The 57,671-nt window shown below is 34.5% G+C and carries 45 protein-coding genes (2 of these 45 cut by a window edge); 19 read left to right on the top strand and 26 right to left on the bottom strand.

The features are described 5' to 3' along the window. The 3 genes from ACFSJT_RS13740 to ACFSJT_RS13730 form a co-directional block, all read right to left on the bottom strand. Positions 1-822: the 5' portion of a RagB/SusD family nutrient uptake outer membrane protein gene (locus ACFSJT_RS13740; protein ID WP_378320865.1), read on the bottom strand. The gene continues 669 nt to the left of window position 1, outside the view; 822 of the gene's 1,491 nt are visible here — the first part of the coding sequence; it begins with the start codon at positions 820-822; its stop codon lies beyond the left edge, outside the window. Between the two features lie 13 nt (positions 823-835). Then, positions 836-4,081 (bottom strand): SusC/RagA family TonB-linked outer membrane protein, encoded by a 3,246-nt coding sequence (locus ACFSJT_RS13735; protein WP_378320864.1) that lies wholly within the window; start codon positions 4,079-4,081, stop codon positions 836-838. Positions 4,082-4,357: 276 nt separating this feature from the next. Next, positions 4,358-5,404 carry a GntR family transcriptional regulator gene (locus tag ACFSJT_RS13730; protein WP_378320863.1) on the bottom strand — a complete coding sequence of 349 codons (1,047 nt, stop codon included), beginning with the start codon at positions 5,402-5,404 and terminating at the stop codon, positions 4,358-4,360. Between the two features lie 233 nt (positions 5,405-5,637). Here ACFSJT_RS13730 and ACFSJT_RS13725 point away from each other — a divergent pair, with 233 nt between their 5' ends. From ACFSJT_RS13725 to ACFSJT_RS13705, 5 genes are read left to right on the top strand one after another with little or no spacing between them, the layout of a single operon-like run. Continuing rightward, positions 5,638-7,743 carry a bifunctional aldolase/short-chain dehydrogenase gene (locus ACFSJT_RS13725; protein ID WP_378320862.1) on the top strand — a complete coding sequence of 702 codons (2,106 nt, stop codon included), beginning with the start codon at positions 5,638-5,640 and terminating at the stop codon, positions 7,741-7,743. Positions 7,744-7,757: 14 nt separating this feature from the next. Then, positions 7,758-9,038, top strand: a complete 1,281-nt coding sequence (locus ACFSJT_RS13720; RefSeq protein WP_378320861.1) for a sugar isomerase — start codon at positions 7,758-7,760, stop codon at positions 9,036-9,038. A gap of 2 nt (positions 9,039-9,040) precedes the next feature. Then, positions 9,041-10,426, top strand: a complete 1,386-nt coding sequence (locus tag ACFSJT_RS13715; protein ID WP_378320860.1) for an FGGY-family carbohydrate kinase — start codon at positions 9,041-9,043, stop codon at positions 10,424-10,426. Positions 10,427-10,441: 15 nt separating this feature from the next. Continuing rightward, positions 10,442-11,590, top strand: a complete 1,149-nt coding sequence (locus ACFSJT_RS13710; RefSeq protein WP_378320859.1) for an alpha-hydroxy acid oxidase — start codon at positions 10,442-10,444, stop codon at positions 11,588-11,590. 13 nt (positions 11,591-11,603) lie between these two features. After that, entirely contained in the window at positions 11,604-13,007 is a 1,404-nt protein-coding gene (locus tag ACFSJT_RS13705) for a purine-cytosine permease family protein (protein ID WP_378320858.1), read from the top strand. Positions 13,008-13,110: 103 nt separating this feature from the next. Here ACFSJT_RS13705 and ACFSJT_RS13700 read toward each other — a convergent pair whose 3' ends face one another. Together ACFSJT_RS13700 and ACFSJT_RS13695 are read right to left on the bottom strand one after the other, a co-directional pair. Further along, a complete protein-coding gene (locus ACFSJT_RS13700; protein ID WP_378320857.1) occupies positions 13,111-14,157 on the bottom strand; it encodes a UDP-glucose--hexose-1-phosphate uridylyltransferase in 1,047 nt (348 codons plus the stop codon). Next, positions 14,144-15,331, bottom strand: a complete 1,188-nt coding sequence (locus ACFSJT_RS13695; protein WP_378320856.1) for a galactokinase — start codon at positions 15,329-15,331, stop codon at positions 14,144-14,146. Before ACFSJT_RS13695 ends, ACFSJT_RS13700 begins: the two co-directional genes overlap by 14 nt. 146 nt (positions 15,332-15,477) lie before the next feature. Between ACFSJT_RS13695 and lacZ the strand changes: the two genes are divergently transcribed. Continuing rightward, positions 15,478-18,690, top strand: coding sequence for a beta-galactosidase, LacZ type (lacZ, locus tag ACFSJT_RS13690; protein WP_378320855.1), 3,213 nt, complete (start codon positions 15,478-15,480; stop codon positions 18,688-18,690). A gap of 12 nt (positions 18,691-18,702) precedes the next feature. Continuing rightward, positions 18,703-19,821: a formylglycine-generating enzyme family protein gene (locus ACFSJT_RS13685; protein WP_378320854.1), complete on the top strand. Its 1,119-nt coding sequence runs from the start codon at positions 18,703-18,705 to the stop codon at positions 19,819-19,821. A gap of 130 nt (positions 19,822-19,951) precedes the next feature. Here the strand turns inward: ACFSJT_RS13685 and ACFSJT_RS13680 are convergent, their stop codons facing one another. The 4 genes from ACFSJT_RS13680 to ACFSJT_RS13665 are packed head-to-tail and all read right to left on the bottom strand — an operon-like array spanning position 19,952 to position 25,065. After that, positions 19,952-21,388, bottom strand: a complete 1,437-nt coding sequence (locus ACFSJT_RS13680; protein WP_378320853.1) for a TolC family protein — start codon at positions 21,386-21,388, stop codon at positions 19,952-19,954. Then, a complete protein-coding gene (locus tag ACFSJT_RS13675) occupies positions 21,357-22,712 on the bottom strand; it encodes an HlyD family secretion protein (protein ID WP_378320852.1) in 1,356 nt (451 codons plus the stop codon). The genes ACFSJT_RS13680 and ACFSJT_RS13675 overlap by 32 nt, the downstream gene beginning before the upstream one ends. 6 nt (positions 22,713-22,718) lie before the next feature. Then, positions 22,719-24,386: a peptidase domain-containing ABC transporter gene (locus tag ACFSJT_RS13670; protein WP_378320851.1), complete on the bottom strand. Its 1,668-nt coding sequence runs from the start codon at positions 24,384-24,386 to the stop codon at positions 22,719-22,721. A gap of 4 nt (positions 24,387-24,390) precedes the next feature. After that, positions 24,391-25,065 carry a TetR/AcrR family transcriptional regulator gene (locus ACFSJT_RS13665; protein WP_378320850.1) on the bottom strand — a complete coding sequence of 225 codons (675 nt, stop codon included), beginning with the start codon at positions 25,063-25,065 and terminating at the stop codon, positions 24,391-24,393. A 228-nt stretch (positions 25,066-25,293) separates the two neighbouring features. On the opposite strand from ACFSJT_RS13665, the gene ACFSJT_RS13660 reads away from it, so the two are divergent. Next, a complete protein-coding gene (locus ACFSJT_RS13660) occupies positions 25,294-25,659 on the top strand; it encodes a hypothetical protein (RefSeq protein WP_378320849.1) in 366 nt (121 codons plus the stop codon). 72 nt (positions 25,660-25,731) lie between these two features. Here the strand turns inward: ACFSJT_RS13660 and ACFSJT_RS13655 are convergent, their stop codons facing one another. From ACFSJT_RS13655 to ACFSJT_RS13625, 7 genes are all read right to left on the bottom strand, one after another. Continuing rightward, positions 25,732-26,577 (bottom strand): M57 family metalloprotease, encoded by an 846-nt coding sequence (locus ACFSJT_RS13655; protein ID WP_378320848.1) that lies wholly within the window; start codon positions 26,575-26,577, stop codon positions 25,732-25,734. A 532-nt stretch (positions 26,578-27,109) separates the two neighbouring features. Further along, a complete protein-coding gene (locus ACFSJT_RS13650) occupies positions 27,110-27,385 on the bottom strand; it encodes an ATP-dependent Clp protease adaptor ClpS (protein WP_378320847.1) in 276 nt (91 codons plus the stop codon). A 56-nt stretch (positions 27,386-27,441) separates the two neighbouring features. After that, the gene (gene prmA, locus ACFSJT_RS13645) at positions 27,442-28,284 is read right to left on the bottom strand and encodes a 50S ribosomal protein L11 methyltransferase (protein WP_378320846.1); all 843 of its coding nucleotides are present in this window, start codon (positions 28,282-28,284) and stop codon (positions 27,442-27,444) included. Positions 28,285-28,384: 100 nt separating this feature from the next. Continuing rightward, a complete protein-coding gene (tpiA, locus tag ACFSJT_RS13640; RefSeq protein ID WP_378320845.1) occupies positions 28,385-29,137 on the bottom strand; it encodes a triose-phosphate isomerase in 753 nt (250 codons plus the stop codon). Positions 29,138-29,204: 67 nt separating this feature from the next. Further along, the gene (locus ACFSJT_RS13635) at positions 29,205-30,278 is read right to left on the bottom strand and encodes an ABC transporter permease (RefSeq protein ID WP_378320844.1); all 1,074 of its coding nucleotides are present in this window, start codon (positions 30,276-30,278) and stop codon (positions 29,205-29,207) included. Positions 30,279-30,285: 7 nt separating this feature from the next. Then, a complete protein-coding gene (locus ACFSJT_RS13630; RefSeq protein ID WP_378320843.1) occupies positions 30,286-31,947 on the bottom strand; it encodes a BT_3928 family protein in 1,662 nt (553 codons plus the stop codon). Positions 31,948-32,165: 218 nt separating this feature from the next. Further along, the gene (locus ACFSJT_RS13625; protein ID WP_378320842.1) at positions 32,166-32,714 is read right to left on the bottom strand and encodes a DUF1599 domain-containing protein; all 549 of its coding nucleotides are present in this window, start codon (positions 32,712-32,714) and stop codon (positions 32,166-32,168) included. Between the two features lie 69 nt (positions 32,715-32,783). Between ACFSJT_RS13625 and folP the strand changes: the two genes are divergently transcribed. The 3 genes from folP (at position 32,784) to ACFSJT_RS13610 (ending at position 35,454) form a co-directional block, all read left to right on the top strand. Then, positions 32,784-33,617 (top strand): dihydropteroate synthase, encoded by an 834-nt coding sequence (folP, locus tag ACFSJT_RS13620; protein ID WP_378320841.1) that lies wholly within the window; start codon positions 32,784-32,786, stop codon positions 33,615-33,617. A gap of 263 nt (positions 33,618-33,880) precedes the next feature. Then, a complete protein-coding gene (cdaA, locus tag ACFSJT_RS13615) occupies positions 33,881-34,657 on the top strand; it encodes a diadenylate cyclase CdaA (RefSeq protein ID WP_378320839.1) in 777 nt (258 codons plus the stop codon). Next, positions 34,657-35,454, top strand: coding sequence for a DUF3667 domain-containing protein (locus ACFSJT_RS13610; protein ID WP_378320838.1), 798 nt, complete (start codon positions 34,657-34,659; stop codon positions 35,452-35,454). The genes cdaA and ACFSJT_RS13610 overlap by 1 nt, the downstream gene beginning before the upstream one ends. A 12-nt stretch (positions 35,455-35,466) precedes the next feature. Here the strand turns inward: ACFSJT_RS13610 and ACFSJT_RS13605 are convergent, their stop codons facing one another. Together ACFSJT_RS13605 and truA are read right to left on the bottom strand one after the other, a co-directional pair. Continuing rightward, complete coding sequence (locus ACFSJT_RS13605) at positions 35,467-37,230, bottom strand: ABC transporter ATP-binding protein (RefSeq protein WP_378320837.1); 1,764 nt, start codon at positions 37,228-37,230, stop codon at positions 35,467-35,469. After that, entirely contained in the window at positions 37,231-37,974 is a 744-nt protein-coding gene (truA, locus tag ACFSJT_RS13600) for a tRNA pseudouridine(38-40) synthase TruA (RefSeq protein ID WP_378320836.1), read from the bottom strand. Between the two features lie 115 nt (positions 37,975-38,089). Here truA and ACFSJT_RS13595 point away from each other — a divergent pair, with 115 nt between their 5' ends. Beyond that, positions 38,090-38,584: a metallophosphoesterase family protein gene (locus ACFSJT_RS13595; protein WP_378320835.1), complete on the top strand. Its 495-nt coding sequence runs from the start codon at positions 38,090-38,092 to the stop codon at positions 38,582-38,584. 176 nt (positions 38,585-38,760) lie between these two features. Here the strand turns inward: ACFSJT_RS13595 and ACFSJT_RS13590 are convergent, their stop codons facing one another. Next, entirely contained in the window at positions 38,761-39,171 is a 411-nt protein-coding gene (locus ACFSJT_RS13590) for a DUF4293 domain-containing protein (RefSeq protein WP_378320834.1), read from the bottom strand. 200 nt (positions 39,172-39,371) lie between these two features. Between ACFSJT_RS13590 and rho the strand changes: the two genes are divergently transcribed. The 3 genes from rho (at position 39,372) to ACFSJT_RS13575 (ending at position 43,595) form a co-directional block, all read left to right on the top strand. After that, a complete protein-coding gene (gene rho / locus ACFSJT_RS13585; protein ID WP_378320833.1) occupies positions 39,372-41,015 on the top strand; it encodes a transcription termination factor Rho in 1,644 nt (547 codons plus the stop codon). 175 nt (positions 41,016-41,190) lie between these two features. Then, positions 41,191-41,859: a peptide-methionine (S)-S-oxide reductase MsrA gene (gene msrA / locus ACFSJT_RS13580; protein ID WP_378320831.1), complete on the top strand. Its 669-nt coding sequence runs from the start codon at positions 41,191-41,193 to the stop codon at positions 41,857-41,859. 581 nt (positions 41,860-42,440) lie between these two features. Then, positions 42,441-43,595, top strand: a complete 1,155-nt coding sequence (locus ACFSJT_RS13575; protein WP_378320830.1) for an SH3 domain-containing protein — start codon at positions 42,441-42,443, stop codon at positions 43,593-43,595. 237 nt (positions 43,596-43,832) lie between these two features. Here ACFSJT_RS13575 and ACFSJT_RS13570 read toward each other — a convergent pair whose 3' ends face one another. The 5 genes from ACFSJT_RS13570 to ACFSJT_RS13550 form a co-directional block, all read right to left on the bottom strand. Then, the gene (locus ACFSJT_RS13570) at positions 43,833-44,714 is read right to left on the bottom strand and encodes a bifunctional 5,10-methylenetetrahydrofolate dehydrogenase/5,10-methenyltetrahydrofolate cyclohydrolase (protein WP_378320828.1); all 882 of its coding nucleotides are present in this window, start codon (positions 44,712-44,714) and stop codon (positions 43,833-43,835) included. Between the two features lie 38 nt (positions 44,715-44,752). After that, positions 44,753-46,081 carry a signal recognition particle protein gene (gene ffh / locus ACFSJT_RS13565; RefSeq protein ID WP_378320827.1) on the bottom strand — a complete coding sequence of 443 codons (1,329 nt, stop codon included), beginning with the start codon at positions 46,079-46,081 and terminating at the stop codon, positions 44,753-44,755. 144 nt (positions 46,082-46,225) lie between these two features. Then, on the bottom strand, positions 46,226-49,078 hold the full coding sequence (locus ACFSJT_RS13560; RefSeq protein ID WP_378320826.1) for a M43 family zinc metalloprotease: 2,853 nt from the start codon (positions 49,076-49,078) through the stop codon (positions 46,226-46,228). 2 nt (positions 49,079-49,080) lie between these two features. Next, a complete protein-coding gene (locus tag ACFSJT_RS13555) occupies positions 49,081-49,482 on the bottom strand; it encodes a hypothetical protein (protein WP_378320825.1) in 402 nt (133 codons plus the stop codon). Positions 49,483-49,485: 3 nt separating this feature from the next. Next, positions 49,486-50,139, bottom strand: a complete 654-nt coding sequence (locus ACFSJT_RS13550; protein WP_378320824.1) for a hypothetical protein — start codon at positions 50,137-50,139, stop codon at positions 49,486-49,488. Between the two features lie 410 nt (positions 50,140-50,549). Between ACFSJT_RS13550 and ACFSJT_RS13545 the strand changes: the two genes are divergently transcribed. Continuing rightward, positions 50,550-51,080, top strand: coding sequence for a DUF6261 family protein (locus tag ACFSJT_RS13545; RefSeq protein ID WP_378320823.1), 531 nt, complete (start codon positions 50,550-50,552; stop codon positions 51,078-51,080). A gap of 209 nt (positions 51,081-51,289) precedes the next feature. On the opposite strand, the gene ACFSJT_RS13540 is transcribed toward ACFSJT_RS13545, so the two are convergent. Together ACFSJT_RS13540 and ACFSJT_RS13535 are read right to left on the bottom strand one after the other, a co-directional pair. Beyond that, positions 51,290-53,128 (bottom strand): fasciclin domain-containing protein, encoded by a 1,839-nt coding sequence (locus tag ACFSJT_RS13540; protein ID WP_378320822.1) that lies wholly within the window; start codon positions 53,126-53,128, stop codon positions 51,290-51,292. A 172-nt stretch (positions 53,129-53,300) separates the two neighbouring features. Beyond that, positions 53,301-53,960, bottom strand: a complete 660-nt coding sequence (locus ACFSJT_RS13535; RefSeq protein WP_378320821.1) for a hypothetical protein — start codon at positions 53,958-53,960, stop codon at positions 53,301-53,303. 101 nt (positions 53,961-54,061) lie between these two features. Here ACFSJT_RS13535 and ACFSJT_RS13530 point away from each other — a divergent pair, with 101 nt between their 5' ends. The 3 genes in view from ACFSJT_RS13530 to ACFSJT_RS13520 are tightly spaced (at most 56 nt apart) and all read left to right on the top strand, a layout consistent with a single transcriptional unit that may run on beyond the window. Further along, entirely contained in the window at positions 54,062-54,577 is a 516-nt protein-coding gene (locus ACFSJT_RS13530; protein WP_378320820.1) for an RNA polymerase sigma factor, read from the top strand. A 56-nt stretch (positions 54,578-54,633) separates the two neighbouring features. Then, positions 54,634-55,539 (top strand): FecR family protein, encoded by a 906-nt coding sequence (locus tag ACFSJT_RS13525; protein ID WP_378320819.1) that lies wholly within the window; start codon positions 54,634-54,636, stop codon positions 55,537-55,539. Next, positions 55,536-57,671: the 5' portion of a TonB-dependent receptor plug domain-containing protein gene (locus ACFSJT_RS13520; protein ID WP_378320818.1), read on the top strand. The gene runs 384 nt beyond the window's last position; the window shows 2,136 of its 2,520 coding nt (coding positions 1-2,136); its start codon is at positions 55,536-55,538; its stop codon lies off the right edge, out of view. The genes ACFSJT_RS13525 and ACFSJT_RS13520 overlap by 4 nt, the downstream gene beginning before the upstream one ends.

Genomic DNA, 57,671 nt, shown 5'->3' with positions numbered 1-57,671 from the left:
ATCTAGAGCTGGACTATATTGTATTTCAAAGATTCCTTCATTATGATTTCTTGTAAAAAAAACATCAGCATAATTTGGCAATAATGAATACCCTAATGTTGTAATTTCTTCAAGAAGTGGTCTGGCCTCTGGATATTGTTCTAGTGCCATATGAATCTTTGCCTTCAGCATTAAGGCTGCTCCTTTAGTAGCTCTGCCAGGATCTTCTGTGGTTGTAGGTAGTAAATCTATGGCTGTCTGGGCTTCGTTTAATATTCCTACATAAATTTCTGATGCAGGATCTCTTTCTGTAAACTCTTCAGATAGGATTTGTTCTGGGGTCAATCCTGGTTCTGTCACATAAGGTACATCCCCGTAAATCCTCACCAGATTGAAGTAAAATAAAGCACGAAGAAAAACAGCCTCACCTTTTCTAGCATTTTTAGTTGCCACATTTTCTAGATAATCTACTTCGTCTATGTTGGCTAATAAGAAGTTGGCTCGGGAAATTCCGGAATAATTGGTATTCCAATACTCTGATATTCTTCCATTGTCTGCATCCATAGTAAATTCGTTTAATTGATCGTCTCCAAATCCACCTCCATCACCAGTAATTTCTATGTTTGCATTGTCTGACCTACTTTCACCAAACCTTTGTTGTAATTGATTATGAAGATTTCTATTAATTCTATATACTGCAGCAATAGCCTGGTCAATCTCTGATGGTTTAGAATAAAAAGTAGTAGGAGTTCTAAAAGCAACAGGATCTTCCTCCAGAAAGTCTTCACAACTGGTTATGCTCAATACGAATAAGATTCCGATTAAAATTTCTAAATTTTTCATCTCAATAATTTTATTAAAAAGTTACGTCTAAGCCTAGGGTAATTGTTCTTGATACTGGAAAAGCTCCATTATCGATATTTCTTACTGCCGCATTATCTGCAGCTCTGTTTACAGTAGGACTTCCAAATTCGTATTCTGTAAATAGAAATGGATTTTGCGCACTAATGTATATTCGAGTCGATTGAAAAAGGTTTTCGAATATATCTCCCGATAATCTATACCCTAACGTTATATTTCTAATCCATAGGTAATCTGCATCATTTACGTGAAGCGAATTAGGCCTTCTGAAAAACTGTCGGCTTTGTAGACTCCCTGTTCCTGGTATTACTCTTGTTCTTGGATCATCACCAGGTCTCCATCGATCCAAATATGCTCGTTCTATATTAAATTGCCCATCATCTTGATTTGCTAAATACTGATTAGTGGCAGTAAAAACCTGCTGACCTATGGCGCCGTCAGCGATAATGTTTACGTCAAAATTTTTATATTTAAGTCGTGTTGAAAAACCAAATATAAAATCTGGATTGGCATCCCCAATAATAGTAACGTCTTGATCATTCAATACCCCATCGGCCTCATCTGGATTACCGTCTCCATCTGTATCGATGGTAAGAACGTCTTCGAATTTTAGAGATCCTTCTATTGCACCAGGATATTTAGGAACATTAGGATCATCAATTTCTTCTTGTGTAAATAATCCGATAACGTTAAATCCCCTATATCTACCGATGGGCTCACCTTCTCTTACTTCAGTAATATTAACGCGGCCAATTGTACTGTTTCGCGGAAAAAAGAAGCCTTGTTCTTGCGGCACATCGATTACCTCATTTCTATTGGCGGTATAATTTAGATTAACATTCCAGGTAAAATCTTGTTTATCAATAATAGTTGCAGATACTTCCAATTCAATTCCTTTATTTTGAATTTCACCTAAATTAGCTCTAACATCACCAAATCCACTCGTTCTAGGTAAAGGAAGGGGAAATAAAAAACCTACCGAGCGAATATCATAATAGTCTGCGCCTATAAAAAATCGGTTATTAAAAAAGCCCAAATCAACACCCAGGTTAGTTTCTTCTGTCTCTTCCCATCTTGCATTAAAATTAGGAAGTCCACGAACCGCGGCACCTACGGCATTTACATCACCATATAAATAATTTGTTGGAAAATCGTTTCTTTGTAGTGATACATTTCCTTGGTATTCGTAATTACCAATATTACTATTATTCCCGCTGATCCCATAACCTCCTTCTATCTTAAATTCGGAAACAACAGGTCTAACAGGTTCCCAGAAGTTTTCGGCAGAGATTCTCCATGCTCCACCTACTGCCCAAAAGTTACCATACCTATTATCTAATCCAAATTTTGAAGATCCGTCTCTACGAATAAGTCCGGTAAGAAAATATCTATTATCATACTCATAATTGAGTCTTGATAAGTAAGTAATCAATGCATTTGCTTGATAACTTACCCCTCCCGTAAAATCTGCGGGTTCTACAGAATTGGAGGCACTAGGAACTCTAATTTCTTCGTCTACTAAATTACTTGAATTTGCAGTAGTAACCGTTGTTTCCCTTTTTTCCATGGTATACCCAATCAAAGCATCTAATTTATGCTGATCAGTTTTTCCGAATAATACCGAATAACTCAATGTATTCTCCCAAATGTAGTTAAGTGCAGTTTCTTCACGAACGCTAGCACTGGCTTGTTGCGATCCATTAAGGTTCGCAAAGAGATTTCCCCCGGGAAGTCTGGAAGGCGTAAAACCAGCATTTCGTCTATCGATCAACTGCATCGACCAAAAAGTTTTTGCTTTTAAATTAGGTAGAAATTCCCATTCTAGAAAACTTCCTAATCTTAACAAATCTGACCTTCGTTCTGCTTCTCGCTCAATTAATTGAGTAACGGGATTCGCATTTCTGGATCTAAATATCAAGTTTCCCTGGGTTACTCCCGTTAGGACTCCTTCATTATCAAATAATGGCGCTGTGGGGTCGGTCCATGCAGCTAAGGCAGGAGCACTAAATATTTTAAAATTTCCAGCATCAGAATTAGTTCCTGTTCCCGTCGCAACAGACCGGGTAGGAGCAAAATTTAACCCAAGTTTTAAATTTTTGGTAATATCAGTATCAAAATTAAAATTCAGAGAGTATCTTTTAAAATTTGTATTAATTAACGTTCCTTCTCGATCCTGATGGGCAATAGATAAATTATATCTATTGTTCTGTCCTCCTCCAGAAACTCCCAAACTGTAATTTTTTACAATAGCATCCCTAGTAATAAGGTCCCACCAATCATTATCAGGTCCAATATCATCTAGACCAAGCAAAAACTCCCGTTGTTGTGTTTGCAAACCTCCTAAAGGAACCCCGGCAGCCTCCTGATCTTCATAAAATTCTAATTGATATTGATACAATTCCCGGGCATTTAAAACATCAGGTGCTTCAAATTCAGGAACAGATTGGATACCCAGAAACGTTCCAAAGGAAACTACAGGTCTGGCATTTTTTCTTCCCTTCTTAGTTGTGATGATTACAACTCCATTAGACGCCCTAGATCCATAGATTGCCTTCGAAGCAGCATCTTTTAAAATACTTATTGACTCTATATCTGCAGGGTTAAGAGAGTTTAAGATATAATTATCTCTTTGGTCGCCAGCGTTTGTCCCCAGTGGAAAACCATCCACAACATATAGCGGATTATTATTACCAAAAGTTGAGACTCCTCGTATAGTAAGTTGTGGCCCACCGTCTGGAGCACCATTATCTCTAAACTGAACCCCAGATACTTGTCCTATTAATGCTTGCTCAAAAGTCGTTACAGGTTGTTCCTCTATAGTTTCTGCTTGGACAGTTGATACTGCACCTATGAGTTCTGATTTTCTACGCTCCCCATACCCGATAACGACTATCTGTTCTAAAGAAGTTGATTCCACCAGTAAAGTAACGTTTATGATCTTTTTAGAACCTACCGTTATTTCTTGAGTCTCAAATCCCAAATAGGAAAAGATCAAAACACTGGAGTTATTAGGTACCTGGATCGAGTAATTTCCATCAAAATCTGTAGAAACCCCAACCTGAGTTCCTTTAATTAAAACATTAACCCCTGGCAATGGAACACCATTTTCACTTATTACTTTTCCCGTAATTGCACCTTGTATGTCTTTACCAATTTTATCTTCTGCATAAGATATTAGTGTGAAATTGATGAAGAATAACAGAAAGTACCGTTGAATGAATCTTTGATTATTTTTTCTCATGCTTATTCTTGAATTCTTGAATTACAATATTCTTATAATTCATATTTATTAAATGCTTATACTTCAATGTATTCCTTAAATATCTACCATAATATTGATATTTTAAGACAATATTAACTTAGAAGTAAAGTATTTGCATCCTGTACTATGCTGCTTGTTTTAAATTTACGTTTAAGAATTGAGAGGAGATTACAATAAAAAACTAGTAATAGTCTTACAACCGGAGAAGGCGGAATATATTAATACTAAAGTTGTAAAAAAGAATAATTACATGATTTACATCGACTTGCGATCAATAAATCTAAAATCATTTTTGATTTGTTCTTTTCGATTTTCAAGAATCATTTTGGCCGCAGAAACGCCCATTTGTTTAAAATCCGTTCCAATAACAGTAATCCCGAGTAATTCTTTGAGTGGCGTATCATTGTAGGAAACAATACCTATTTCTTTCCCTAATTGCAGTGTACTTTCTCTTACTTGTTTTACCAGGTCTACTAAGTCGGTTTCTTTAATTGTAATATAGACATCCCCTGCTCTAAGCTCCATACCTTCATAGATATCATCTAACACTTCAAAATCAAATGAATTGGCAACACAAAATTTCCTGAAGCCATGTAAAATTTCTCTTGGATAAGGATAAACCGATTTATCCGGATATACCAGAATTAGCTTATCATACCTTTTTAATTTATCCAATCCTACTGTTAATGCTTCAAAAATATCAGTTTCAAAATCTTGATATACTTGAATTATGTCTTCTTTAATAAAATCAATTTTATTATCTAGTAATACTAATTTATTTTCGGGAATTCGCTCGATCGCCTGCATTACCTTTTCTGTATATCCTATATGTTGAAGTTTTTCATTCTTGAAATGTGACATGATCACATAATAATCATAGTGCCCTTGGTACCTGTCCATCAATTTCAAAAATAAAGTTTCATCACAGTGATAAATATGTAAATCTAAATGGGCGTTTGTTCCAATAGCATTCAAAAATGAATTATAAATGCTCATTTTATAAGAACTAAGCTTATTAATCAGGAAAAGAATATTAACCTTATTTATTAGATCTGTTTTGGCTACATAAAATCCTTTTCCTTTGACTGACTCTATTATTTTGCGATCCTTAAGAAGATTATATGCTTTCTCTACAGTATCTCTAGACAAATAAAACTCTTCACTTATTTCGTTGATAGATGGGATTTTCTGTCCAACATTCAGATTTCCTCTCGAGATATCATCTATAATCGAGTCTACAATCTGTTTATACTTGGGTTTTCTGGATTCATGATCAATCCTTATGTTTACCAAAAGGTTCATTTTTGCGTTTTAGGGGTAATATTAAGTAACTATTTCTTTTGAAAAATAAATAAAAAATTATGAATACAATTCATAATCAAATATTTTTTGTTATAAATTATAAGAATATTCTGAAAAACACTTTTATATGATACAGTATACTACAGGATGGAGAATAGTTAGGCTACCTCTATTTTCGTAGAGACTCAAGTCAAAAATTATTTTTAGTTAGCCATCAATTAAACCATAATACTATGGGAATAGTAAAAAAGTCGTTTGACTACGTGGATTACCTCTGGGACCATTCTAAAGCCGCAAAGCTCGAAGGAGACGAAGTTGCTCTTTTTTTATACAGATCCAACATTTTGGGTACAGATTTAAGAATCACCAATTACGGCGGTGGTAATACAAGCTGTAAAACTATAGAGAAAGATCCCCTGACCAATGAAAATGTAGAAGTGATGTGGGTTAAAGGATCAGGTGGGGATATTGGTACACTTTCCAGAAGCGGAATTGCCGGGTTATACACAGAAAGGCTTAGAAACTTAAAAAAAGTATATCGCGGTATTGAGCATGAAGATGAAATGGTGGCTTTGTTTAATCATTGCATATACGATTTAAATAGTAAAGCTCCATCAATTGATACGCCTTTGCACGGGTTATTACCCTTTAAACATATTGATCATCTCCATCCTGATGCAGTCATTGCTATTGCTGCGGCAAAGGATGGAGAAAAAATTACCAAAGAGATCTGGGGGGACGCTATGGGCTGGGTTCCCTGGCAAAGACCAGGTTTTGATCTTGGTCTTCAATTAGAGAAATGTCTCGAAGAAAATCCAGGTATAAGAGGTATTGTATTAGGGAATCATGGATTATTCACCTGGGGGGATACTTCGTATGAATGCTATATCAACAGTCTGGAAGTTATAGAGATGGCTTCATCCTATATTGAAAAAAAAGTCAATGAAAATGGCAATGCTTTTGGTGGACAAAAAATAAAAAGTCTCCCTCCAAGTAAACGAAAAGAACAAGCATCAGCACTTGCTCCTTTATTAAGAGGCCTGTGTTCTAGTGAGAATACTATGATCGGCCATTTTACCGATGATGATCGGGTTTTAACCTACATCAACAGTAATGATCTTGAAAAATTAGCTCCTATGGGAACTTCTTGTCCAGATCATTTTTTGAGGACCAAAATCAAACCTCTCGTACTTACATTAAAATCAGATGAAGATGTATCGAATTCCCAAGCGATATTGAAGAAATTAAAAACAAAATTCGAAAACTACAGAGACGACTATAGACAATATTATGAAAGTTGTAAGCATGAAGATAGTCCGCCGATGCGAGACCCTAATCCTGTGGTAATTATCTACCCTGGTGTGGGGATGTTTACTTTTGCCAAAAACAAACAAACAGCAAGAGTGGCAAGCGAATTTTATATAAATGCCATCAATGTCATGCGTGGTGCAGAAGCAATTTCTGAATATACTGCTCTGCCTCGGCAAGAAGCTTTTAATATAGAGTACTGGTTACTAGAGGAAGCTAAACTTCAGCGTATGCCCAAAGAAAAACCTTTATCCAGAAAGGTGGCTATCATTACAGGAGCTGCAGGTGGAATAGGTAAAGCGATTGCAGATAAATTAATAGCCGAAGGTGCCAATGTTATCATCACAGATTTGCAAGAAGAAACTCTAAAAAATGCTTCAATGTCCTTCACAAAAGATGAAGCTCTAACCACAATTTGTGATGTAACAGATTCTAATTCTATAGAAAAAGCATATAAAGAAGGTTGCTTAGCATTTGGAGGTATTGATATTATAATTCACTCTGCAGGTTTAGCTATCTCAAAGCCGTTAGAAGAAACTACTTTAGCCGACTGGAATTTGTTGCAAAGTGTCTTGGTGAAAGGGCAATTTCTTATGGTTCAAAAAGGTGTCGAAATTATCAAACTACAAGGATTAGGTGGGGACATCATAAACATAGCCAGTAAAAATGGTTTAGTCTCAGGACCAAACAATGTAGGGTATGGAACAGCAAAAGCAGCCCAACAACACATGACCAGGCTTTTGGCAGCAGAACTAGGTCCACAAAAAATAAAAGTGAATACAGTTAATCCTGATGGTGTTATCATTGGCAGTAAAATATGGGAAGGAAAATGGGCAGAAGGAAGGGCCAAAGCTTATGGAATATCGGTGGAAGATTTACCAAAACATTACGCAAAACGCAACTTACTTAATGAAATTATACTTCCTGCAGATATTGCAAATGCCGTTTTTGCTTTATTGGCTATCTTAGATAAAAGTACTGGTAACACAATCAATGTAGATGGAGGTATGCCTAATGCCTTTGTTCGCTAATACTCATATCTATAATGAAAATTGATAAACAACAAATATCTGATCTTAACAAAAGTGTAGAAACTAAACACCTCATACAACTGGACTTTATAGCAAATCAGCTCCAACACAAAGGTATTGACGGGCAACATATAATTAAAAAGCTAAAAGATTTTCAGGTTGCTATACCAAGTTGGGCACTAGGTGCTGGGGGAACTCGTTTCGGAAGATTTTCTTTTGGAGGTGAACCAAGCACTTTGGAACAAAAATTGGACGATATAGGTATACTCCATACATTAACCAACGCTGCGGGAGCAGTTTCTCTGCATATCCCATGGGATATTCCTCAAAATTATCAAGCTATTAAAGATAAAGCAGCACAGCATAATATTGTCTTTGATGCGGTAAACTCTAATACTTTTCAAGATCAATCCAACGCTAAAGAAAGTTATAAGTTTGGCTCCTTATGCAACAGTAATAAAGCTGTTAGAGAGCAAGCCATTCAACATAATATTGATGTTATCAATATTGGAGAGAAATTAGGATCAAAGAGTCTCACAGTATGGTTAGCAGACGGTTCAAGTTTTCCCGGGCAGCTTAATTTTCAAGAAACTCTAAAAAACACGCAAGATAGTCTTAAGACAGTTTACAAATCACTTCCAAAGGATTGGAAACTATTTATCGAATATAAACCCTACGAACCCAATTTTTATAGTACAGTGATCCAGGATTGGGGAACTTCATATATGCTCGCTAATGAATGCGGAGAGAGAGCATACACTCTTGTAGATTTAGGTCATCATTTACCTAACACAAATATCGAACAGATTGTTGCTACACTATTATATAAAGGCAAGCTAGGAGGATTTCATTTTAACGATAGTAAATATGGTGATGACGATCTCACTGTAGGTTCTATAAAACCATACGCGTTGTTTTTAATATTTAATGAACTAGTCTATGGAATAGAAAATAATCCTAAGAATCCGGATTTGGCTTGGATGATCGATGCCAGTCATAATATTAAAGATCCTTTAGAAGATCTAATTCAATCCCTTGAAGCCATAATGATAGCGTATGCTCAAGCGCTATTGGTAGATCAAAAACAGCTTAAAGAGGCTCAAGAAGCTCAAGATATTGTTGCCTGCCAGGAAATCTTACAAGAAGCTTATCGAACAGATGTCCGGCCTTTGGTAAGAGAATCCAGGGTGCAAATGAATGCTGCCATTGATCCTTTGGCAATTTATAGATCTTTGGAAATAAGGAAAACATTGATTAAAGAACGTGGCAAAAATTCTACCGCTTCAGGTTTATAAAAATGAAAAAGGTAATTGCAATATTTGATATCGGTAAAACCAATAAGAAGTTTTTTCTCTTTGACAGCGATTACAAAGAGGTGTATAAAGAATACACCAAATTTGAAGAGATTAAAGATGAAGACGGATTTCCTACCGAAAATCTACCTGCTTTGCAACAGTGGCTTAAAGATTTGTTTGACAGAATACTTTCTGCAAAGGAATATGATATCAAGGCTATAAATTTTTCAACATATGGAGCGAGCTTGGTACACCTAGACAAAAAGGGGAATGTGTTAACACCTTTATATAATTATTTAAAACCATTACCCAAAGAAATTGCAACTGCTTTCTACCAGGATCATGGAGATCCGTTGACTATTGCTACAGAAACCGCTTCTCCTTCTGCTGAAATGCTTAATTCGGGGATGCAATTGTATTGGTTAAAACATACCAGACCGGGATTATTCTCTAGGATTAGATATTCTCTTCATTTTCCGCAATATCTGTCTTTTTTATTTACAGGAATTCCAGTAAGCGAATTTACCAGTATTGGTTGTCATACAGCGTTATGGGATTATAAAAAGAATACGTATCACCAGTGGGTCATAAATCAAGGAATTGATACTAAATTTCCTTTTATAATTTCCACTCAGACCAGTTTCAACATGATTTACAATGAAAAAAGAATTAAAATAGGTGTAGGAATCCACGATAGCTCATCTGCATTAATACCCTATTTATTAGGAGAAAAAAAACCTTTTATTCTTATTTCTACTGGAACCTGGAGTATTACTTTAAATCCTTTTAATAATGAGTCATTATCAAAAAAAGATATACAAAACAACTGTCTGAACTATTTAAGAATTGATGGAAGGACAGTACGTGCTACCCGATTCTTTATGGGGCAGGAATATACGGTGCAAATAAAGAAACTCTGTAATTATTTCAATAAAGATAAAGATTATCATAAAACCATAGGGTTTGACATCAACTTGTATCTCAAACTAAAAGATCAAAAGAAAAGATACTTTAGATTTGAGGAAATACGCATCGACAGAGATCATAAAGTTTCAGAAACTGATTTATCCGTATTTTCTTCTTTTGATATCGCTTTTCACCAACTTATGATCGAGCTGGTAGATATCCAAGTACAAACCACAAGGTTAGCTATTGGTAAGAGTAAAATCAAAAAGATTTATATCGATGGTGGATTTACAGATAATGAAATTTTTATCAAGCTGGTCGCCCTACACTTTAAAAAATATAAAGTCCGAACCACCAAATCACCATTAGGTTCGGCTCTAGGCGCTGCTATGGTAATTTCTGATCATAAACTCAATTCAAGATTCTTGAAAGACAATTATCAAATGAAAAAATTACAACCACCAGTATTGCAACCTTTATAATTGATATACTACAGTATGAAATGGAAATACAACACAAAATATCCTGCAATTGATGATCTCAGAAGTAAAGCAAAAAAACGGATTCCAAAGTTCGCTTTTGAATATTTAGATGGTGGTTGTAATGAAGATGTAAATCTTTCTAGAAACCGTTCTGACATACAAAAAGTTGAACTCAGACCCAACTACTTAAGCAAACATACTGGCTCTGATATGAAAACCGAGTTATTCGGCAAAACATACGATGCCCCGTTTGGTGTTGCACCAATAGGTCTGCAAGGATTAATGTGGCCCAATGCTCCAGATATTCTGGCAAAAGCCGCATTTGATCATAATATCCCATTTGTTTTAAGTACTGTTACCACTAGTAGTATAGAACGTATTAGCAAAATTACCGAAGGTAACGCATGGTTTCAACTATATCATCCTACTGAAGATAGACTGAGAGATGATATAATTAAAAGGGCTGCTTCTGCAGAATGTCCAGTATTAGTCTTACTATGTGATGTCCCTACTTTTGGGTTCAGGCCCAGAGATATTAGAAACGGCTTAGCGATGCCTCCTAAGATGTCAATTAAAAATATTCTGCAAATTTTAAGCAAACCCAACTGGGCATTACAGACTTTGATTCAGGGACAGCCTAATTTTGAAACTCTAAAACCCTATATGCCCAAAAATTTGAATCTGAGTGCTCTTGGCCAGTTTATGGATATAACCTTTAGCGGAAGACTGAATGAAGAAAAAATTGCTCCTATACGGGATATGTGGAAAGGCAAAATAGTGCTTAAGGGAGTCGCCAGCGAAGCTGATACCGAAAAGGCCATTAAATTGGGATTAGACGGAATCATTGTTTCCAATCACGGTGGACGGCAATTAGATGCGGGTCAATCCACCATAAAACCGCTTAGTAAGATTGCACAAAAATATGGCGATAAAATCACTGTGATGATGGATAGCGGTCTAAGGTCTGGTCCTGATATTGCACGAGCTATGGCAAGTGGTGCTCAATTTACATTTATGGGTCGATCATTTATGTATGGAGTATCGGCCCTTGGAAAGGAAGGTGGAAATCACACCATTTCACTCATTAAAACACAATTACAACAAGTCATGGAGCAAATCTGTTGTGAGTATACAGAAGATTTCCCTAATCATTTGATAACATAGTTTACTACAAAGTATGAGTCAGTTTAATATTGAAGAAGAAATAGAAGAGATCGCCGGTGGTGAATTCGAAAGAGAGCCTGTACCCCAAAGTAGTCGGAAAGGTTGGAAAAGTTTCTTGGGTATGTATGCCGGAGAACATGCCGCAGGAACCGAATTTATGATTGGACCCCTATTTTTGACTGCAGGAGTAAGCGCATTTGATCTCATCATAGGATTACTAATAGGTAACTTACTAGCCGTATTGAGTTGGCGATTTCTTACCGCAGAAATTGCAGTTAAAAATAGGCTCACACTTTATTATCATTTAGAAAAAATATGTGGTAAAAATTTGGTAACCACATACAACTTAGCTAATGGTATTTTATTTTGTTTTCTTGCCGGAGCGATGATTACAGTATCTGCCACAGCTGTAGGTGTTCCATTTGATATGGAAATGCCGAAACTTACAGATACCATGCCAAATGGGATTACTTGGATCATCATTGTCATCATTATTGGTACGGTAATTTCTTTAATTGCCGCCAGAGGATATGATACAGTATCTAAAGCCGCTAACTGGATGTCACCAGTAATCGTATTGGCATTTATAGCTTGCGGAATTGTCGCTCTAAATCAATTAGGTGTAAAAAATTTTGATAGTTTCTGGAACATCTGGGGAGAAGGATCAGCACCATTTCCCGGACAAACAAAATTTACCTTCTGGCACGTAGTGATATGGTCTTGGTTTTGTAATGCAGCAATGCATATCGGAATGTCTGATCTTTCCGTATTTAGGTTTGCCAAATCACCATCATCAGGCTGGACAACAGCGGCAGGAATGTATGTTGGTCATTATATGGCCTGGATAGCTGCAGCTTTATTATATGCTGTATATCTCAAAACACCAGAAGCTCAGGCTTTTTTAAATAACGGAGAAGCACCACCAGTTGCACCGGGGCCCCTGGCTAATAATGCTATTGGATTATTTGGGATTATCGCGGTTATATTAGCAGGATGGACAACAGCTAACCCTACCATCTATAGAGCTGGATTAGCGTTTCAGGCAATTATCCCAAAGGTTTCTACATTTTGGGTTACTATCATTGCAGGATCTATTGCTACTCTAGCTGGAATTTTTCCGGCTTTTGCAATGAAGTTATTAGGATTTGTGGCATTATATGGTTTTATTCTGGCTCCAATAGGAGCGATTATTGTTTTTGAACATTTCTTCGGAAAAAAAATAGGAATCATTCCCTTTTATGCGGAAACAAAAAAGATCAATTTCAATATTTCAGTTTTATTGGCATGGGTAATTAGCTTTGGAGTATTCTATTTTATATCGAAGCAGTTTGACGTATTTTTATCTTTTGTAACTTTACCAGCTTGGTTGAGCTGTGGGATTTTATATCTGGTTTTCAGCAAGATGCTTCAAAAGTAAACTACCCCGGGGCAAGCCCACTAGGCATCGGTTGGAAATTAATTTTGATTTCACAGCAAGCCATAGAGCATTTAAACCTCGATTATCGAGTAAAACCCTGAATTTATTGTAGCTTATAATGAATATCTGATACACCCTTCAACATTCGAACAGCCTGCTCTGGAGTAATATCTCTTTGGGGATTTGCGAACATCTCATATCCAACCATAAATTTTTTAACTGTTGCGGATCTTAAAAGCGGTGGATAAAAACTCATATGTAAGTGCCACTCTGGATGTATTTTACCATCTGTCGGAGCTTGATGAATTCCTGCTGAGTATGGAAAAGAAACTTCAAATAGATTATCATACATGACCGTCAACTTTTTATAGGCATCTGCAAAAGCGGTTCTTTCATCTTCTGTTAACCCAAGAATACTGCTAGTATGCCTTTTACTAACGATCATAGCTTCAAAAGGCCAAACTGCCCAGAAAGGAACAAGCCCAACAAAATCTTCATTTTCAAAAAGGATTCTTTCTTTCTTTTCTAACTCTCTTTCTACATAATCGAGTAACAATGACCTTTTATTCTTTTCATAATACTTTTGAAACTCGACACCTTTCTTTTTAGGTTCTTCGGGAATAGATTCTTGTGCCCAAATCTGGCCGTGGGGATGAGGATTAGAACATCCCATAATTGCACCCTTATTTTCAAAAATTTGAACATAATTAATGAAGTCCAGCTTTCCTATCTCCTTATATTCAAGGGCCCAAAGGTCTATTACCTTTCTAATTGCCTCGATATTCATCTCGGGTATGGTCATATTGTGATCCGGAGAAAAGCAAATGACTTTACATAATCCCTGCTCGCTTTTTGCAATGAAAAGATCATCTTCCTCTACAATTCCTGCGGGGATATTCGGTTGTAGGGCAGAATAGTCATTTGTAAATGAATAGATACTATCGTATTTGGGATTTATTTCTCCATTGGCCCTGGTGTTTCCAGGACATAAATAACAGGTAGAATCAAATTTCGGTCTCGTGGTCTCAACTGTTTTCTCTACTTGTCCTTGCCAGGGGCGTTTTGATCGATGTGGTGAGACCTGAATCCATTCTCCCGTCAAAGGATTATAACGTCTATGCGAATGTTCTTTAAGACTAAATTGATCCATAAAATTCATGATTAATTAGATGAGTTCCATTTTCTAGTTCTACCTCGTAACATTCTAGGGCTATATTATATTTCTTATCATACTCTCGAGTAAGTTCTTTTACTAAATTTTCTTTTGCAGATCTTTCAACAAGGTTAATAGTGCATCCTCCAAAACCTCCGCCCATCATACGAGAACCTAAAACAGCAGAATTATTTTTCACTAAATCCACCAAAAAATCTAATTCTTCACAGCTTACCTCATACTTTTTAGACAACCCTTGATGAGACTCAAATAATAATGCTCCTAATTGTTTAAGCTTATTTTGTTTTAGCAATTTACTTGCTTCTACTACTCTTTGATTTTCCTCAATAATATAAGAACAACGATTGTATAAAGTATTTGATAGTCTATGTCTCAATATATCCAGCATTTCAAGAGTAACATCTCTAAGACTTTCTATTAAAGGATACTTCTCTTTAAGTATTTGTACTCCTTTTTCGCATTCTTCTCTACGTTGATTGTAGGAAGATTCTGCTAAAGAGTGTTTTACCTTTGAATTGCATAAGAGGATCTGATATTCTTCAAAGTTTGAAGGAAAGTATTCATATTCCAAGGATCTGCAATCTAATTGAATTGTATGATTCTTTTTGCCCATTATACTGGCAAATTGATCCATGATCCCACATCGAACACCTACAAAATTATGTTCTGCAGCTTGGCCTATCCTCGCAATTTGTATTTTTTGAAGTTTTACATTAAATAGATTATTTAATGCTACCCCCACACCACATTCTAACGCAGCAGAAGAAGAAAGCCCAGAACCAATAGGAATATCACCTCCAAAAACCATATCAAAACCAGAGGATAAAGGCTTAATTTTTTGAATTTCGTTTACAACGCCCAGAATATAATTAGCCCACCCTGTCGAAACTGCTTCTAATTTTTTTAATTCAACCTCAACAGTCTCATCAAAATCATAAGAAAACAATCTTATACGGTTATTTTCATTTTTGGCAAATGCTATGTAGATTCCTTTATCTATAGCTGCCGGCATAACAAAACCATCATTGTAGTCTGTATGTTCGCCAATAAGGTTAATTCTTCCTGGTGAAAAAACAAACTGAGGAGTTTTAGTAAACTTTTCTTCAAAAATACGTTTAAGATGTACTCCGAGGTTTTTTGAATATTGCATTAAATTTTAATTCTAAAAAAACTAAAATACCTAAAAAAAGATAGTTCAAATCAAGTAAAATGTATTTTATTTCAACAGGACACTACGGGACAGGCCTTAGATTGTTTTTCTATATTTTGACATATAAATTTTTAAAATTAAAATACATGCGAATCCTTTTTCTCGTAATACTGGTTATTTTTAACTATTGCGTTATCCAAGGGCAACAGCTTACCACATCCTATAAGCACTATGAAGATCCCTTGATTACTTCTGTTAACAGATTACCATCTAGAGCAACTTCCATTTCTTATGAAACAGAAAAAGCAGCCTTTAAAGCCAGGCAAAATGATTCTAAACGACACCTATCCCTTAATGGAAGCTGGAAGTTTTCCTGGGCTCCTGTTCCTGAAGAAGCTCCAAAAGGGTTTTATGCTAAAAGCTATGACGATTCCAATTGGAAAACAATTTCGGTTCCTTCAAATTGGGAACTACATGGATACGGAACTGCTATTTATACAAACATTAGATACCCCTTCTCTCCTGTAAACCCACCTTATGTTCCTGATGATGATAATCCAACTGGAAGTTACAGAACTACTTTTGAAGTACCTGAACACTGGAAAGATATGCAAATCACATTACAATTTGGCGGAGTAAGCTCTGCTTTTTATGTATGGATCAATGGTCAAAAATTAGGATATGGTCAAGATAGTATGCTTCCATCAGAATTTGATATCACTCCTTATTTACTAGAAGGTGAAAATCATTTAGCTGTACAGGTATACCGATGGAGTGATGGTGTGTATTTAGAAGATCAGGATCATTGGCGATTAAGTGGTATACATAGGGATGTATTTATTACTGCATCGCCTAAAGTACAATTATATGATTTTTTTGTAAAAACAGATTTAGATAAAAATTATAAAGATGCTCTTTTAAAAATTAGACCTAAAATTAAAGTTTATGATAATCAAAAAATAGAAGGTTGGAAATTAGAAGCCCAATTATTCGATGTTGAAGGTAATGCTATATTAAAAAAACCTTTAGAAAAGAATCTGAAAGATATTGTATATGAATATTATAATCAAAGAGGAAAACCAAAATTTGCAATCCTCGAGGCAAATGTAGAAAACCCCAGAAAATGGAGTGCAGAGAAACCTAATTTGTATACTTTGATATTTTATGTAAAAGATGACAAAGGTAAAATTAAAGAATATCGAAGTACCAAAATAGGTTTCAGAAAAGTAGAAATTAAAGATGGAGAACTCTTTATCAATGGTATGTCTACGCTATTGTATGGAGTGAATCGGCACGATCATGATCCGGTAAAGGGAAAAGTAGTAAGCGAAGAATTGATGTTAGAAGATATCAAAACCATGAAACAGTTTAACATTAATGCCGTTCGCACCTCACACTACCCCAACGATCCCCGATGGTATGAATTATGCGATGAGTACGGAATCTATGTAATGGATGAAGCTAATCTTGAAACACATCAGCTTGGCGGATATTTAAGTAATCGATCAGAGTGGACCAGTGCTCATATAGAACGAGCGACCAGAATGGTAGAAAGAGATAAAAACCATCCATCAGTTATCTTTTGGTCCTTGGGCAATGAATCAGGTTCGGGGCCCAACCATCAGGCGATGTCTGGGTGGATTAAAAATTATGATGATACAAGATACGTTCATTATGAAGGTGCCCAAACTTTGAATCATGAAGGAAAAGAATTCCTTAAAGACCCGACATATGTCGATATGATGAGCAGGATGTATATGCCTATTGAACCCATGATAGACATGGCGAACCTAGAAGATGATCATCGTGCGGTAATCTGGTGCGAATATGCACATTCTATGGGGAATTCTACAGGTAACTTATTTAAATTTTGGGATGCCATCAGATCTAATAAGCGAATGATCGGTGGATATATTTGGGACTGGGTGGACCAGGGATTGCTTCAAAAAACAGAAAACGGGGTAGCTTACTATGCTTATGGAGGAGATATGGGGGATACCAAGATCAATGACAAAAACTTTTGTTTGAATGGAATTGTTAACCCTGATAGAAGTCCGCAACCAGCTTTATGGGAAGTAAAAAAGATATTTCAACCTATAAAAATAGAAGCTATTGACCTGAAAAAAGGTAAAATTAACATTAAAAATAGGCATAACTTTACCAATCTTAATGAATTTGAATTGTTTTGGGAAGTACAAGAAGATGGGAAAACAATTCAAAATGGAACTATTTCTGATCTGAATATTAATGCAAAAGAAAGTCAAGAATTGATATTGCCAATTACAACACCAAAATTAAAAAAAGGAGCCGAGTATTTTCTAAAAGTTGCTTTCAAATTAAATAACCAAAAATCTTGGGCTCCAAAAGGACATGAGGTGGCCTGGGAACAGTTTAAACTACCGTACCGGCTACCTTTACCATCCTATGATTATCAATTTACTTCTGACATCATAATGACAAAAGAAACCAACAAGATTAGCTTTTCATCTCAGGACTTTTCAGTTATCTTCAATGAAAAATCTGGCGAATTAATATCGTACTTCTACAAAAACACGCCTATTATTACCGGAGCCCTGACTCCTAACTTTTGGAGACCAACTACTGATAATGATCGCGGAGGAGGTAGAACGCCAAAAACTTTAGCAATCTGGAAAGAAGCTTCCAAAAACAAAAAACTATTATCTTTCAAAGTTGACACGTCAAAAAGTAATAAGCATCAAGTAATTTCTAACTATTCTCTGGTTGACAATAAAGTTGAATTGGTTTTAAAGTATACTATATTTGGAGATGGAACTATTTCAATTCAAAATAAGTTTATTATTAAAAACCAGGAGTTACCAATGTTACCTAAGTATGGGATGATGGTCCAACTTTCTAATGAATTTGATACCTTTCAATGGTTAGGGAAAGGACCGCACGAAAATTATAATGATAGAAACTATGGAGCAGCTGTAGGGTTATTTAAGGAGTCTGTTTCAAATGATTATCAGTCATATATCAGACCTCAAGAAAGTAGTAATAAAACGGATGTACGATGGTTTACAGTATCAAATAATGAAGGAAAAGGCCTGTATATAGCTGGAGTTAATTCAAACCTTAGTGTAAGTGCATTACCCTATACTTTAGAAGATATTGACAATGCTTTACATACGTATGACCTTAAGAAAACAGATTTTATAACATTGAACATAGATTATTTGCAAATGGGAGTTGGTGGCGATGATAGTTGGTCGAAAAATGCACTTCCGCATGAAGAATTTAGAGTTCCTGCCAAAGATTATGAATATAGTTATATCTTAAAACCTGTAGACAATAATGAAATTACCAAACGTTTTGAGCTACCGGAAATAGTAAAATAATTTTCTGATTTCATGATGACAAAAACCAAGTTCTTAATATTTTTTGTATTGTTGATCTTCGTAATTATTGGATGCAAGAACAAAAGAAAAGAGCATCTGATTGTTACAGAGCACAATTCAGAAATTAAACTCATTACTTCGTTTCCTCCATACATAAACATTCCACCAGGAATGGTATGGATTCCCGGTAAGCAATTTATGCAGGGTGCCCTATCTAATGATTCTTTGGCTATGTCGCATGAGAAACCACATCATCCTGTAGCGGTAGATGGCTTTTTTATTGATCTTACTGAAGTTACCAATGCACAGTTCAAAGAATTTGTACAAGAAACCGGGTACACTACCCTAGCAGAAAGAAAAGTCGATTGGAATGAGATGAAAAAAGAGTTACCCCCTGGAACTCCAAAACCTAATGATTCAATATTACAACCAGGATCCTTAATTTTTAAAAAGCCCCAATCTAAAATATTAAATATGTATAATTATTCTCAGTGGTGGGAATGGAAAATAGGAGCTAACTGGAAACATCCTAATGGCCCTAACAGTACCATTGACGGTAAAGATGACTACCCCGTAGTGCATATTGCATATGAAGATGCACTAGCCTATTGCAAATGGGCCAATCGCAGACTTCCCACAGAAGCCGAGTGGGAATTAGCTTCCAGAGGAAAAGAAATTGAGTCTATTTACACTTGGGGTAATTCTGATACTTCCTTACACCAAAAAGCAAATACCTGGAATGGAACTTTTCCAAACTTAAATACCAAAAAAGATGGTTTTGAAAGTATTGCACCGGTGCAATCTTTTTCTCCTAATTCCATGGAATTATATGATATGGCAGGTAACGTCTGGGAGTGGACACAGGACTGGTATAACACCAATTATTACAATGAATTATCCAAAAAAGGTGTAACATTAAATCCACTAGGGCCTGAACTACCATATAATCCAAATAATGCTTTGGCCCAAGAAAAAGTAATAAAAGGAGGTTCTTTCTTATGCAATAAGTCCTATTGTGCAAGTTATAGAAATTCAGCTAGAATGGCTAATAGTAAAGACTCTTCTTCAGAACATCTTGGTTTTAGAACGGTTGTAACTATCAATATGATAAAGAATCCAATTGAAAAATGAAATGGTGATCATTAAAACCCAAATTATTTCACTCTACTAATTTCATAAATTTTTGACACAGTAAATAGATTTTAAATTAACTACCAAAAACGTAATTTTTCAGGATTTCAATTTCTAAATACTTCTAACATCAAAGACTTTCAGGATTCAAGGCAAGACTATTAAACAACTTGGCTTTGGTAGTGAAAAATTTGTTTTCAACTTCAATTTCCTTTAATCTGGCATCGATCAAGCTTCGTTCTCTGGAATTAATTAAGAATAAAGAACTTTCTCCAAAACTAAACTTACGTTCTTCTGCAGTAAGTAAAGATTGGTAGTCTTTTACGATATTTTCAATAAGTTCGTTTTGATTTACAAAAGATTCAAGTTCGGCGTAAATTGCAGTTATCTTATTTCTTATTTGTAGTTGAGTGGTTTCAAACTCAAATTGAGCATCCTGTACTTTAAATTTAGCTAACTTAAGATCTCCCCGTTCTTTTCTTAGAAAAAGTGGAAAGCGAAAAGTAATACCTCCCTTATACTCTGCTGTGTTAAATGATCTGGCCGTTTCTGGAGTCTCTGTCAGGAAATTATACTCCAAGTCAATTCTAGGTAATAATTTATTGGCCTTTAATTTTCTATCTACTTCTAACCCCTCTATTTTATAATTTAATGATCTAAGTTTTGGGTGGTTTTCTAAAGTGAAACTATCCAAAGGTCTTCCCATAATCTCTAGGGTGCTATCAATATCGTTTTCAACATTTTGATCAGGAACCACATTTGGCTGTAACTCTACCGGAATATTACCCTCGAGCCATAGAAAATTAGATAACTCCAGAGTTTTATTCATTAATTTGACTTTGGCCTGTTCTAAGCTAAGCGCTCTATTTTGAAAGGCAATCTTAGCTTCTACAGTGTCAATTGTTGCTCTGTCTCCTGCCAAAGCACTTCTTTTGATTCCTTCGAAGCGTATTTTTGCATTATCCAAGAAGTTACGATATATCTCTTTTTCGTTGAATGCTCTTAACCAATCAAAATATGCCAGTGATGCGTCATATAAAATTTGGTTTACTAACAAATCTCTATCTGCTTTGGTTTGTTCTCTAAAAAACTTGGCTTTACGCAATGTTGCCATTCGATCATTAATAAACAGTCCTTGTGCGACGGGCACAGATACTCCTGCACTAAATAGGCCATCATCTGGTACAAAATTTTGACGATTTAAGAAGTCTCCATCGTTTTGCTCGAATCCTCCTTTAAATTCAATACCGTACCATGTAGGAATCTTAAAAGTAGCATTTAAAAGATCATAATACTCTGAACCTTTGAACTTTTTTCGATCATAATCGACTTCCATTTTTGGATCGAAACCACCACGAGCTTTCATCAAATTAGCCTGCCCTATATCTATATTTAGTTCTGCCTGTTTAGCCACCGGATGATATTTTTTCACATAACCCAAGTACTCTCTAAAATTAAGTACTAGGTTATCTTCTTGTTGAGCGGTGATTGAGGTTACCAAAAAAAACAGGGAATACACTACGTATTTCATCATGCTATTTCTTTTCTGATTTGGCCATTTTTTCATTCGTGTTAGGCTGATAATAATTGGGTGGGAAACCATTTAATTGTCTCCATAATTCGAACCAAATAGGTACATCTTCTAATAATGCGATGGTTCGTGCTCCAGATCCAACCTGTATTTCTGGCCACTCATGATCATTTTCATCGGGTGCAATCAGCACTCTATATTTACCATTGTCACTAATAAACCTCTCTATAGCTACAATTTTACCCCCATAAGTACCATAAGATACATTGGGCCAACCACTAAACACAATAGCAGGCCAGCCATCAAATTGTATCCTTACTTCTTCGCCAACATGAATTAATGGAAGATCAATAGGTTTTACATAGGTCTCCACAGCTAACTCATAGTCTGATGGCATAATGCTTACTAATTGATCGCCTTCTTTAAAAGTTTCACCTACTCCAGCTCGTAATGCTTTATTAATAAATCCACTTTGAGGGGCTTTAATATAATACATATCGTTACGCATAGAGTAGTTAGTATATTCATTTTCTAACTTGGTTACCTGTGCTTCAGCATCAAACTGATTGGACTGTGCTGTATATTTATCACTTCTTGATTTTGCTATTTTATCAGCGTATTCTGCTTTTACCCTATTAATTTCGACCTTTGCATTTAACACTTCATTCTTACTTGCCAAAAGCTTATTTTCCTGAGAAATCAATTTTGCCTGTGTTTCCTGAAGTTTTAAACGTTTTTCTTCGACATCAGTTACTGCTTTTAATCCTTCCTTCTCGAGCTGTTGCGTTCGATCAAACTGGCGCTGTGCTATGCTGATATTTGTTTTGGCAGCTTCGAGATCAATACTATCGCTTTGTACTTTCAGCTTTGATTGTAATAATTTATTTTCAGCCTGTTGTAATTTCAACTTTCTTTCATTGATCAAAGCTTCGGCCTGGGTATTTAAAGCTTTTACTTTTTCGCCATAAGACTCAACAGACATCGATTTTGCTTTAATCTGCTGACCTGTACGCTCTACCAGATTGGGATCAAAATACTCATTCTTTACCTCAGAAATGAATAAAATAGTATCTCCTTTCTGAACAAAATCACCCTCTTGTACATACCAAGTTTCTATTCGACCTGGAATAGGAGATTGAATCGTTTGAGGACGGTGATCTGGTTTTAAAGTAGTTAGATACCCATTACCCGAGATATTTTGAGTCCAGGGAAGAAATAAAATAATCACTACACTTACAGCAAAAATCTTTAAAAAGCGATTGAAGTACTTATAATGCTTTCTATGAAAAACTTTTTGCACAGCATTATAGCCTGAAAGATCTACCTTTTTATTTAATGTATTTTGAGAAATATTCAACATATACAATTATTTTTCACTTATGATTTTTCCATTTTCAATATTAATAATTCTACCACATCGTTTAGTCCATTTCGGGTTTTGACTTACCACAACCAGTGCCCATGGATTAGATGCATCGGTAAGAAAATCCATAATTCTATTTACTTCCTGATCATCAAATTGATCTAATGGATCTTTGAGAATTAATAACTTGGGTTTTCTTACTATACTACGCGCCAAAACAATTTTTTTGGATACCGTATAAGATATTTGTTTTCCTTCTGGATACAGTATAGTTTTTAAACCTTTTGGTTGTTCTTTTACAAATTGTGTTAGTCCTACCTTGTCTAAAGCCCAGTATACATCGTCATGTGATACAGATTCATCACCAAATGTTATATTCTCCAAGAGTGTACCCTCAAAAGGAGACTCTTCTGTTAGTGATTGCCCCAGATGTGCCCTATAATAATTTAAATTTACCCCCCTTAACTCTACATCATTCACATAAATATTCCCAGATGTAGGCTCTACAAGTCCCGCAATAAGACGAAGTAATGTTGTTTTTCCTGAACCACTAGGCCCCTGAATCAATATCGTACATTTAGGAGTTATGGTAAGAGATACAGTATCTAATATTTTCTTATTATGTTCGGGTGTTAGATATACAACATTTGAAAGCTCCACTGTATATCCATTCTCTTCTTTGAATGGTTTTTCTCCATCTTGAGGTTCTAAGTCCTTATCTACCACCTGACCCAGTTTTTCCATGGAGGTTAATACATCATAAAAAGACTCTAATCCCAAAATAAGTTTTTCGACCGATGCTATTACTAATACAATAATAATTTCTGCAGCTACAAACTGACCAATATTCATTTCCTGATTAAGTACTAAAATCCCCCCTATTAGAAGAAGCCCGGCTGTAACCAAAACTTTAAATCCAATCATCTGGATGAATTGTAGTACTAAAATTTTGAAATGACTTTCACGGGCATCCAGATATTCGCTTACCAGAGCGTCGTTTTTGCTAAGTGCGTGATTTGTTTTTCCTGAAAGCTTAAAACTCACGATTGTTCTAGCTACTTCCTGAATCCAGTGAGCCACTTTATATTTACTCTTTGATTCTTTAAGACTGGTTTCTAAACCACGTTTCGCAGTATATTTAAAAACGATATAAACTAATAATAACAACAGTATACCATATATAATAAAGAAAGGATGATAAAAAGAGAGTAGCATCAATCCGAAAATAATCTGTATCAAAGCAGCCGGAAAATCAATCAGGATTTTAGCCAGTCCCTTTTGAGCCGTAAGCGTATCAAAAAAACGATTAGCCAATTCTGGTGGATAATAATTTCTTAGTTCACTCATTTTAATTTTTGGAAAACGATACGCAAACTCAAAAGAGGCTCGGGTAAATATTTTCTGCTGAACATTTTCAATAATCCTAATTTGCATCAATTGAAGTAAACCTACAAAAAGAACTCCTACTGTTACCAAAATAACTAGAATGATCCACGAAGTACTCATTTGAGCACCTTGTATTAAATTAATAATCGCTTGAATACCTAAAGGAAGCGATAGATTAACCAATCCCGCAAATATTGCATAATAAAATGTTTGTAGAATATCTTTTTTATCAAGCTGTAAAAGTCCTATTAACCTTTGCCAGGCTGTCAAAATGTTCTTGGCCATAAATTTATTTCTTTAGAGAATGAAACACTAGGTCTGTAAAATATTTAGTTGGGGTGATTTTATGGTCACAATTCGTTAACGATGGAAAGTGTTCCTTCAGAAAATGCTGATGTAATGCGCCCTCTATAACTGTACTTGCCAGACTTGCTGGATAAGGATACTTACCATCAACTTCTATTATCATGTCCCTGATTCTAGTTGCCAATCGTTTATAAATTGAGAAATAACCTTCTTTATTTTCTTCATCAACTTCTTTGGTTAAATAGGATTTAGAATATTCATTAATCACAATCTTATTTAAAAGCACTTCATTGATATGAGAAAAAGAAGAATCTTCTTCTATGGACCTCGTTATAATTTCTAGGCCCTTTCTTAATTTATCTTTAGAATCGGGAATGCTATTGGTAGCAAAAACCAATTGATACTCTAGCCATCCCCAATACCAACAAGTTAAATACAACAACAGTTTGTGTTTATTCTCAAAATATCGATATATGGAGCTTTCATTAGAACCTATTTTTTCACCAAGCTTTTTGAATGTAAAGCTTTCGAAGCCTTTTTCCTGAATCATAAGAATACTATGCTCTATGATTCGCTTTCCCAATGCTGAGGATTCGGGATCTTTAATATAAATTTTATCGTTAATTCTAACTTTTAAGTCCTGAAGTAAAAATTTCATTTTAATTTATCCTTTTTTAATTATCTAGTTCACAAATGAATAGAAACAAAACATCACAAATTTCTCGGTTTTCAATTTGAAATTGAAATGTTCACTGCAAAAATAAAAGTAATACTATTAACAACTAACAGATTAACTTTTATTTAACCAATCTACTTTTGATTAAAGACTTCGAATTATTATTTTTATAAAAATTTGCCTTTATACTAACAATAAAATAATACAACTATGAAAAAAATATTGTTTTTTACGTTATTATCATTTTTAACCCTGGAAGTACAGAGCGACACAAATCCAACTCAAAATACTGTAGAGGTTGGAGACGTATTAATTATTGGAAAACCTTCGGCACAGAAATATCAGCATATTAAATTTCCGAAAACCAATTTTATTATTAAAAAAGGAGGCATTCCTAATTATAAAGCATTAATTGGAAGTAATGTTACCGTTACCAACATTGAGAAAAAAGAAAATGGCTCAACAATGATTACTTTGAAAAAAGTAGACGGAAAAAAATTCTTTAATACCTTAACAGTGGTCAAAGCTAATTTTGATAAGGCGTTAGAAAGAAAAGAGATTATTTTATCAAATTAAAATATAAAAAAACCCATCTCGAATAGTTCGAGATGGGTATAAAAGTTCAAAGCCTAAAATTTATTGACTCTTTTAGTAAAGAGCGTTCATTGCTGTGATATCAGTACTTGTAAATTCTCCATCTTCACTGCTACTGAAGCAAGCTAACATGATAGAATCTGCCGTATCAGAACTAGGAGTACCTGGAATTAAGATAGCTCCTACACCAGCTTGTCCTTCATTAGAGTTTTGACCACAGCTCTGACGACTTTGCCAGTCTTGGTGACGGAACCCGATAGAGTGTCCTATTTCGTGAGTGATCACATGCTCAATTACATTAGTACTAAAACTATCTGTACCAGCATTAATTTGAACACGCTTAAATACTTCACCACCAGATGGGAATCCAGCCGATCCTCCTCCTCCAGCAGCACCATTGTTATATACAACCATATCACTATTCGTGAAGCTTGATGAGAAAACCAATGTTATATTAATAGAAGTATTTAACCTGTTATAATTATTAACAGCCCACTGCAAAGCAGTTTGCATTTTTGAAGTAAGTGCACAACAAGAACCTGTATAACCAACTATTCTAAAGCTACGGTTAGAACCTGTAACCAGGTTAGTCGTTCTATATTGCTTATTACCATCATCCATTTGCTTCAAAGCATAATCGCCAGCCAATAACTGATCTACTGGAATTCCTATATCGCCTGCTTTTGCAATTTTAATTGATTCATCTCCAGGCAAACCTTTCGACATACCAATAGTAACATCAGAGGTATTTACTCCAGCATCCTGTAATGCTTTTAAGACTTCTTTTGTTGCCTTTTCAGGTTGAATTTGCTCAATTTCGTTAGAAACATCGCTTTTTTGACAAGATGTAGCCATACCAGCTACAATAGCGCATAGCGCTAAGATTTTGATTTTTTTCATTTTTAATAAGTTGAGTTTGCGTAATCACTATTTAAGATCAAGTAGTTTATGCTCAATCTTACAGTTTTTATAGAAAAGCTTTGAACTTTTTCAATTTTACGGTTTGAAGATATGATATTTTTTTTTAAATATCAGTTAATTTTTTGAACTATTCTTTAAAAATACGGTAAAACCGTAAGATTATCCTAAAGAAAATAATATTTTTTTAAATTTTTAAATAATCATAAAATCGATTAAATGCACTTGTAAAATCATTGATATTCCTATTAAAAAACTGTTAATCTATGTGTTTATGAAGAAATTGCATGAAACTGTGAACACGAAAAGTAATACTATTAAATGAAAGTTTTTTCGTACAATTCATAAAGTTTCATTTCTTATCCTGTTAAGAAAAGTAATTTTTAACTATTTAACAACTTACTTAAAACTACATTACTTTTTAACAAAGTTTGAATTGATAAACGCTTTTTACTTTTATGAAAACAAATAAATCCCTAATAAGGGATTTATTATACTCTATAGATAATAGCTCTTATACAATTTCGGCACTAAGACCAGCCTGAAGTAATTTTGAACAACGAGGAACAAGCTCTTCGTAGCTACCGGTTTTAACGGTACACTTACCTTTATAATGAACTAGGAAGGCGCATTGTTCTGCCTGCAAAGGGGTATGTTCACAACTATAAATTAAAGTTTCTATCACGTGATCAAAGGTGTTCACATCATCGTTATATAATACAATCTCATTGTTACTTTGATCTACGGATTTCTCAAGAACTTCTTCTAATACTTTTTCTTGTGTACTCATGTCGAGAATTCTTTTATACAAATATAATAACTTAAGCTATTAAATTACCAATAGACTTATAATTTTAACTCATAACAAGCTGCTATCCAATCATTTCTAGAAAAATGACTCTTATAATCCAAACCATATTTCATACATTCCCCTGTGATCATTTCGAGATCCTTTTGATAAAAGCCGCTTAAAAGTAACTTACCTTTAGCATGCAAAGACTTAGCATAAGATTGAATGTCTTTAAGCAATATATTACGATTAATATTCGCAATTACTATGTCATAACTTCTTCCAGCCAAAAGAGAAGTATCTCCTTGATAAGCAGTTATATGATCACAATCATTACGCTCTATATTTTCGATAGTATTCAAATAACACCAGTTATCGATATCAATTGCATCTATCGGCCGTGCTCCTCTCATTTCTGATAAAATTGCTAACACACCAGTACCGCAGCCCATATCAAGCACCTTTTTCTCTTTAAAATCTATATTTAACAGGTGTTGAATCATCATATGCGTAGTTTCATGATGACCTGTACCAAATGACATTTTCGGTTCTATAACAATATCGTATTGAGTATTTGGTTTTTCATGAAAAGGAGCTCTAATGCTACAACGATCATCAACTATAATCGCATTAAAATTTTTTTCCCATTCGAGATTCCAATTCACCTGCTCTATCTCTTCAGAAGTATAATTTATAGTAAATTCATGAGAATTCAATACATGAATATCATCAAATAAGTTCTCATACCAATCTTCCTTCTTGATATATGCATGAACACCGTCTTCGGTTTCGACAAAACTCTCAAAACCGACATATCCCAATTCTGCAATTAGGATTTCGGTTGCAGGTTGAAGTGGCGAAACTTTAAAATAATATCCAAGGTATATAGAGTTTGACATAGTTATTTTTATTGCGGTGCAAAGGTAACCTTTATTACAAATAAAAAACATTCTATCCTGCGATAGAATGCTTTTTATATTTCCCATATTTTTTTATTTATCAGATAGCATTTGCAATGGCTGCAAAACTTTGGGCGTCCAGAGATGCACCACCAATTAATCCTCCATCAACATCGGGTTTTGCAAAAATCTCCTCTGCATTGTTGGGTTTTACACTTCCTCCATACAAAATAGAAACCTCATCTGCAATTTCTTGATTATAAGTTTTACGAATGGTTTCACGAATGAACGCATGCATTTCCTGAGCTTGCTCTGGGCTCGCTGTTTCCCCCGTTCCTATAGCCCAAACAGGTTCGTAGGCAAGTACAATATTTTTCCAATCTGCCTCCGTAATATGAAACAATCCATTTTTTAACTGGCTCTCTACCAAAGAAAAATGAGTATTATTCTTACGATCTTGTAATTCTTCGCCAAAACAAAAAATAACAGTCATATCATGCTTTAAGGCTGTATTTACCTTTTTGGCCAACAATTCATCATTCTCTCCAAAATACGCTCTTCTCTCACTATGACCCAAAATTACTGTATCTACACCAATACTTTTCAACATGCCGGCCGAAATCTCTCCTGTAAACGCTCCACTTTCTGCCTGGTGCATATTTTGAGCAGCTACTTTGATATCTAGTCCCTTCAACTCCTCAAAAGCATAATAAAGATTTGTAAAAGTAGGAGAAATAATAATCTCTGCTTCAGGTAAATTTTCAAAACTTCTTTTAATTTCGGCAATTAGCTCTCCGGTTTCTGCCAGATCTTTATTCATTTTCCAGTTTCCGGCTACAATTTTTTTTCTCATTAATTTAGTATTTAGATTGTGGTTATAAGTATGGTTACTTTATTAGTAATTAAAAAGGCAAAGTACTTTAAATTCTTATTCGTGGATCTAGCCATCTATAGATGATATCGACAAATATATTGATAAGTATAAACATAGTTGCTATGACCAAAACCGCACCCATGATTATAGGCAGATCTAACGTATTCAAGGCATCTACGATTTCTTTGCCCAATCCATTCCATCCAAAAATATATTCTACAAAAACAGCACCAGCAAGCATTGAAGCAAACCATCCTGAAATTGCAGTCACCACAGGATTTAGGGAATTTTTCAAGGCATGCTTTCTTATAATTTGATACATTGAAAGTCCTTTGGACTTTGCTGTACGAACATAATCTTGATTCATTACTTCTAATAGAGAATTACGCATTAGCTGTGTTACGACTGCCAAAGGTCTTATTCCTAAAACTATGGCTGGTAACGTCAGGTTTTTCCATTGAATATAACTTCCCTCTCCAAAATCATCTACTTCATAAAGACTGCCATTCATGTTAAGATTGGTAAACTCATGTAGGACGTAGCCAAACAACCATGCAAAAATAATCGAGCTGAAAAAAGAAGGAACACTCATCCCCAATGTACTTAATAGCTGAATGAGTTTATCAGCCCATTGATCTTTGGTCAAAGCACTAATAATACCTAGCAAAATCCCAAAAAATATAGCTATACATATGGCAGAAACAGCAAGTATGGCAGTATTGGGTAATGTTTCTTCAATCACGTCACTTACTTTTTTGCCACTTTTTTGAAAAGAATCTCGCAAATATGGGAACTTAATGACTACCACTACGTTTCCAATATTAAATAATCGACTCGCAACATATTTATTTTTGTCTAAATATGAAAAATCTTCTGCATTTAAGCTATGGAAAGAGATTGGTGAAAGATCATTTATATAATATCTGTATTGCTTGGAGATTGGTTGATCAAAGCCGTATTTCTTTCTTACAGTATTTAACTGCTCTTCATTTTCGTTTTGTCCCAGCATCATCTGTGCGGGATCTCCCGGAAGTAATGTAAAAAGTAAAAAAATTACAGTTATCACACCCAATAATGTAAGTAAAGCATAACCTAATTTATTAAAGAGGTACTCAAGCATAATACGCTTACTTAGATTTTTCTTTTAACTTTTCTACTTCTTCAATAGTGTATATTTTATAAGGAACTCCCAAAACGCGTTCACTATACTCTTCTACAGTTTCTTCAAATCCTAAATTTTGTCTTTTCTCATTGACCGTTTCAGGGTTTTTTATAGGCCATATTAACCGTATTGAATTTTTACTGTCTGAATCTAATGTGATTCCCTGAGTACCATATAGCTGTTCTTTGCCTTGTTGCATTAAAAATCGATCTTCCATCATGGCCACATAAACGTTATCTAACTCTTCTTTTCTTCCTGCTTCTTTAATAAGTGGCAGGTATTGTCCAATTTTATCAGAATGTTGAATGACTAACCAGGCAGCAATATTAGTGTCTTCTCCTACCAAGGATTTACCAGGATAACCGTGCTTTTCAAAAATTTGTTCAATAAATATAGTATTGGTACTATCTGCCAGTTTTTGTTCTTCCCAGGAAATATCTCCTCTATTTCTTCCTTCCTGATCAATTTTCATAATGCTATCCAATTGGACTTTCAATCTCTCGTTAATGCGAGGTTTTGAAGGTTCTACTTTTTCTAAAGAAAGTTTTGAGGCATCATTCCAGTGCAGTTTCTCTACTATGGTTCCTTTTTTAAGTTGTATTATTCCCGGATTAGATCTTAAAATGGTCTTTAACGCAGTTTCATCTGTAGTATAGAAATCAAAACCTAGATTATATTGCTCTTTTACTTCCATCATTTTTTCTGGTGTCGATGCTGTAAGCCCAATCACATCATATCCCAGAGAAATTGCGTTATCGGTTACTTCTTTTATTGCAATTAATCCTTCTGCTTCACTTTTAGATAGATTATACGTGACTATTGCGATTACATTTTCTCTTCCCAGAAATTCTGAGGTATAGTCAACACCGTCTTTCTCGATCGCAAAATCATGAATAGGAGGTTCGTAACCTTCTTTTATCGTTTCTGTTTCTACATCTATAAACTTTCCATCTACTTTAGGATAGTCTCCACTAGTGCTTATAATTTTTTCCTCTCCATCAACATTAAATTTCCAGTGATAGGCGAACTCAGCTTTTGGCGCATCATCGGGAACCTGCATACCCTCCTCTATGTTTGTTCCTATTTTATATGCTCTAAAATCAAAAAGCGGTAGGTGCATCAATACATAGTAGGCGAACCCCAGACAGGCAGTAAAACCAGCAAAAACTATCCATTTATGCATGGCCACCGGATGAATTGGAGTAATAAACTTTCTACCGAAGAATAACACCAATATCAAGGCTAATAAAATTACATCTTTAGTAAAAGATTCCCAAGGCGTTAATGGTAAGGCATCTCCAAAACAACCACAATCGGTAACCTTATTAAAATATGCCGAATAGAACGTTAAAAAAGTAAAAAATACAATCATTAACAATAATGACCAAACGGTAAATTTAGGTAAATAGCCTAGTAGTAATGTAATGCCTAAGATAATTTCAAAAATCACCAAAAAAATGGCAATCAACAGCGCGTACGGAATTAAAAATTCCAGGTTAAGTACGCCTTCTCCAAAATACTCTTGTAGTTTATACGAAAAACCAAGGGGGTCATTAAGTTTGATAAATCCTGAAAACAGGAAAAGTGCCGCCACAAATATTCTTGAGAATGTAACTAGTATTTTCATCTATTTAAAAATTTTTATTTTGTTGTAATCCAAACAAATAAAAATTTTCTGCTAGATCAACCGCTGTGCTTTCACACAAAAAATTAAATTATTTCGATTGGCATGCAAAAAATTAAATTTGTTTATGCTCATTTCATAAATTGATGTTGTATTATAAATTTTCACAAGATAAGGAGTGTTTGAAGCTAGTAATACTGGTTTAACAGCATTTTATACATCTATTTCACATTTGCTTCACCCAAATGTATCATGGCAAATACTGCATAATTTATCATATCTTGATAATTTGCATCGATTCCTTCGCTCACCAAAGTTTTTCCTTTATTATCTTCTATTTGTTTTACACGCAATATTTTCTGAATAATTAGATCTGTTAGAGAACTCACCCTCATATCACGCCATGCCTCACCATAATCATAGTTTTTATTCATCATCAACTCTTTGGTAATAGAAATATGTTTATTATACAATTCTTCTGCTTCTCCAGCAGATAAATCAGGCTGATCTGCTATTCCCTTCTCTAATTGTATCAATGCCATAATACTGTAATTAATGATCCCTGTAAACTCTGAAGCTTCGCCTTCATCTACTTTTCTTACTTCATTTTCCTGGAGGCTTCTTATACGTTGTGCTTTAATAAAAATTTGATCTGTGAGTGATGGAAGTCTCAAGATTCTCCACGCACTTCCGTAGTCTTTCATTTTTTTAAGAAATAGGTCGCGACATGAGTTAATCACCGCATCATATTGTGCAGAAGTATCTTGCATAAACTGTTGAATTTTGCGTAAATTTCGCTTTAATATGGGAATTAAAAAAATTGAATATAAAAATAAATAATGACAATTAACTGTAAAGGTTCTCTTATTGACTTATCAACCCCAAAGGCAATGGGGATTCTTAATGTGACTCCTGATTCATTTTATGATGGAGGAAGATATAAAGATGAAAATCAAATTCTAATTCAGGTAGAGACCATGCTTAATGATGGTGCTACTTTTATTGATGTAGGAGCATATTCATCAAGACCAGGGGCTGATCATATCTCGGAAGAAGAAGAAAAAAGTAGAATTTTACCAATTGTAGAGCTACTGATAAATACATTTCCTGAAATTTTATTATCTATTGACACATTTAGAAGCAAAATTGCACAACATTGTATTGACACCGGCGCTTCATTAATTAATGATATTTCTGCAGGAAACCTAGACAAAAATATGATGACTACTGTGGGAGAATTAAAAGCACCCTATATCATAATGCACATGAGAGGAACTCCACAAACTATGAAATCCTTAAATCACTATGATGATCTAATACACGAAGTGAACATATACTTCGCTAAAAAAGTATCCGAAGCGAGAGAAAAAGGCATCAACGATATCATTATAGATCCTGGTTTTGGATTTGCAAAAAACATCGACCAGAATTTTGAGCTTTTAAACAAACTAAATCTTCTGAGCATTCACAACCTACCTTTGTTGGCTGGTTTATCCAGAAAATCAATGATTTATAAAACACTAAATATAGAACCGAAAGAAGCATTAAATGGAACTACATCATTAAATACCATTGCTTTGCTTAATGGAGCTTCTATTTTGAGAGTACACGATGTAAAAGAAGCGATGGAATGTATCAAATTAGTTAACGCCATTAAAGGGATTTCGTCATAATAAAATCCTATTTGGATTTGAACGCTTTGTCACATGTTGATTTTCAATGAACACAATTACCAATACATTAGGGCCCCTTCTGCAAAGGGATTAGTTCAACTAATAGTTTCGAATGCGCTTTTTAAGCTTTTCGAAATAGCATTTTTACGATTTGGATCCCGTTCTACAACGGGATTAGTTCAACTATTAGTTGCGAATACGCTTTTTAAGCTTTTCGAAACTAAGTTTCACTAATTTTTCTATTTTTACAAAAACTCCTGACATTGGATTTAATCAACCTAAGAATACTTGATGTACTTGATATTGTATTAGTAGCCTTTTTACTATACTATATCTACAAGTTGGTTAAAGGTACAGCCGCTATTAATATCTTTATTGGTATTGTAATGATTTATTTAGTTTGGAAACTTACCCAGTTTCTGGCTATGGAAATGCTAAGTAGTGTTTTGGGCGAGTTTATTGGTGTTGGAATGTTTGCTCTTATTGTAGTTTTCCAGCAAGAAATTCGAAAATTCTTGTTGATGATAGGCTCTACCAACTTTGGGAGAAGACGTAAATTCTTAAGACAATTGAAGTTTATAAGAGATACGCCTGAAGATAGCGTCAACAATGTAAAAGAAATCATAGATGCATGTATGAACATGGGAAAAACAAATACAGGTGCTTTGATCGTTATTAAACGAAACACGTCGCTGGATTTTGTAAAAACTTCGGGTGACTCTATGGATATCATCGTAAACACTCCTATTCTTGAAAGTATCTTTTACAAAAATAGTCCGCTTCATGATGGTGCCATGATTATAGAAGATAATCACATAGTCGCTACTCGTGTAATCTTACCTGTGAGCAATGATAACGATATGCCCTTGCGTTTTGGATTGCGACATAGAGCTGCCGTAGGAATTACCGAGAAAACTGATGCTCTGGCACTAGTGGTTAGTGAAGAAACAGGCAAACTTTCGTACATTAAGAATGGTGAATTCGTTATTTTTAAGACACAAGAAGAATTAGAGGAAAAAATAAAAAGGGATTTAGCTTAATGAATAGTTTAATTACTACTACCCATTGCAAAAATTGCGGACAACAAATAGAAACTTACAATTTTTGTCCAGATTGTGGAGCCAAAAAAATTACCAAAAGAATCACTTTTAAAAATTTGGTTTCAGATTTTATTGATCGCTTCTTTAACCTTGATAATTCTTTTATCCGAACTTTTCTACATTTATTCACTCAACCAGAAGTGGTAATAGATGGATATATTCATGGACTAAGAAAACGCTACATTAATGCCTTTGGATATTTTGCTATTTCTATTACCATTACGGGATTATACGCCTTTATAGTAAAAGATCGTTTGTTAGAACTTGTCGCCAGTGGAATGGAAACCATTCCCGATGCACAACTTGAAACTCAATTGATGCTCATAGAAAAGACATATCAACATCAATCCGTACTAAGTTTCTTATTAATACCAGTACTAGCAATTATATCAAGATTAGTGTTTTTAAATTATAAGAAATTTAATCTTACCGAACATTTTGTTATTTATCTTTATGCCTATTCTCATATTGTAGGAATTGTTTCCTTAATTTCAATACCCTCCGTATTTTTAATTGACAATTACTTCATTGTTTCATTTGCTCCATTTCCGATATATGTATCTTATATAGCTTATGTGTTGAAGAGGCTCTACGGAATCACCTTAAAGAAGATTCTAATTAAGACATTGTTGTTTTGTGTCATTGGTGGCATCTTTTACATAACAATTATCTTTGTTTCTGTAATTCTTGCATTATTGTTCGGGATTCTTGAAATTCCAAACGTTCCAGTAAAGTAGAAAAGTACTAATCTACTCTACTACAGCAGCAAACTGCACCTCGTATAAATTTCTATAGTATCCATCTTCAATTTCAAGAAGTTCATTATGATTTCCTTCTTCTACGATTTTGCCTTCATCCATCACTATGATTTTATCTGCATTTTTGATGGTTGCCAAACGATGCGCAATAACTATTGATGTTCTACCTTCTGTAATTTTATTCGTAGCATCTTGTATTAATTGTTCACTATGTGAATCTATAGAAGAGGTCGCTTCATCAAGCACCAAGATTTCAGGATTCGTTACAAATGCCCTCAAAAAAGAGATTAGTTGACGCTGACCAGAAGATAACATGACTCCTCTTTCTTTAACATTATATTGGTACCCGTTAGGAAGACTCATTATAAAATCATGTATTCCTATTTCTTTCGCTGCCTTGTATACTTGTTCTTCTGAAACATCAGGATTATTTAAAGTAATATTATTAAAAATGGTATCAGCAAACAAGAATACATCTTGCAATACTACAGCAATATGCTCGCGTAATGATGCTAGTTGTATTTCCTCTATATTTTTGTCATCAATAGAGATCGAACCACTATCAATCTCATAAAATCTACTTAACAAATTAATGATGGTTGATTTTCCTGCACCGGTAGCACCAACAATGGCAACTGTTTCGCCTTCATTTACATCTAGAGTAATTCCTTTTAATACTTCTTCGTCTTGCACATAACTAAATCTAACGTTATCAAACGAAATTCTACCTCGAACACTTTCTAAACTCATCTTTCCTTTATCTTCGATTTTAGAATTTGTATCCAAAACTCTAAATACACGTTGAGCAGCTACCATCCCCATCTGAAGCGTATTAAACTTATCTGCGATTTGTCGCAAAGGTCTAAACAACATTTGTGACAATTCAATAAAAGCGATCACAACTCCAAGTGTAAGAACGTCTCCCTGAGCTGCTTTCAATCCTCCAAACCAAACGATTAACCCAATCGTAATTGAACTTGACATTTCTGCAATCGGAAAAAATATGGAGTTATACCAAACAGTTTTGATCCATCCTTTTTTATGCTTCTCGTTAATCTCCTTGAAATTGGCATATTCAGTTTCTTCTCTTGTAAATAACTGAACTATTTTCATTCCGGTTATACGCTCCTGAACGAAGGAATTTAGATTGGAAACCTGAGTTCTAACTTCTTCAAAAGCAGCTTTCATCTTTTTTTGAAAAACTCGTGTTGCATATAAAATAAAAGGTAGGACTACAAGAACCAAAAGGGTTAGCTGCCAGCTTTGGTAAATCATATATCCTAAAATGACCAACATTTTTAAAAGATCACTAATGATCATAAAAAGACCTTGGCTAAAAATACTTGCAATAGTCTCAATATCGCTTACTGCCCTGGTTACCAAACGCCCAACTGCTGATTGATCATAATATTGCTTCTTAAAGCCTAGCATATGCTCAAATAGCTTTACTCTAATATCCCGAATTACCTCTTGACCTAACCAATTGGCAAAATAAATAAATAAAAATTGTGAAATAACCTCAAGAAATAACACGGTTAGCATCAAAAGAATAAAATTCAATAAAAGCTCATTATTTTTAGGAATTAAACTTTCATCAATTATTTGCTGTAAAAGATAAGGTCTTAGAACAGCGAATACAGATAATAGAATAGCCGAAAATGCCACGAAATAAAATGTAAGCCTATAAGGATTGGTATACGTTATCAATCTCTTAAAAAGCTTAAAATCAAAAGCACTACCACTCTTTTCAGCCATTTATCTAATAAATTTTTTTGGATACTCTACTTTTGTCAGATACAAACCATGAGCAGGAACTGAGTAGCCTGCACGACTGCGATCTTCACTTTTAATAATCTCTATCAAATCCTTTACATCTAGCTTTTGTAAACCAATTTCGACAAGAGTTCCTACGATAGCTCTCACCATATTTCGCAAAAAACGATTTGCCGTGATTTTAAAAATTAATTGATCTTCATTTCTTTCCCAAATCGCTTCTGTAATTGTACAATTATACGTTTTTACATCGGTTTTAGACTTACTAAAACATTTAAAATTGGTATAGTTTAACAGTAATTTAGCAGCTTCATTCATAAGATCTACATCCAAAGGTTTCTTAAAATAATAAGATCTATTACTAACAAAAGGATCTTTTTGTGTATGCACATAGTACTCATATGATCTACTAACAGCATCAAAACGGGCATGCGCATCATCTCGCACCTTATACAGACATTGTACGGCGATTTGTGTCGGTAAAATAGAGTTGAGCTTATATCTAAAATCATCATAATCCAAAGAATCATGGTAATCAAAATGCGCCATAATCTGTTTCGCATGCACACCAGTATCTGTGCGCCCTGCTCCTACAATTTCTGTCTTGACCCTTAAAATGATAGATAGAGCATTTTCTAAAACTTCCTGAATTGAAACTGCATTAGGTTGCCGCTGCCATCCGTGATATGGAGTTCCATCATAAGAAAGTTCTAAAAAGTATCTCAAAGTATTCTATTTTTGTAAAAAATCGAAAGCAAATATACCTTTTATAATACAGATACATGTAACGCCACTATTTCTGTTTTCTTATTATTCTATAAATGATATTTATAATCTTATTGTGAAAAAAATTCTTCTACTTAGCGATACCCACAGTCATATTGACGATCGTATTTTATATTATGTTAATGAAGCCGATGAAGTTTGGCATGCAGGAGACATTGGAGATCTAAAAGTAACCGATGCTATTGAAGCCTTAAAGCCACTTAGGGCGGTGTATGGAAACATAGATAATGATAAAGCACGAGCAACATTTCCTTTACATCAAAGGTTTATTTGTGAAGATGTTTCAGTTTGGATTACTCATATCGGAGGCTACCCGCCAAAATACAATAGTAATACCAGGGAGGAAATTAAGACTAACCCACCTGACTTATTTATTTGTGGACACTCACATATTTTAAAGGTTATCCCTGATAACAAAAACAAAGTACTGCACATGAATCCAGGTGCCGCAGGAAAGCACGGTTTTCACAAGGTAAGAACAATGCTTAGATTTACCTTGGATACTGGAAAAATAGAAAATCTGGAAGTGATTGAGCTGGGTCAGAAATAATTTTAAAGATTGTCTTTTGATCTAATTGAGAAAAAAAACTCCGCTTTACAACAGGATTAATTCAACCAGTAAATTTCAATAAAGTATTGCTTTTTGAAACATAGGTTGCGTCAAAATAAAACCCGAAGTTGGCACACTCCGGGTTTTAACGCACTAATACTACTAAGATGTTAGGTTTATCGTAATCGATCTACAGATTTTACGAGATTCTCATCCTTTCTTATGGCCTTGTTGGCCAGAACTAATAAAACGATAGAAATAATAGGTATGATCATCCCAATACCTTTCTCTGAAACCTTAGTTTCTCCAGATACCGTTAGTGACCAATAAACAAATACTCCTAGTAAAATAAAGTTTAATAAGATATTGATACGCCCCAACACAAATTGAAGCTGTCTGTTTTTAAATAAAAAAATTGCAATAAGCGATAATATAGCTGAGCCCATAAACATTCCTAAGAGAAAAAAATCTTCTTTTGCGAATAACTCTAAATCATTCTTATCTATACCATAAGGCAAAAACAAGCATAGCCCTGCTGAAACAGCAGCAGCCAATAAAAGATAAATAGTTTGTATTCTTTGTAACATTACAGGTTTTTCTTAAGGAAAGCAAAAATAAGAGTTTCTTTTTATAAATATATGTAAAAGATTAAAAATAAAGTTGTATACTTGCATCACAAAATATGTAACCCATTCAATAGGGGTTATTTACCTTCAAAATAAAATTTTCCTAGATTTCTTTTCTTTAGAAAATTTATACCAAAACGTAAATTATATAACACATTTAAATGTTAGAGATTTCTGAATTAAAAGCGAAAAAGCTTCCTGAATTGCAGGAGATTGCAAAAAACCTAAATGTACCAAAGTATCGTACACTTAAAAAATTGGACTTAGTATACCAAATTTTAGATCACCAAGCCGCAAACCCCAATAAGCTAAAAGAAGTTACAAAAGAGGATTCTTCGACAAAATCGAATCCTGAAACTAAAAATGCGAATCCTCGTCAAAGAAGACCACGCACCAGAAAAAATGAAAGCTCGAGCAATCAAGCTGGCAAGGACGTTAAAGCATCCACTGAGAGCAATAAAGAAGAAACTTTATTCACTAAGACAGATACTACTCCTAACGTTAATTCGGAAAACGCTTCGAAGAACGATGAGAGTAAAGATAGTAGTAGACCTCAGCAAAATAAAGATGATAAGAAAGATCATAGAACTAGAGGGAACGACAAGTCGCAGCAGAATAAAAACAGAAGCAACAAAAAGGAAAACGGAAATAGAGACAATAGAAACCGTTACAAAGAACCTGATTTCGAGTTCGACGCGATTATAGAAAGCGAAGGGGTATTAGACATTATGCAAGACGGTTATGGTTTCTTACGCTCTAGTGATTACAATTACCTTTCTTCTCCTGATGATATTTACGTATCTCAATCGCAAATCAGACTCTTTGGACTAAAAACCGGAGATACTGTATTAGGACAAGTTAGACCACCTAAAGAAGGAGAAAAATATTTTCCATTAATAAAAGTAAATAAAATTAATGGTCTCGATCCACAAGTAGTTCGAGATAGAGTTTCTTTCGAGCACTTAACACCATTGTTTCCGCAAGAAAAATTTAATATAGCAGAAAGACAAAGCACTATATCGACAAGGATAATGGATTTGTTTGCTCCAATTGGTAAAGGACAACGTGGTATGATAGTGTCACAACCTAAAACTGGTAAGACCATGTTGCTTAAGGACGTAGCTAATGCTATAGCAGCTAACCATCCAGAAGTATATCAGATGATCCTTCTTATCGATGAAAGACCAGAAGAGGTTACCGATATGCAACGTAATGTTAAGGGAGAAGTTGTCGCTTCTACCTTTGATAAAGAAGCAAACGAGCATGTAAAGGTTGCTAATATTGTTTTGGAAAAGGCAAAAAGATTGGTAGAATGTGGTCATGATGTTGTAATATTATTAGATTCTATTACTCGATTGGCAAGAGCATACAATACAGTACAACCTGCCTCTGGTAAGATTTTAAGTGGAGGTGTGGATGCAAATGCACTACATAAACCAAAGCGTTTCTTTGGGGCTGCCCGTAATATAGAAAATGGAGGTTCTCTTACTATAATTGCCACAGCATTAACAGAGACAGGATCAAAGATGGACGAAGTTATCTTTGAAGAATTTAAAGGAACTGGTAATATGGAACTGCAATTAGATCGTAAAATCTCTAACCGTCGTATCTTCCCAGCCATCGATCTTACTTCGTCAAGCACGCGTCGTGATGACCTCTTACTTGATGACAATACAATTCAAAGAATGTGGGTGATGCGTAAATACCTCGCCGATATGAACCCTGTTGAAGCAATGGAATTTATTAACGAGCGTTTTAAACAAACTCGCAATAATGATGAATTCTTAATCTCAATGAACGCATAATCTAAACGAAATATAATAATATAAAATATCTATACAACGGCTATCAAAATTGATAGCCGTTGTATTTTATCTTTGTTTTAAGAAATATCTATCCCATATCTTTCTAATTTTACTTTTTTATAATTTCTTGAAAGTTTTTTTAAAAAATATTGACTAAATAAAAAAATTACAAGCCATGAAAAGAATACCATATATAATAGTAATAACAATTTCATTCGTTTTAGTGAGTTGTCAAAGCAATGGGCAATCTGCAAAAAATAAAAAAGAAACAACCGAAAATCTTATTCCTGTTCAAGTACCATCGGTAGATGGATTAGAACGAGCTTACTTTGCCAGTGGATGTTTTTGGTGTGTAGAAGCAATTTATGAAAGCGTAAAAGGTGTAAAAGAATCAATCTCTGGATATTCTGGCGGACATACAGAAAATCCAACATATGAAGCAAGCAATACAGGACGTACTGGCCATGCAGAAGCCGTAGAAATATATTACGACCCTTCTATAGTATCTTTTGAAACATTAGTTGATGTATACTTTGGTTCGCAAAATGTAACTCAAATAAATGGTCAAGGACCTGACCACGGATCACAATATCGATCTATTATTTTTTATCAAAATAAAGAACAGAAAGAAATCATCGAAGAAAAGAAAGAAGCATTAAGCAAAAAGTTAAATAAAAGAATAGCTGCAGAGATACTTCCCTTTCAAAAGTTCTGGAAAGGCGAAGCCTATCATCAAGATTACGAAAAAAGAAATCCTAATAACCCTTATATAAGAAATGTTTCTATTCCAAGATTAAAAAAATTTCAAGCTAAATTCCCAGAACTTATTAAAGAAAATCACTGATCCGTAAGTTTAAAAGATAAGTTTCGTTAAATAGTAGTAAGCACCAAATATAATAAGATATACACTCTGATCCTCTTTAAGATTATAATTCAACATTTTTAACCGCTTATACTGCCAAAATATGGAAACCGACAGTGTATCTAAAAAAAGAAGTTAAAATCCGTTGTAATGCTTAAAAAAATCGCTAAAAAACACAAAACGAAGAAAAAAAATTATATTTTTGTGCAAATAAAACTAAAAGATGTTGTGTTTTTAATATTAAAACATTACTTTTGAGTCTGTTTTAATGGTTTTCTTACCAATATTTTAACACAAAATATTGAAGTTTTAGTATAAGAAAGTTTTGTTAAATTATTGAAAAACAAATCATTAGAAAACAGAATGCTCTTTAAAAAGTGAAGTTTTTTTACGCTCTTGAAAACAGAGTTTGTAAGAAGAAATTAGTGTCGAATTTACTTTGGCATCCTTTTTGAAAAGCAATTTTTGACGGTAAATTTGAGTATTTAATGCTTAAAATTTAAATTATTAGAAAAATAATATTGAATAAAAATTATAACCCAATCTACTTAAAAACAAGAGATATGAAATCTATTTTTACATTTATTCTACTTTTGGTGATTACTTTCTCGACAGCTCATGCACAAGATGGGCAATATTTAATGTCTTCTCAGAAACTAGAAGTACGTAGTGGTCCAGATTTAACTTTTAATACTATTGCCGAAGTTCCTCAAGGAACCCAAGTATATGTAATGAGTTCTAATTATGGAGACTGGAGTGCAATACAGTATAAGAGTATGAACGGTTTTGTGCTTACTAGACTCCTAACAGAAGATAGTCGAATTGCAGACGCTGAAAGAGCGGCAAAAGAAGCTGCAGCAAAAAGGGAAGCTGCAAAGGCCGCAGCCGCAGCCGCAATTGCGCAGGCAGAAGCAGCAAAGAGAGCTGCAGAAGAAGCAGCCAGACAAGCAATTGCTAATGCAGAGCGTTTAAAAAGAGAAGCCGAAGCTAATGCAGCAAAGGCTATTGCAGATGCAGAAGCAGCAAAAAGATCACAAGATGCAGCGGCCAGAAAAGCACTTGCTGATACAAAAGAAACACAAAAAGCGTTAGAAGAAGCGCGACGTAGAGCAGCCAAAGGTGGTGATGTAGCTTCTACTCCAATAGAATCTACTACTCCTTCTTATGGTTCTAGTTCGAATACTAATAGACCTACTGCCGCAACTATGACGGTAAGTAGAGAAGATAAGTATTCTAGCTGGGAGAAAAAGACATATAAGTCTGGTGCAACGCCAAAATCATTCAACTTTAAAGGGAAGTTTGACTATAAGTTAGACAATTACCTAAAAATTAAAGTAGGTAAAAATACTGAGGTAGTTGTTAAAATGTACAAAATGGGTAAAACTGAAAAAGATGATGAGCTAGTACGTGTTACCTACATTAATTCTAATACTACCCAATTCATCAGAAATATTCCTGAAGGTGAGTACTACTTAAAAATCGCTTATGGTAAAGACTGGAGAGAAACTGTTGAAAATGGTAAGAAATTTGGTACATTTACTAAAAATGCACTGTATGAAAAAAGTAAGTCAATCTTAGACTTTAATACTGTAAAAACATCTAAGGGAATCAATGTTCCTTCTTATAATCTAGCTTTAGACCTTCTTCCATCTAGTGGTGGATATACAACAGGTAATGATGATAACATTTCTGCAAAAGCTTTTAACGATGTTAACTAAATAAAAATATAGTATTCGAAGTCACCAAAATATAAATGTAGAAAAACGTTAGGACTCTGTCCTAACGTTTTTTTTTCTTCTAATCATGATATAATTTTGAATTTTTTATGTTGTGTGTTAATAATTGCGAAGGGTAATCAGCAGAGATGAAATAGTAAGTAAACCAAAAAGCCTGAGTACTTAGTAAGTACTCAGGCTTTTTGGTTTTTACGCTATCAATATAATACTACTATTTTGTTACCCTGCCCTATGTCTTTCTCTTGCCAATAATGTGTTTTTAAGTAACATTGCAATGGTCATAGGTCCTACACCACCAGGAACTGGAGTAATGTAAGATGCTTTTTTACTTACATTTTCAAAATCAACATCACCTACAATTTTATATCCCTTTGGTCTGGAATCATCTGCAACCCTCGTGATACCGACGTCTATAATTACAGCATCATCTTTTACCATCTCCGCTTTCAGAAAATTGGGTACACCTAGTGCAGAAATCACAATATCTGCCTGAGAAATTATCTGTGTGATGTTTTTTGTATGACTATGAGTTAACGTTACTGTAGAGTTACCAGGCCAGCCTTTTCTTCCCATCAAAATACTCATAGGACGTCCTACAATATGACTTCTCCCAATAACTACAGTATGTTTTCCTTTGGTATCAACATCATACCGCTCTAATAATTCTAGTATCCCGAACGGTGTCGCCGGAATAAAAGTAGACATGTCCAGCGCCATCTTTCCAAAATTCATAGGGTGAAAACCATCAACGTCTTTATCCGGATCTACTGCTAATAAAACTTTTTGGGTATCAATCTGTGGCGGTAATGGTAATTGAACAATAAACCCATCGATATCATCATTTTCATTGAGCTCTTTGATTTTAGCTAAAAGCTCTATTTCACTCGTAGTGCTAGGCATTTTAACCAAAGTCGATTCGAAACCAACACGCTCACACGCTTTTACTTTACTACCAACATATGTTAAGCTGGCACCATCGTTCCCTACCAATACGGCAGCCAAATGTGGTACCTTCTCACCCCGCTCTTTCATTTTTTGAACTTCAGCAGCAATTTCATCTTTGATGTCATTACTTACTTTTTTTCCGTCTAATATTTCCATTCCCCCAAATTATCTTGTAAAAGTTTATTTTTTATTTATTATCGCATTTTTCCCATCATCTGCATCATTCTTTTACCACCACCACCTTGCATCATTTTCATCATCTTACTCATTTGGTCAAATTGCTTAAGCAATTGATTTACTTGTTGAATAGAGGTACCAGACCCTTTACCAATTCGTTTTTTTCTGCTTGCATTAATAATTTGTGGTTTTGATCGCTCTGCCGGGGTCATAGAATGTATAATAGCTTCGATATGTTTAAAAGCATCATCATCGATATCCATATTTTTCATCATTTTTCCTGTTCCAGGAATCATTCCGACAAGATCTTTCATATTACCCATCTTCTTAATCTGCTGAATTTGCTTCAGGAAATCATCAAATCCAAATTGATTTTTCGCAATTTTCTTCTGAAGTTTTCTGGCTTCTTCTTCATCGAATTGCTCTTGAGCTCTCTCTACAAGAGATACGACATCCCCCATACCCAAGATACGATCTGCCATACGAGAAGGATAGAACACGTCAATCGCTTCCATCTTCTCTCCAGTACCAATAAACTTGATAGGCTTATGAACAACAGATTTTATTGATATCGCCGCACCACCTCTGGTATCACCATCTAATTTGGTAAGGATAACACCATCAAAATTTAACACATCGTTAAATGCTTTGGCGGTATTTACAGCATCCTGACCCGTCATAGAATCAACCACAAATAAAGTTTCGTCAGGCGTAACTGCTTTATGAATATTTGCAATTTCAGTCATCATCACCTCATCAACTGCCAAACGACCAGCAGTATCGATAATCACCACATTAAATCCATTAGCCTTGGCATAATCAACCCCGGCCTTAGCAATTGCTACAGGATCATTATTGCCTCGATCACTAAAAACCTCTATATTAATCTGCTCTCCTACTATGTGTAACTGATCAATCGCAGCAGGTCTATAAACATCACAAGCAACTAATAAAGGTTTTTTAGTTTTTTTATTTTTAAGGAAATTAGCAAGCTTTCCAGAAAAAGTAGTTTTACCAGAACCCTGAAGTCCTGACATTAAAATTACCGAAGGATTTCCTGACAAATTAATTCCTGCAGCATCTCCTCCCATCAACTCGGTAAGTTCATCTTTCACCAACTTTACCATAAGCTGGCCCGGTTTAAGACTTTTTAATACATCTTGACCAAGTGCTTTTTCTTTTACGGTAGCGGTAAACTCTTTGGCAATTTTATAATTAACATCGGCATCAACCAAAGCTCTACGCACCTCTTTTAATGTCTCTGCTACGTTTATTTCTGTTATCTGACCATGACCTTTGAGAATATGTAAGGCCTTATCTAACTTATCACTTAAATTATCAAACATATGTATATTCTGTTTTGAAAATAGCTACGCAAAATGTAGCAAAATGCAAATTTAAGGATTTGAAAGAGATCTAAATAATTTACGCAATAAAAAACGATCTAAGAAGCTATTCTTAGATCGTTTTTCTAAATCTAAATTAAATGTCTAATTTTTAACAAACTTAAGGAATTCTATTTTTCCATTGTTATCAACGATTCTTACTAGATAAATTCCACCTTTCTGATTTGAGAACTCTATTTTAGTTCCGCTAACTATATCTGTAGTTTTGAGTATTAAATTACCATAGAAATCGAATATTTCTATAGAAAACTTACTATCTAAAGATGAGTTAACCGATAACATATTTGTAACGGGAACAGGTACAATGCTATATTTAAGGGCATTTTCTAATCTATTATCTTCAAATATTTTTGCATCATCCGACGAATCGGCTTGGCGGGAAGAAACACTTCTAGACACAGTTGCCGTTCTATTGACAGCCCCTACATCATATAAATCGCAATTATTACCTGGATCAGTGGGAACTGTAGAAACCGTATCCGTTGTCAATCTTATTTTGCTACCACTTAAAAATTCGGTACCTGGTTTTATTACGATTTTAGTCCCGGCTTTAAACTCTTTCTCGACACCACTGCCAAAAGTAACGTCACAGCCATCTCCTATTGTTATATTATTTGCTTTAGTTATATTAGATGATGGAATACTACATACATTGATATTTTCTGGAATTCCAGGAGTCGGTGGTATATCAGATATTGCACCATTCATAATATCATCAAATTCATATATGAATACTTCTCCACAGCTTGTATTAGGTGCTACTAGATAATTCCCATCTATAGCTATACTTTGTCCATAGTCTAATAAACTGTTTTCTAGTTCAAAACTGCTTGTTGCCTGATATGGGTTTAACCAATACTTAGGATAATTATTTGCTAATTGAGGAGAATGAATTTCTACCAAACCATTATTTGTATCATGAAAACTAATTCCTGCTTTTTTACGAGCTAAAATTAAAATATTATCTTTTATGTCAATATCCATTACCTGATCATGATGAAGACTAAAGCTTGAGGTAGTAGTCAAAGTCCTTGCAGTAACTAAGTTTAGGGAAGATCCTGAAAAACGGTATTTACGAATTTCTGAGTAGCCTGTATTGCTTCGGTTGATACTTGCATAAATATTATCATTATTATCTATAAAAACACTCGTATATCGTATATCTATTGACGATTTCATATCGCTATCAAATCTACCTGCACTATTCTTTTTAAATATTGCAATTTCAGAAGTCACACTTCTCGTAAACCTTGAAATCAAATACTTTCCATTATATGAAATGCTTCCCTGATATAGATTGTCAGAAACAAAAGACGGGCCGGGAAAACTATCTGGCAAACCAGCAATAATGTCTTGAAAAAGATTATACGATCCACCAGATGACACCTTATAAACCATAATTCTTTTTCCACCAATTGCTAATAGCTCGTTTCCTCGTACAATAATTGATTTGGCAAAGTTGTGATCTGTATCCTCTATAATCTGATCAAAATACCAACCAGAATCATTTTCTTTGAGTACTGCAATAAATCTTCTGTTATATATAGATCCAACCACAAAAACTTTGTCATTTACCACTTTAACACCTTCTCCAAACTGTAAAGGTTCATCACCTTGATAGCTAATATACTCTGCCAAACTGTATTTTCCTAGAATACCAGAATCAACAACCCCACAATCTGAATTGATTCTATACATCCTAACCAGACCTCTACCAGGATCAACTGCTGCAATTAGATTATTATGAATAGCAACGTTTTGACCAAAATTACCCCCGGGATAGTTGATTTTAAAACCGAGACCACTATCTGGTGTACAACTGTTATTAGGAGGGTTCGGAATTGTTCCCTGGCTACACTCTACAATTTCTGTGCTGTAATTAAGCATATTAGGCCGGTATAAAACCAGCATTTGGCGCATTCTGTCTTTTTGCCCTTGTGTAAAAAACTTCAAGCAATCATCATAATTATAATCCATATAGTTTTGCACTGCATTGGTATTTTGATTGGGGTTACTGCACTTGGGAGCTTCACTACAAGAATTCGGAGTTAATAAGGGTTGATCCTGATTGTTCCTTAAAGCTATGGCAGGTTCTGCTCTTGGTTCTGTATCACAAACTTCGTCTCCTTGTGTAGCACAGCTACTTTCTGAACATTGAAAAGAATCCCCTCGTTGTACCTGAAACGTATGCCATAGCCCCAACCAATGCCCAACTTCATGAGGTAAAGTCATTCCCCCACCGTATGCATTATCTGATGTAATCCCAACATACTGATAATCCAAACCTATACCATCTACAGTAAAGTTGTTCTCCTGGTTTAAAAATGGAAATGTAGCATACCCCAACATAGTATCTTCTAATGTGGAATTACCATAATCATCAAATACTTGCTCATATAAATCTGCTGTCCATACATTAAGATAATGTGTGGGTGGAAAATTTAGATCTCTATTCTGTTTTAATTGAGAATCTCCCCCATAATCACGGCCAATATAAAACTCAGATCGCGTTCCTCTATATCTAAGAATTCCTGACTTATTATTTCCATTAATATCCTGCTTTGCCAAGCAGAATCTTATTTTAATGTCTACTCCTTGACCATTATAATTAGAATACACCTGATTCAGAATATTTAGTTGTTCTAAAATTCTAGCATCAGAAAGGTTTCTACCCACACCAATTGCTTCTCCGTTATGAACTATATTAAACACTACCGGGATAGTTACTATCTGATTATTATTTGTATTTACGGTATTCTTTGCAATATTAAACTGTTGGATTTTTGCTTCTACACGATTACGTAAAGCATTATTTTCTAGTAAAGATTCATAAAATTCATCGGTAGCACATTTCTTCGTGGGTGTTTGTGAATACAAAACATCACCAGAAAAACATACTGCAATAAATAATATCATCCATTGTATATATTTTTTCATCATCATTTCTTTTTTACAAAGTAGTAGTAATCTTGCCCCAAGCTAGCTCCCATAGACCGTCTTAAAATTAAGGTGTCATTTTGAATGTCAGGTGTGAATTTAAATGATGAACGCCCATAATCTAAAAGCAATATACCGTCATATTTTCCAATTCTCCAGGTACCTGAAGCTTTTCTAATAAAAGCATCCTTAAAGTCGCCATTACCCTTTAGCATTAAAGAGGTTAGGCAATAATTAGGATTAAGAATTTTTGCTGGCTTATATGCGCTAGCTCTTGCTTTGGTTCCCTTAGTACGATGGTACAAACACCATTCACCTACTAAATCACTATCAGGAATAGTTTGAAACGAAGTAAGAAGCCATAAACAACCTATAAAAACTACTAACCTTATATGTTTATACATACATTACTTGTTTTTGTTTTCTAATTCTTCTATACGTTTATGCAATTGTATTACATATAACGTAAGTTCTTCTACTTTTTTAAGAAGTTTGGTATTCATCTCGCCCAGGGCAAAACCTGTTTCACCACTTACTTCTTCTGCCGTTGGGATTTCAGGTAAATGTTTATTTTCCTTTACATACTCTTCTAGTTCTGGTAGAGAGATCAAATCATAATCATTTTCAAAAACATAATCTGGCCAGGCAGCAACAGGCTGTACATGAACCTCTTCTGTTATAGTTTTACCATTCACTCCTAGCACAAAACTTTCATCCAAAGAATAATAAAGACCTTTGCCAATCTGTAATTGATTAGATGTAATAAATAAATTAGAATTTACAATACCAATTGTACCATCTTTTGAAGATCTAATTTCAAATGATTCCCCTCGTTTTTTAAAAGTTAAATCGTGAGTATCTTCGCTTAACCTAAGAAGCCATTCTGTGTAAGAGAATGGAATTTTATTAACTTCTAACATGGCATTAGGCTCCTCTGTACCGATACCCACTCTATTACTTCTCAATGAATTTCCAATCAAACCATTAGGTACAAAAACCTTTTGTGAATACAAACCGAATGTAAGATTTAAAAACAAAAACGTTAAAACTAATTTTTTCATAATACATAAATTTTAAGAGTGATTAAATACAATATACTCTTAAAGCTAAGGTAAATCATCGCTTATTCATAAGAATCCTCGTTAATTAACAACCGTTTAAAAATCAATGTTTTATATTGAAACAAAAATGTAACTAAAATAAGAGAGGCTATATTTACAGGGGCTTACAAGAATGAATTCTTTAAATAACAGTATTACTACCTCACAAAATGTAGATATAGCGTAAAAAGTTTACGTTCTTGTGTTCTTCAAAAGAAAGAAAATTTAAAAATACGTAAAGAATAATGGTATTTACGTATTTAGGAAGCTTCCTAGAAGCTTAAAAACCATTGGCACGGCCAAAAAAACACGCCGTGAAAGAAAAAAATTATTGGTGTCTAATTTGAGCGACAATGTGATGATCTCCTAAGTTGATCACTTTGATATTGGCTGAGCTTGCCAAACTAAAAGAAACTTTGACTGCAATACATATCAACAGGCTGGTAGAAGAAGCTTTTAAATTGGATACAGTACGGGATGATGCTTTTATGATGCTACGGGATTTGATCTATGTTTATAGAAAATCAAAAAACGAGAGCAAACAAGAAGCCTTCCTGTTATTGTGGAATGTGATTGAAAAACTGGGGACTACCCTCTATGGTGACGGATACACAGAGCAATTGGGAAAACTGGCTGCCTTGTTTCTGGAATTTGATAAAAAAGAGAGTATTGCTGCCATGAATGAATTAAACATATACCCTTTTTATGAGGATTTGAAAACTGCCGAAGCAAATTTTATTTCAGTATATAACCAAAAACTAGACAATGATACTCAAAAGAACTATTCCACAATTAAAGAAACCCGTGCAGGACTCTCCCCACTGATCAAGGACCTTTTACCCACTTTACGGGTATTGTTCGCACTGCTGATCAAAGCGGTGACATGGGCTGAGTTGCTTTGATCGACGAACAAACCGATAAGGTAATGAGGCAAATTGCTGCCAGAAGAACAAGAAAAGAAAATAGTGAAGAGAAGTAATTTTTTTTGAACTCAGAACTTAGAAATATAGTTGAGTGGATTAAAACTAAAATATTGTATAAAAAACCGAGCTGTTTACTAATACATGGGAGAATAAACAGCCCGGATTGTTGAGTCTGTGAAGACTATATATTACATCGTTGTCATAGGTAATAATACTCTATCAATGGTATGAATAACTCCGTTAGAGGCTTGAATATCTAAATCAGCGGTAATGTTACTTGCAGTTCCACCATTACCAGCACCTAACACAGTTGCAGGAGAGGCAGAAATTGTTACATTCTGTCCGTTAACTGTTGCAACTTCACCTTCGACATCTACTAATCCAGAAGATTGTACATTGGCTTCAGAAATTACATGGTATGTTAATACAGCTGCCAATTCGTTAGGGTCTGTTGGAACTGTAATCGCACCAAATGCATCATTTGTAGGAGCAAAAATTGTAAAAGGAGCTTCAGGAGTTCCAGATCCATTAGCAGCTTGCAATACTGTAACCAGATTCGCATCAGTAAGTGCTCCAGCTAGTGAAGAAAAATTAGGATCAGCAACTACAAAAGTAGTAACATCTGGTAACCCGATTACAGCATCAACTTCATGAATCACTCCATTTCTGGTCTCGATGTTTGCAGCAGATACTGTAGCACCAGTATTGGCCGAACCCCCATTTAATACTACCCCACTATTAATATTAATATATATACTTAAGTTATTGTCTGTGTCTCCATAAGTTGCTAAAGTATTAGCATAAGAAGTGGTTAAATCTGTAGATAGTAATTTACCAGAAACAACATGATTCAATAATATTTGTGTTACTGTTTCTACAGGAAGATCTGTAAGAGCAGCTCCATCCAACAATGTAGCAAAGGCATCGTTTGTGGGTGCAAATACTGTACGCATCATAGCGTTGTCTAGAGCGTCATTAAGACCAGTATATCTAAGTGCAGCATATAGTGAAGAAAAATTACTATCTTCCCCATTATTGTAGGCTGCTGCTGTAATACTTCTTCCTAAAGCATCTAAAGCTGCAGTGGGTAATAACACTTTGTCGATGGCATGAATAACTCCGTTAGTGGCTTTTACATCGGTGACAATAATTTCAGAATCTACGCCAGAACGATCTCGTAGAAATGCACCTCCTTCTAAATTTAGCTTTATAATCTCATTTTGTAATAAAGTGTTAATAATCTCTCCATCAGTAATTCCAGGAAGATCTTCTGCAAGTACACTAGCTCCGGCCAAAACATGGTAATTAAGTACAATTTCTAATTGCGCTGCAGTCAAGTCTCCGATTTCTATATCAAATCTGGCTAAAAGATCTGCAAAAGCGTCATTTGTTGGTGCGAAAACCGTGAAAGGAGCAGAAGTCTCACCGCTAAGTGTTGCTGCATAATCTGTATCTGGTGTTAAATCTGTTAAAGCGGCTTGTAAAGTATCAAAGTTGGGGTCGGCTACTGCGAAAGTAGTTACTGTTGGTAGTGCAATAACTGCATTTACTGCATGAATCACTCCGTTAGATTGGTCAAGATCAGCGGTAGTAACAGTTACATTACCGTTAATTACTACTCCGTCTTCCTTGTTAATGTATGTACTGAAACCAGCAAGATTGTCTTCATAACCTGTTTGTAGTTGAGTAGAACTAAACTCTTCTCCTAATACATGATTTAAAAGTATCGCCTCTAACTGTTCTTTGGTTGCAGATTCTAACGTTAAGCCATTTGCAGTTAAAAATGCATCAAAAGCTGCATTGTTAGGAGCAAAAACTGTAAAATTACCTGTACCTGATAAGGTAGTTACTAATTCTGCTTTCTGCAACGCAGCAAGAAGAGAACTGTAATCAGGGTTACTAGCAACAAATTCTGCGATGGTTGAAGTCGCTGGTGGAAAAGTCGTGTCATCGTCATCGCTACAAGAAGTAAAACTTATAACGAATAACCCTACTAAAAGTGTTTTAAAAATGTGTTGAAATTTCATGGTGTTTAAATTTATTGTTTGATGATTAAACAACTCATTCTTTAAAACTCTAACCCTCCCTATGCGTTTTAGCACTATTTTAACTTTTTGTCTACTGTTTTTAAAAATATGTTAAACAAAAAATCCATCTCGTTTAAGATGGATCTGAATAAAGAAAAGTCCTTAATACTTTTTATTTATCATTTTCATCACAAGCAGAAGCAACGCTTGAAATAGCTTCTAACAAACCGCTATTATGCTGAATATCTACACGTTGACCATTATGCAAAAGTAAACTTATAGGATAGTTCATACTAACAGAGATATTGTTATCCATTTTGGATATGAATAAATACATTTCAGAATCATGATTGAGAACTATTGAATTTAATTCATTTGATCTATTATTGAATGTCGATGCTTGTATAGGATATAAGAAATCAATACACTCAATATCCTCATCATCAATTTGACATTGTTCAATATATATCTTTAATTCGGTATCATTACTAATGATTTCCTCACTGTAATCAAACATGGTTATCACTATCGGATATTGAATTTCAATAATATCGGTATTGGAAAGCTTTTGATAATCATTAATTTCATTTACTATAAATTCTTCTCCATTAACCAATAAACTATATGGCAAATTAATACTATAACAATTACCACTATCAACAATATCATCAAAAGATCCGTCGTGAATAACTACATTTCTCATGAGCTTTGCCAGTTGCGAATCCTTAGGGATAGTATTATCAATATTAGGATCGATAATCTCTCTCTCTTCTTCCTGACAAGAACTGAAAAAAATTATTCCGACTATGAGTATATATAAAATCTTCTTCATTTTTAGCAATTTTTCCTTCACTTTTGTAATTAAAACAATATACGAAACAAAATTCCTACTTATCATTTCATTTTTTTTTAATTTTAACAAAAATCCCAAGGATGCCCAAAGATTTATTTGAGAATGTTTGTGAGGAAAAATTGTTCTCAGAGCTTTTCATGAAACATTCCAAAGAGCTACACGATTTCATATATTATAAATATGGAGAACATATAGACCCTAAAGACAGAGTCCAGGAAGCCTTTATTAAACTTTGGGACAATTGTAAAAAAGTTCCTTTACAGAAAGCTCGCAGCTTTCTTTTTACAGTAGCCAATAACCTAACTTTAAATCAGTTAAAACATAATAAAGTAAAATTAAAATTTCAACAAACCGAACATCGACATAAAACGAATGAAAATCCCGAATTCGTTTTAGAGGAAAAAGAGTATTTGCAGAAATATCAAAATGCTCTTTCAAAACTTACAGAGCCCCAACGTGTTGCTTTCCTGCTTAATCGTATCGAAGGCAAAAAGCATCAGGAAATTGCCGATTTGCTAAATATCTCTAGAAAAGCGGTTGAAAAAAGAATTTATGGTGCTTTGGAAAAATTACGTAAAGAAATTGATGGAATTTAAAGCGTGAAGGGTAGGAGTTTTTAAATCAAAGTTGTTATATAAGCAGAAATCTTGCTATGAAAGAGAAAGATATCATAAAAAAGTGGTTGGACCATAAGCAACTCACCACAGATGAATTAGAGGCGTTTAAGAATTTAGACGCCTATAATTCGTATATTAAAATATCTGAAGCTGCTCGAAAATTCGAATCCCCAGAATATAACATTCAAGAAGAATTAGAAGATATACAGAGGTTATTATCAAAACATAAAAAGAGATCTTTTTTAAGCTCTCAAATCAATATTTTTATTAGAATTGCTGCAGTGTTCGTACTTGGAATAGGTACTTATTTTACATTTTTCAATGAGAATACGATCACTGAAAACACCTTAGTTAGTGAGAAAATTTCTATTGAATTACCAGATCAAACTATCGTTACCCTAAATTCCCTTTCATCAATCAATTACAAGAATAAAGATTGGGATAACAATCGTAAGCTTGAGCTTGATGGTGAAGCGTACTTCAAAGTAGCAAAAGGAAAAAAATTTGATGTTTTTACTTCATCGGGAGTAGTTAGTGTTTTAGGTACTCAGTTTAATGTAAAACAACGAGGGGATTATTTTGAGGTAGTTTGTTATGAAGGGCTTGTAAGTGTAACCCATAATAATAAAACAATTAAACTGCCGGCTGGTAAGTTTTTTAGAGTGATCGATGATGAAGTGTTGAATAGTAACACTTCATTAATAAAACCTCTTTGGATCGAAAATAGAAGCGCTTTTTCCAGCACACCTTATAAATATATTCTTAGAGAGTTCGAAAGGCAATATAATGTAACAATTATTGCAAAAAATATAGATCAGGATAAACTTTTTACGGGTAATTTTGTACATTCAGATATTCAAACAGCATTACAATCTATTACGATACCCATGCGTTTGAAATACGAAATGAATGGCAACAACGTAACCCTAAACAAACAGTGATCAAAACCATTATCACAGTTTTATTTACTATTCTTTTTTTTATTCCCAAACAGACACAATCTCAGCCTGAACAGGAATCTTTACCGCTTATCACAATATTAAATCAGCTTCAAGAAAAATTTGATTGTAGCTTTACCTATGCAGATGAAGATATCATCAAAATTAAACTCCAAAAGCCACTAGAGTCCCTTGATCTGAAAGAAACTATAGAATACTTAAAACTCAACACTCCCCTTGATTATACTTTTTTAAGCGAAAATAGTATTGTACTGAGTCTTAAGACTGAAGAAAAGAGAATATGTGGAGTCTTACAGTCTATAATCGATGGTGCGGTATTATCGAACGCCACAATTCGAGCAAAAAACGAGGATACCATAAGTGATGCAAAAGGTGAGTTTTCAATAGTTGTAGAAGATATTGATGAATGGGTAAATATTAATTTTATAGGATACAGGACATTAAAACTGCCTGCCAAAGACTTTCTAGGGAAGCCTTGCAAAACCATTTTTTTAACTCCAGAAGTTCAATATTTAAGCGAAGTAATCCTAAACGATTATTTGGTCAAGGGTATCAACAAAAGATCTGATGGATCAATCATTATTGACTATACAGATTTTGGAATACTCCCTGGTCTAATTGAACCGGATTTACTTCAAACAATTCAGGCTTTACCTGGTGTTTTAAGTGTAGAGGAAACTGTTTCAGATATTAACGTAAGAGGGGGAACTAACGATCAAAATCTAATTTTATGGGATGGTATAAAAATGTATCAATCCGGTCACTTTTTTGGTCTTATTTCTGCTTTTAACCCTTATCTCACAAAAAACGTTCAGCTCATTAGAAATGGATCTAGTGCTAGCTATGGAGATGGGGTCTCTAGTGTTATTGCCATGAACACCTCAAACCAAGTAAATAAAAAACTAGATGCAAGTCTTGGCGTAAATATGATTAGTGCTGATGGTTATATTGACACACCGCTTGGGAGAAAATCTTCACTTCAAGTATCTATTAGGAGGTCTATTAGCGATCTAGTGGAAACACCTACCTACAATCAATTTTTTGATAAAGCGTTTCAAGATTCTGAGGTCACAAATATTGCAGAAAACGCCTCGAATACAGACCAACAATTTTCTTTTTATGATACGAGTCTTCGTTGGCTTTATCGATTAAGCCCTAAAGATTTGCTTAAAGTAAACGCAATTTTAATGCGAAATGATCTTGTTTTCGAAGAAAACGCTCTGATCAATCAAATTAACGTTTCAAGGGAGAGTAGTGCAAAACAAAAAAATAGTGCAGGAAGTATTTCATACCAAAGGAGCTGGAATACCATTTTTAGGAGCGAAGTACTTATTTATGGTACCAACTATAATCTGGAAACTATAAATTCTGACATTCTGAATGATCAACGTTTATTACAAGAGAACGAGGTACTTGAAAGCGGAATTAAACTCAATACGCTGCTAAAACTAAACTCAAATTTTAATCTTAAAAGCGGCTATCAATTTAATGAGACCGGAATATCCAACCTTCGAGATGTTAATAATCCTACTTTTAGAGATTTTACCAAAGAAGTCATTCGAACAAATAGTATTTTTTCTGAGGTTGAATTCAAGTCAAAAAATAATAATACACATCTCAATCTTGGATTGCGACTCAATCATTTCGATAAGTTTGAAACCTTTCTTTTTGAACCTCGCGTAAGCATAAATCATAGATTCGACAATCGCTTTACCATAGAAGCATTAGGCGAATTGAAAAGTCAAGTTACCTCTCAGATCATAGAATCACAAAATGACTTTTTAGGAGTAGAAAATAGAAAATGGGTCCTTTCTAATAATGACAGCATTCCTATACTAAAAAGTCAACAGGTATCATTAGGACTTAACTATAATCATAATAATTGGCTAATTAGCACTGATTTTTATTACAAAAATGTAGATGGTATTAACACACAAAGCCAGGGATTCCAAAATCAACTTGAGTTTGAGCAAGATCATGGGAGTTATACCGTGAGAGGTATTGACTTTTTAATAAATAAAAGATTCAAAAACTTTGGTACATGGCTGAGCTACTCGTATGCAATTAATGAGTACACTTTTAACAATCTAAGCGAAACGGATTTTCCTAACAAT

This window comes from Aquimarina celericrescens (genome assembly GCF_042682765.1).
Classification (GTDB): domain Bacteria; phylum Bacteroidota; class Bacteroidia; order Flavobacteriales; family Flavobacteriaceae; genus Aquimarina; species Aquimarina celericrescens.
The sequence above is the reverse complement of the archived record's forward strand: the minus strand, read 5'-3'. Positions and strand labels throughout refer to the sequence as shown.

What these genes read in the sequence shown, in the direction of transcription:
- ACFSJT_RS13735 (WP_378320864.1), bottom strand. Translation starts at nt 4,081, where the DNA reads ATGAGAAAAAATAATCAAAGATTCATTCAACGGTACTTTCTGTTATTC.
- ACFSJT_RS13730 (WP_378320863.1), bottom strand. Translation starts at nt 5,404, where the DNA reads ATGAACCTTTTGGTAAACATAAGGATTGATCATGAATCCAGAAAACCC.
- ACFSJT_RS13725 (WP_378320862.1), top strand. Translation starts at nt 5,638, where the DNA reads ATGGGAATAGTAAAAAAGTCGTTTGACTACGTGGATTACCTCTGGGAC.
- ACFSJT_RS13720 (WP_378320861.1), top strand. Translation starts at nt 7,758, where the DNA reads ATGAAAATTGATAAACAACAAATATCTGATCTTAACAAAAGTGTAGAA.
- ACFSJT_RS13715 (WP_378320860.1), top strand. Translation starts at nt 9,041, where the DNA reads ATGAAAAAGGTAATTGCAATATTTGATATCGGTAAAACCAATAAGAAG.
- ACFSJT_RS13710 (WP_378320859.1), top strand. Translation starts at nt 10,442, where the DNA reads ATGAAATGGAAATACAACACAAAATATCCTGCAATTGATGATCTCAGA.
- ACFSJT_RS13705 (WP_378320858.1), top strand. Translation starts at nt 11,604, where the DNA reads ATGAGTCAGTTTAATATTGAAGAAGAAATAGAAGAGATCGCCGGTGGT.
- ACFSJT_RS13700 (WP_378320857.1), bottom strand. Translation starts at nt 14,157, where the DNA reads ATGGATCAATTTAGTCTTAAAGAACATTCGCATAGACGTTATAATCCT.
- ACFSJT_RS13695 (WP_378320856.1), bottom strand. Translation starts at nt 15,331, where the DNA reads ATGCAATATTCAAAAAACCTCGGAGTACATCTTAAACGTATTTTTGAA.
- lacZ (WP_378320855.1), top strand. Translation starts at nt 15,478, where the DNA reads ATGCGAATCCTTTTTCTCGTAATACTGGTTATTTTTAACTATTGCGTT.
- ACFSJT_RS13685 (WP_378320854.1), top strand. Translation starts at nt 18,703, where the DNA reads ATGATGACAAAAACCAAGTTCTTAATATTTTTTGTATTGTTGATCTTC.
- ACFSJT_RS13680 (WP_378320853.1), bottom strand. Translation starts at nt 21,388, where the DNA reads ATGAAAAAATGGCCAAATCAGAAAAGAAATAGCATGATGAAATACGTA.
- ACFSJT_RS13675 (WP_378320852.1), bottom strand. Translation starts at nt 22,712, where the DNA reads ATGTTGAATATTTCTCAAAATACATTAAATAAAAAGGTAGATCTTTCA.
- ACFSJT_RS13670 (WP_378320851.1), bottom strand. Translation starts at nt 24,386, where the DNA reads ATGGCCAAGAACATTTTGACAGCCTGGCAAAGGTTAATAGGACTTTTA.
- ACFSJT_RS13665 (WP_378320850.1), bottom strand. Translation starts at nt 25,065, where the DNA reads ATGAAATTTTTACTTCAGGACTTAAAAGTTAGAATTAACGATAAAATT.
- ACFSJT_RS13660 (WP_378320849.1), top strand. Translation starts at nt 25,294, where the DNA reads ATGAAAAAAATATTGTTTTTTACGTTATTATCATTTTTAACCCTGGAA.
- ACFSJT_RS13655 (WP_378320848.1), bottom strand. Translation starts at nt 26,577, where the DNA reads ATGAAAAAAATCAAAATCTTAGCGCTATGCGCTATTGTAGCTGGTATG.
- ACFSJT_RS13650 (WP_378320847.1), bottom strand. Translation starts at nt 27,385, where the DNA reads ATGAGTACACAAGAAAAAGTATTAGAAGAAGTTCTTGAGAAATCCGTA.
- prmA (WP_378320846.1), bottom strand. Translation starts at nt 28,284, where the DNA reads ATGTCAAACTCTATATACCTTGGATATTATTTTAAAGTTTCGCCACTT.
- tpiA (WP_378320845.1), bottom strand. Translation starts at nt 29,137, where the DNA reads ATGAGAAAAAAAATTGTAGCCGGAAACTGGAAAATGAATAAAGATCTG.
- ACFSJT_RS13635 (WP_378320844.1), bottom strand. Translation starts at nt 30,278, where the DNA reads ATGCTTGAGTACCTCTTTAATAAATTAGGTTATGCTTTACTTACATTA.
- ACFSJT_RS13630 (WP_378320843.1), bottom strand. Translation starts at nt 31,947, where the DNA reads ATGAAAATACTAGTTACATTCTCAAGAATATTTGTGGCGGCACTTTTC.
- ACFSJT_RS13625 (WP_378320842.1), bottom strand. Translation starts at nt 32,714, where the DNA reads ATGCAAGATACTTCTGCACAATATGATGCGGTGATTAACTCATGTCGC.
- folP (WP_378320841.1), top strand. Translation starts at nt 32,784, where the DNA reads ATGACAATTAACTGTAAAGGTTCTCTTATTGACTTATCAACCCCAAAG.
- ACFSJT_RS13610 (WP_378320838.1), top strand. Translation starts at nt 34,657, where the DNA reads ATGAATAGTTTAATTACTACTACCCATTGCAAAAATTGCGGACAACAA.
- ACFSJT_RS13605 (WP_378320837.1), bottom strand. Translation starts at nt 37,230, where the DNA reads ATGGCTGAAAAGAGTGGTAGTGCTTTTGATTTTAAGCTTTTTAAGAGA.
- ACFSJT_RS13590 (WP_378320834.1), bottom strand. Translation starts at nt 39,171, where the DNA reads ATGTTACAAAGAATACAAACTATTTATCTTTTATTGGCTGCTGCTGTT.
- rho (WP_378320833.1), top strand. Translation starts at nt 39,372, where the DNA reads ATGTTAGAGATTTCTGAATTAAAAGCGAAAAAGCTTCCTGAATTGCAG.
- msrA (WP_378320831.1), top strand. Translation starts at nt 41,191, where the DNA reads ATGAAAAGAATACCATATATAATAGTAATAACAATTTCATTCGTTTTA.
- ACFSJT_RS13575 (WP_378320830.1), top strand. Translation starts at nt 42,441, where the DNA reads ATGAAATCTATTTTTACATTTATTCTACTTTTGGTGATTACTTTCTCG.
- ACFSJT_RS13570 (WP_378320828.1), bottom strand. Translation starts at nt 44,714, where the DNA reads ATGGAAATATTAGACGGAAAAAAAGTAAGTAATGACATCAAAGATGAA.
- ffh (WP_378320827.1), bottom strand. Translation starts at nt 46,081, where the DNA reads ATGTTTGATAATTTAAGTGATAAGTTAGATAAGGCCTTACATATTCTC.
- ACFSJT_RS13560 (WP_378320826.1), bottom strand. Translation starts at nt 49,078, where the DNA reads ATGAAAAAATATATACAATGGATGATATTATTTATTGCAGTATGTTTT.
- ACFSJT_RS13555 (WP_378320825.1), bottom strand. Translation starts at nt 49,482, where the DNA reads ATGTATAAACATATAAGGTTAGTAGTTTTTATAGGTTGTTTATGGCTT.
- ACFSJT_RS13550 (WP_378320824.1), bottom strand. Translation starts at nt 50,139, where the DNA reads ATGAAAAAATTAGTTTTAACGTTTTTGTTTTTAAATCTTACATTCGGT.
- ACFSJT_RS13540 (WP_378320822.1), bottom strand. Translation starts at nt 53,128, where the DNA reads ATGAAATTTCAACACATTTTTAAAACACTTTTAGTAGGGTTATTCGTT.
- ACFSJT_RS13535 (WP_378320821.1), bottom strand. Translation starts at nt 53,960, where the DNA reads ATGAAGAAGATTTTATATATACTCATAGTCGGAATAATTTTTTTCAGT.
- ACFSJT_RS13530 (WP_378320820.1), top strand. Translation starts at nt 54,062, where the DNA reads ATGCCCAAAGATTTATTTGAGAATGTTTGTGAGGAAAAATTGTTCTCA.
- ACFSJT_RS13525 (WP_378320819.1), top strand. Translation starts at nt 54,634, where the DNA reads ATGAAAGAGAAAGATATCATAAAAAAGTGGTTGGACCATAAGCAACTC.